The 48,737-nt window shown below is 51.4% G+C and carries 36 protein-coding genes and 2 pseudogenes; 10 read left to right on the top strand and 28 right to left on the bottom strand.

What is annotated here, in order from left to right; genetic code table 11:
* Positions 1-242: 242 nt before the first annotated feature.
* From FDX01_RS08040 to puuD, 10 genes and pseudogenes are all read right to left on the bottom strand, one after another.
* Positions 243-863 carry an inovirus Gp2 family protein gene (locus tag FDX01_RS08040; protein ID WP_137399594.1) on the bottom strand — a complete coding sequence of 207 codons (621 nt, stop codon included), beginning with the start codon at positions 861-863 and terminating at the stop codon, positions 243-245.
* Between the two features lie 462 nt (positions 864-1,325).
* Complete coding sequence (locus tag FDX01_RS08030; RefSeq protein WP_006809977.1) at positions 1,326-2,090, bottom strand: hypothetical protein; 765 nt, start codon at positions 2,088-2,090, stop codon at positions 1,326-1,328.
* Between the two features lie 135 nt (positions 2,091-2,225).
* On the bottom strand, positions 2,226-2,447 hold the full coding sequence (locus FDX01_RS08025) for a helix-turn-helix domain-containing protein (RefSeq protein WP_003847740.1): 222 nt from the start codon (positions 2,445-2,447) through the stop codon (positions 2,226-2,228).
* On the bottom strand, positions 2,444-2,893 hold the full coding sequence (locus tag FDX01_RS08020) for a hypothetical protein (RefSeq protein ID WP_124053099.1): 450 nt from the start codon (positions 2,891-2,893) through the stop codon (positions 2,444-2,446). Before FDX01_RS08020 ends, FDX01_RS08025 begins: the two co-directional genes overlap by 4 nt.
* Before the next feature lie 105 nt (positions 2,894-2,998).
* Positions 2,999-4,398, bottom strand: a pseudogene (locus FDX01_RS08015) (integrase family protein).
* Positions 4,399-4,766: 368 nt separating this feature from the next.
* Positions 4,767-5,303, bottom strand: a complete 537-nt coding sequence (locus tag FDX01_RS08005; protein ID WP_137399593.1) for a tetratricopeptide repeat protein — start codon at positions 5,301-5,303, stop codon at positions 4,767-4,769.
* A 200-nt stretch (positions 5,304-5,503) separates the two neighbouring features.
* Positions 5,504-6,784, bottom strand: coding sequence for an FAD-binding oxidoreductase (locus FDX01_RS08000; RefSeq protein WP_137399592.1), 1,281 nt, complete (start codon positions 6,782-6,784; stop codon positions 5,504-5,506).
* A gap of 2 nt (positions 6,785-6,786) precedes the next feature.
* Complete coding sequence (gene puuC, locus FDX01_RS07995; protein WP_137399591.1) at positions 6,787-8,274, bottom strand: aldehyde dehydrogenase PuuC; 1,488 nt, start codon at positions 8,272-8,274, stop codon at positions 6,787-6,789.
* 139 nt (positions 8,275-8,413) lie between these two features.
* Positions 8,414-8,971 (bottom strand): HTH-type transcriptional regulator PuuR, encoded by a 558-nt coding sequence (gene puuR, locus FDX01_RS07990; RefSeq protein ID WP_137399590.1) that lies wholly within the window; start codon positions 8,969-8,971, stop codon positions 8,414-8,416.
* Positions 8,972-8,996: 25 nt separating this feature from the next.
* A complete protein-coding gene (gene puuD / locus FDX01_RS07985; RefSeq protein ID WP_117342058.1) occupies positions 8,997-9,761 on the bottom strand; it encodes a gamma-glutamyl-gamma-aminobutyrate hydrolase in 765 nt (254 codons plus the stop codon).
* 211 nt (positions 9,762-9,972) lie between these two features.
* On the opposite strand from puuD, the gene FDX01_RS07980 reads away from it, so the two are divergent.
* Together FDX01_RS07980 and FDX01_RS07975 are read left to right on the top strand one after the other, a co-directional pair.
* Positions 9,973-11,391, top strand: a complete 1,419-nt coding sequence (locus FDX01_RS07980) for a glutamine synthetase family protein (protein WP_137399589.1) — start codon at positions 9,973-9,975, stop codon at positions 11,389-11,391.
* 390 nt (positions 11,392-11,781) lie between these two features.
* The gene (locus FDX01_RS07975; RefSeq protein WP_117342060.1) at positions 11,782-13,170 is read left to right on the top strand and encodes an APC family permease; all 1,389 of its coding nucleotides are present in this window, start codon (positions 11,782-11,784) and stop codon (positions 13,168-13,170) included.
* Between the two features lie 134 nt (positions 13,171-13,304).
* On the opposite strand, the gene FDX01_RS07970 is transcribed toward FDX01_RS07975, so the two are convergent.
* The 12 genes from FDX01_RS07970 to FDX01_RS07915 form a co-directional block, all read right to left on the bottom strand.
* Complete coding sequence (locus tag FDX01_RS07970; protein ID WP_223240360.1) at positions 13,305-13,814, bottom strand: hypothetical protein; 510 nt, start codon at positions 13,812-13,814, stop codon at positions 13,305-13,307.
* A gap of 37 nt (positions 13,815-13,851) precedes the next feature.
* Complete coding sequence (locus FDX01_RS07965) at positions 13,852-15,420, bottom strand: SUMF1/EgtB/PvdO family nonheme iron enzyme (protein ID WP_117342062.1); 1,569 nt, start codon at positions 15,418-15,420, stop codon at positions 13,852-13,854.
* A 28-nt stretch (positions 15,421-15,448) separates the two neighbouring features.
* Complete coding sequence (locus FDX01_RS07960) at positions 15,449-16,624, bottom strand: ABC transporter permease (protein WP_170974768.1); 1,176 nt, start codon at positions 16,622-16,624, stop codon at positions 15,449-15,451.
* Positions 16,625-16,652: 28 nt separating this feature from the next.
* A complete protein-coding gene (locus tag FDX01_RS07955; protein ID WP_135912502.1) occupies positions 16,653-17,378 on the bottom strand; it encodes an ABC transporter ATP-binding protein in 726 nt (241 codons plus the stop codon).
* Complete coding sequence (locus FDX01_RS07950; protein WP_137399587.1) at positions 17,378-19,339, bottom strand: vWA domain-containing protein; 1,962 nt, start codon at positions 19,337-19,339, stop codon at positions 17,378-17,380. The genes FDX01_RS07955 and FDX01_RS07950 overlap by 1 nt, the downstream gene beginning before the upstream one ends.
* Entirely contained in the window at positions 19,336-20,343 is a 1,008-nt protein-coding gene (locus FDX01_RS07945) for a hypothetical protein (RefSeq protein ID WP_249360905.1), read from the bottom strand. Before FDX01_RS07945 ends, FDX01_RS07950 begins: the two co-directional genes overlap by 4 nt.
* Positions 20,337-23,051 carry a virulence factor SrfC family protein gene (locus FDX01_RS07940; protein WP_137399586.1) on the bottom strand — a complete coding sequence of 905 codons (2,715 nt, stop codon included), beginning with the start codon at positions 23,049-23,051 and terminating at the stop codon, positions 20,337-20,339. Before FDX01_RS07940 ends, FDX01_RS07945 begins: the two co-directional genes overlap by 7 nt.
* Positions 23,051-26,119 carry a virulence factor SrfB gene (locus FDX01_RS07935; protein ID WP_137399585.1) on the bottom strand — a complete coding sequence of 1,023 codons (3,069 nt, stop codon included), beginning with the start codon at positions 26,117-26,119 and terminating at the stop codon, positions 23,051-23,053. Before FDX01_RS07935 ends, FDX01_RS07940 begins: the two co-directional genes overlap by 1 nt.
* A 17-nt stretch (positions 26,120-26,136) precedes the next feature.
* Positions 26,137-27,609 carry an SrfA family protein gene (locus tag FDX01_RS07930; protein ID WP_137399584.1) on the bottom strand — a complete coding sequence of 491 codons (1,473 nt, stop codon included), beginning with the start codon at positions 27,607-27,609 and terminating at the stop codon, positions 26,137-26,139.
* Positions 27,610-27,659: 50 nt separating this feature from the next.
* Complete coding sequence (locus tag FDX01_RS07925) at positions 27,660-28,790, bottom strand: tellurite resistance domain protein (protein ID WP_137399583.1); 1,131 nt, start codon at positions 28,788-28,790, stop codon at positions 27,660-27,662.
* A gap of 128 nt (positions 28,791-28,918) precedes the next feature.
* On the bottom strand, positions 28,919-29,401 hold the full coding sequence (locus FDX01_RS07920; RefSeq protein WP_117342070.1) for a hypothetical protein: 483 nt from the start codon (positions 29,399-29,401) through the stop codon (positions 28,919-28,921).
* An 89-nt stretch (positions 29,402-29,490) separates the two neighbouring features.
* Entirely contained in the window at positions 29,491-30,228 is a 738-nt protein-coding gene (locus FDX01_RS07915; RefSeq protein WP_117342071.1) for a glycine zipper domain-containing protein, read from the bottom strand.
* 922 nt (positions 30,229-31,150) lie between these two features.
* On the opposite strand from FDX01_RS07915, the gene FDX01_RS07910 reads away from it, so the two are divergent.
* From FDX01_RS07910 to foxA, 3 genes are all read left to right on the top strand, one after another.
* Positions 31,151-31,714 carry a DJ-1/PfpI family protein gene (locus FDX01_RS07910; RefSeq protein ID WP_161959007.1) on the top strand — a complete coding sequence of 188 codons (564 nt, stop codon included), beginning with the start codon at positions 31,151-31,153 and terminating at the stop codon, positions 31,712-31,714.
* 200 nt (positions 31,715-31,914) lie between these two features.
* Positions 31,915-32,898 (top strand): AraC family transcriptional regulator, encoded by a 984-nt coding sequence (locus tag FDX01_RS07905; RefSeq protein WP_115259335.1) that lies wholly within the window; start codon positions 31,915-31,917, stop codon positions 32,896-32,898.
* A 121-nt stretch (positions 32,899-33,019) separates the two neighbouring features.
* Positions 33,020-35,128 carry a ferrioxamine B receptor FoxA gene (gene foxA, locus FDX01_RS07900; protein ID WP_137399582.1) on the top strand — a complete coding sequence of 703 codons (2,109 nt, stop codon included), beginning with the start codon at positions 33,020-33,022 and terminating at the stop codon, positions 35,126-35,128.
* A 127-nt stretch (positions 35,129-35,255) separates the two neighbouring features.
* Here foxA and FDX01_RS07895 read toward each other — a convergent pair whose 3' ends face one another.
* The 4 genes from FDX01_RS07895 to FDX01_RS07880 all read right to left on the bottom strand — a co-directional run bounded on the left by FDX01_RS07895 (position 35,256) and on the right by FDX01_RS07880 (position 39,381).
* Positions 35,256-35,765, bottom strand: a complete 510-nt coding sequence (locus FDX01_RS07895) for a hypothetical protein (protein WP_137399581.1) — start codon at positions 35,763-35,765, stop codon at positions 35,256-35,258.
* Positions 35,766-35,958: 193 nt separating this feature from the next.
* Positions 35,959-37,050 (bottom strand): 4Fe-4S binding protein, encoded by a 1,092-nt coding sequence (locus tag FDX01_RS07890; protein WP_137399580.1) that lies wholly within the window; start codon positions 37,048-37,050, stop codon positions 35,959-35,961.
* A gap of 218 nt (positions 37,051-37,268) precedes the next feature.
* Positions 37,269-38,657, bottom strand: coding sequence for a diguanylate cyclase (locus tag FDX01_RS07885; RefSeq protein ID WP_115259331.1), 1,389 nt, complete (start codon positions 38,655-38,657; stop codon positions 37,269-37,271).
* A gap of 91 nt (positions 38,658-38,748) precedes the next feature.
* Positions 38,749-39,381: a LysE family transporter gene (locus tag FDX01_RS07880; RefSeq protein WP_137399579.1), complete on the bottom strand. Its 633-nt coding sequence runs from the start codon at positions 39,379-39,381 to the stop codon at positions 38,749-38,751.
* A 363-nt stretch (positions 39,382-39,744) separates the two neighbouring features.
* Here FDX01_RS07880 and yahO point away from each other — a divergent pair, with 363 nt between their 5' ends.
* Complete coding sequence (yahO, locus tag FDX01_RS07875) at positions 39,745-40,020, top strand: DUF1471 family periplasmic protein YahO (protein WP_115259327.1); 276 nt, start codon at positions 39,745-39,747, stop codon at positions 40,018-40,020.
* Positions 40,021-40,068: 48 nt separating this feature from the next.
* Here yahO and prpR read toward each other — a convergent pair whose 3' ends face one another.
* Complete coding sequence (prpR, locus tag FDX01_RS07870) at positions 40,069-41,664, bottom strand: propionate catabolism operon regulatory protein PrpR (protein WP_137399578.1); 1,596 nt, start codon at positions 41,662-41,664, stop codon at positions 40,069-40,071.
* A 251-nt stretch (positions 41,665-41,915) separates the two neighbouring features.
* On the opposite strand from prpR, the gene prpB reads away from it, so the two are divergent.
* The 4 genes from prpB to prpE all read left to right on the top strand — a co-directional run bounded on the left by prpB (position 41,916) and on the right by prpE (position 47,505).
* On the top strand, positions 41,916-42,800 hold the full coding sequence (prpB, locus tag FDX01_RS07865) for a methylisocitrate lyase (RefSeq protein WP_115259323.1): 885 nt from the start codon (positions 41,916-41,918) through the stop codon (positions 42,798-42,800).
* 118 nt (positions 42,801-42,918) lie between these two features.
* Complete coding sequence (gene prpC, locus FDX01_RS07860) at positions 42,919-44,088, top strand: 2-methylcitrate synthase (RefSeq protein ID WP_115259321.1); 1,170 nt, start codon at positions 42,919-42,921, stop codon at positions 44,086-44,088.
* A gap of 39 nt (positions 44,089-44,127) precedes the next feature.
* Complete coding sequence (locus FDX01_RS07855; protein ID WP_115259319.1) at positions 44,128-45,579, top strand: bifunctional 2-methylcitrate dehydratase/aconitate hydratase; 1,452 nt, start codon at positions 44,128-44,130, stop codon at positions 45,577-45,579.
* Positions 45,580-45,618: 39 nt separating this feature from the next.
* Positions 45,619-47,505, top strand: coding sequence for a propionate--CoA ligase (prpE, locus tag FDX01_RS07850; protein ID WP_096758152.1), 1,887 nt, complete (start codon positions 45,619-45,621; stop codon positions 47,503-47,505).
* Between the two features lie 69 nt (positions 47,506-47,574).
* Here the strand turns inward: prpE and FDX01_RS07845 are convergent.
* Positions 47,575-48,699, bottom strand: a pseudogene (locus FDX01_RS07845) (MFS transporter); the annotation flags it as partial.
* Between the last annotated feature and the right edge of the window lie 38 nt (positions 48,700-48,737).

Genomic DNA, 48,737 nt, shown 5'->3' with positions numbered 1-48,737 from the left:
ATACACTAAATCAGTAAGTTGGCACCATTACCCGGTTATCGCATGTAGTCGGTGGAAGTTGGTCGAAGTGGATGTTAATTCAAGAGCAGTTTGAATTACAGTTGGCACAACGAGAGATTAAAGAATTAATGATTTTGACTAATATCGGGGATGAGGTCGTTGGATTATAGTAAAACAACCATCTTTAACTGATGGGTTTGGCCTTTCCATCCATAAGAAAGGCCATCGTTGTAAAAAATAAATTACCCGCGACTGCAGCCGAAGCTACGGTCGCCATCTCCGTATACTTTTGTATCAAGTTTAGCCAGGTAGTCAAGACGATTCAGTAATTTATTGTATTCTCCTTCAAAGTTAAAATCATTGACGTCTAATATATAACGACAATTTTCAGGGTAGTGAACCAATCCCGGATAATCATCCAGTTCCAATCCCAGTGCGCTATACCATGCTCTTACAATCATCATCCTTAAATTGCTTTCAGCCTCATAATCACCTAAATGGTAATAAGCATCTTTGTTAAAAAAAAGACCAATATGAAAATGACATTTTCCCTCTTCGGAAAACTCCCTTACCCAAACATGACGAACTCGGTTTGGATATATTCTTTTGCCGTTGGCAGTTCTGGCTTTTTCATTGGCCTCCAGCATTGCATTTAACGCATTACGGAAACGGGATATGGCACCAGGCTCCACATTAGGGAAGCAGCAAACAGTATCTCCTCTGTCTAAAATAGGTGGATAATGTACATCAACACGTAACGCCATTGTTCTGGGGAATTCACTGATAGCATCATTGACGACTCGTTCAATATGTTTTTTATAGGCGAGCACATGCTCACCATGGGAACCATGATATAATTCCATGTTTCGATCCTGTAGCTAGTCCTACGGCTTTCGATAGCCGTATATAGTAATATGATAAGACATAGTTGAATGTCTGTAATTAGTTATGTTAATTAACTGTTGGTAGTAATGATTGCTTTATAATACCTTTCCAACAATAAAACTTGTTATCAACCCATTACCCGTGCAGTAAAATACTTAAAAAGTAACTCTGCAATTATAATCATCCAAAGATACCATTATCCCAGTATCTTTTTACCGTGGAAATGCTTATTCCTAAGATCTTTGCCACCTTGGATTGAGAGTAATGCTTAGCCTTCTCATTCTGAATTAGATAAGAATATTTACTTCCTTCAGGTCTTCCCTGCATTTTCTTTGGTTTTGTTTTGTTAGTAGGCATCTTTTGCTCTCATCTAGCTATTAGGCAATAACTCCATACTGTCGAGATGTATGTAAACTAAGTGGTTATGCTTAACATTGGTATCAGAATGTATGGTTTACTTCACCGTTAAAGGGATTAATAATGATGGCATCTCCTCCTTTCATCGCCTTTTGAGGTGTATCGCCTTCGGCAATTACCGGAACCATTACCGCTAGATCATTTGTGTAATAAATTGGTATCCAGCAATAGCATGATTGTTTAGGGGGAGTTTTATTTCTTTTCAATACTGCCTCAACTCCAAATGTAATAAGTTCAAAGATTGGCATAATCACAATGCTGCTCAAATCAAAAAAACAACCATCGTAGACTGTGTCCTTTATCAGTATGATATTAGATAACCCTCCTGCAATGAGATGTTTGCGGTTCACGCGCCGATCTGTGTAAATAAAAATTGCTTTTTTTACATTGAAACTTTTTATAATGTATGAGAGCTTTTCATGAATTAATTTTTTTTCGCTCTTACCCATCTTATCATGAGGTATTTTGTGCGCATAAAAATCTTGATCGACAACCTCGTTCCGGTGTCGAATGTGAGTGTTCCAGACGGAATAAAAAAACTCTTCGTAAGTTAATTTTGGCTCACCCCGTGCGATTGAGGGGGCCTTCTCTTCAAAAATACAGCCTAATGTTGACTCCAAAGTTTGAGCTATATGATATTGCGATGTTATTTTATTCAATGCTGGGGCTGTGGCGTTTAACAAAAATGATATCACCTCTGACCTAGAGTATCCTTTTGCATTGCTATAGTCGTCGATTGCATCAATAGTTGATTTTTTGTTTGCGCTGAAAGTGATGCGTTTTTTCATATGTATCCTTGACTTTCGTTAATGTAAAATGTGATAAACGGTGGTGATTTAGTATCTTTTATTGACGGATTGTTTCTGTTAATTAAGCCAGCTATTCTTTAGAATAGCTGGGGAGTTATGATTTTGAGGCTGCTGTTAATTACAATATACTGAGAAGGTTAATAGGAACCTATCAATGTCTTTGCGTAACCAATAATGTCGGCTGTTAATTTTCTTTGGGCGTGGTAAACCATTAGGCAGCTTGTCTTGGCAAAGCCATTTTCGAATTGTTTGGGCTTTAAGGTTTAATAGATGTGCTAACTCACTTGTGGAAACAAGTTCAGATAAAGATGTTCTGGATTGCTCATATATGCTCATGCTACCACCTCAATGATTGAGATGCAGGCATATACAAAAAGTAATGAAATTAGAAGGGAAAGAAAGGACCAAAAAGAAAACGAAAAAGCCAAGCTTGAATAAGCTTCAGGGTCAGGGTCACTACCTTCGCTTGAGCCGGATGAGGTACTTTTAGTTGATTTAGACGCATTACCTTGCGAGTTTTCGGCCAGATTTTTGTGCGAGATGATACGTGCAAAAAAAACGCCCAAAGTTTTATGTCGATTGTTTTTATTGTATAAAGAGTTTTTTTCATTGAGGTGTCCAAGAGCAGCTCGAATCCTGATGTTCATCTGTCTTTCCTGAAATATGGACTCAGCACAGGTTTGTCGCTGCTTACTAGAACGAACAACTTTGATCTTACCCACGACCCGTACTATTCGAGCCTTTGAGCTAGTTTGCGCAGAACTCATCAAAGAATTAGACATAATGCTTTATCTCCTGATTTAAAAGTGGACGATGGAATTTAAACCTTAAAATACACTTATGTCAACGATGGATGTTGTTCTGTAATCTATTGATATTAAATGAAATCAACGCATATCAACGGTTATTTTTTTACAATATTTGCTTGCTGTAAGATCCACCTCTCAATTTTTTCATGCCATTTGCGCAACAGATCTAACGGACGACGGCGGTAGTGTTTTTCCGCCAGTGCACTTGGTTTGTGTCCCATAATTTGAGCAACAATACCTGTTGGCACTTCAACCCATTCAGCAAGAGTGCCAAAACTACGGCGTAAGCCGTGAAGGCTGATATGTGGTAACTCAGCTCGAGCTAACGCTCTGTTGTGTCCTGAACGCGGTTCAATAATTTTGCCACTTTTGCTGTTACTTCTGAAAACCCAACCCTCCTTATTTACGTCAGAATTTGGGAATTGCGCTAGCGCACTTAACAGCTCAGAAACATAAGGAGTGAGAGGGATGATACGTTCGCCTTCGATCTTGTCTTTAATCCTCATGCTTGACCATTTGAAATCTACGTCAGACCACCGAAGTGACGCAATTTCTTCACGCCGTGCACCGGTGAGCAAAAGTACTTGGAGATAGGCCGATGCAATGGGATTATTGAGGCTACGTACGGCACTGAACCAGATTTTTAACTGTTCTTTTTGTAAGCAATCTCCCGCTTTACTCGCTGATACTGGAACCACTTTTCTCACGTTATGATCTTGTGCAATATCGCCATGGATTATTCCCTGATATTTTTTCTGGTAATTAGCCCATTTGATAAATGCACGCAACAGCCGGTAGGCATGAGCAGTGACGGTAGGCCGATTTTGTCTCTCTGTACTTAGCCATGCGGCAATGTTCTCTGGTGTTAGTTCCGATAACGGTAGGTCGAGTAAGCTAGCCAATGGTCCAGCCGAGGTTGGGCCCCGGCCTCTTTTTTTACTTTCCCCTCCACGGCTGGACAAGTTAATGTGATCGGCAATGTATCGAGTAGAATATGGGCGTTTAGTTTTTGCGCTGATTCCGGTTCTCAATTCTTCAAGGTAATCTTCCCAAGCGCTTGTGAAGGTTACCTTCGTTTTACGAGATTCAGCCTGCTGTGATTCCGCTTCAGCAATTTTTTCTGCCTTAGCTATACGCGGATCTATCCCAGTATCGATTAATGTTTGCAGCCGCCTGGCTTCGGCCCTGGCATCATCAATCCTCCAATCGTTAATGTTGCCAATGGTCATGCGAAGGGTTTTTCCCGCATATACGCTTTGGAACACAAAAGCTTTTGTTCCGCGAGTTGCCCGACATGCCAGGGAAGTTACGTCCGCATCCCAAAGAAATGCCTGGGTTTTTCCTTCAGATAAAGCAAATTTTCGAATGCGCTCGAAGGTGAGTTTTTGTCTTGGAAGTGCCATTTTGGGGCTCCAGATGAGAAATGTTACATCACCATAATGTAACTGCTGGTGTAAGTAAAATGGGGGAATAAACATCAACACCTGTCAATTTTTATCAACAGGTGTTTTTCATAACACAATGTTTTATAATGAATTACTTGTTTTAAGAGTAGGTTTTTAAAGGGGTAAAAATATAATAACGTCGCATTCGTAATGCGAAGGTCGTAGGTTCGACTCCTATTATCGGCACCATTTCAAACTCTTCCCAGGTCTACCGAAATCAACTTAAAGCCCGTATTTTTTAGCATCTGACATGTTTCTAAATCTCCAGCGTTAATCGGCCTCAACAGACATCACGTTCCTGTTGGTGGCATTAATGGGGGCATTCTGTGTTCGGTTCAGAAAGATGCCCCCCAATGAAGCTAAACGCACGCCATTGCCGCTATTTCTCGTTTCTTTCTGGCCTATGACTCAGGGTGTCCGTCGATCGCGGCTTTAAGGTCGCGATATTCTTCGCATTGAGTGCCGCAGAGGGTTTTAATGGTGGCCAGTTCCGCTTTTGCCAGATCGGGGCGACCCTTAACTATCCATGCCTCACCGAGGTATTCGCGTACTTTGGCATAATGCGGATCAAGGGCAATCGAGCGTTGATAATAGCCAATCCCTTCATCCGTACGACCCAGTTTGCGGGTGGCATAACCCCGATAGTTCCAGGCCTCACGCGTATTGGGTTGCTGTAAGGTATCGAGTAAATTGATAGCGTCCTGATAGTGACCGGTTTTCGCCAGGTGATACGCATACTGTGTTTTATCCTGATCGTCGATCATACTGCTTTTTTCGGGCAAACAGTTTTTGGTTTTGTTGTCGTAAACCTGGCCCTTCGGGCAGGTTGGCGTCGTGGTATCGTCATTTCCCATGGCGTTTACCGAAGCTGAATAGAGCAGCCCGCTTGAGACCAGACAAATCAGCGGCAGATATTTTGGAGCGAATTGCATTTTCATGATCCCGTCCTGTGCGTGTGTGAAGGGAGATTCCGGCATGCCGGAACAGTACAGGGCATGCTTTTATTGATTATTGATGCCAAAAAATGACCTGCCGTTTATTTTTGTAGTACTTCACGAACGTTGCCCATCACCGTGTTCCAGAAATAAAAAAACGCACAGGGGGATCGCCCTGTGCGTCGGGTTTACAGCCCAAGAACTTAAACCCCAAGGCGATCGCGTAAGCTGTAATACGCCGCCCCCATGGCGGTAAACGGAATACGCAGGCTGCGTCCGCCCGGGAACGGGTAGTGGGGCAGTCTGGCGAATGCGTCAAAACGCTCGGCATCGCCGCGCAGCAGTTCGGAAATCAGGCGTCCTGCCAGATGGGTACAGGTCACGCCGTGACCGCTGTAGCCCTGCATATAATAAATATTGTTATCGAGGCGGCCGAACTGCGGCATGCGCGATAGCGTCAACAAGAAATTCCCGGTCCAACGATAATCAATTTTCACCCCTTTCAATTGCGGGAAGGTCTTCAGCAGCTTCGGCATTAGCAGGCGTTCAATATCGTCCGGGTCGCGTGCGCCGTAGACCACGCCGCCGCCGTACAGCAGGCGGTTATCGCCGGTCAGACGGTAGTAATCCAGCAGGTAGTTACAGTCTTCCACGCAGTAGTTTTTCGGGATCAGCGAGCGCGCCATCTCGGCGGACAGCGGTTCGGTGGTTAATACCTGCGTGCCGCACGGCATACTGCTTTTGGCAAGCGTCGGTTCCAGTTTGTCACCCAGATAGGCGTTGCCGGCAACAATTACATAGCGTGCCGTGACCTGACCTTGCTCTGTGCTGACCACCGCCGGGCTGGTGTGCTGAATACGGGTAACCGGCGACAGCTCGAAGACGCGTCCACCGTTTAAGCGGATGGCGTCGGCTTCACCAATCGCCAGGTTCAGCGGATGAATGTGGCCGCCGCTGTGGTCGAGCAGCGCGCCGACATAACAATCGCTGTTAACCTCACGACGAATTTCGCTGCTGTCCAGCAACTCGAGTTGCGTATTGCCGTAGCGCTCCCAGTTAGACTTCTGCTCCTCCAGCGTCTCCATCTGCTTGTGGTTTAGCGCTACAAACAGCCCACCGGGACGGTAGTCGCAGTCGATCTGATAGCGTTTGATCCGTTCGCGGATGATGTTACCGCCTTCAAACATCATGCTGCCGAGCATTTTGGCGGTGTCCGGGCCGTAGGTACGTTCGATGACGTCGATATCGCGACTGTAGGAGTTCACCAATTGGCCGCCGTTGCGCCCGCTGGCACCGAAACCAATCCGCGCGGACTCCAGCACCACCACGTCATAGCCCATCTCGGCTAAATGTAGGGCAGAAGAGAGCCCGGTATAACCGCCTCCCACGACACAAACATCACAGCTGACCGACTCGGTGAGGGTAGGAAATGGTTCGTATTGATTGGCGCTTGCGGCGTAATAACTGCGAGTATGTTCAGTCATGATTAAGGCTCCAGGGAGATCCAAATGGTTTTCAGTTCGCTAAATTTTTCCAGTGCATGCAGGGATTTATCGCGCCCGTTGCCGCTTTGCTTGTAGCCACCAAATGGCACGGTCATATCACCGTCGTTGTAGTTGTTGACGAATACGGAGCCGGCTTTCAGGCGACGACTCATGCGGTGCGCGCGCGACAGATCCCGGGTCCAGACCGCCGCGCCAAGGCCGTAGTCGCTATCGTTGGCCAGCGCCAGAGCTTCGGCTTCGGTCTTGAAACGGGTGATGACCAGCACCGGACCGAAGATCTCATCGCGGCTGACATGGGCCTGTGCTGGGGTGTCGATAAAAATGGTTGGGCCAATAGCCGCAGGATGAACGTGACTGCGGCCATCCAGTGCAAGCGTTCCCTGCGTTTCACCGTCGCGAATAAAATTGTGCACGGTATCGGCATGTGCATTGTCGATAAGCGTTCCCATCGTGGTATCGGGATCAAGCGGGTTGCCTGGCTGCCAGTTTTTTGCCTGCTCTTTTAGCAGTGCAATGAACGCGTCGGCAATACTTTCCTCCAGCAGCAGACGCGTACCGGCGATACACACCTGGCCCTGGTTATAGAAGATACCTGATGCCGTGGTGGCGGCGGCTTTCGCCAGATCCGGGCAGTCAGCAAATACGATGTTGGCGCTTTTGCCGCCGGCTTCCAGCCAGACGCGTTTCATGTTGCTGTCGCCAGCGTCTTTAAGTAGTTGCTTGCCGGTGCGGGTGGAACCGGTAAACGTAAGTACATCGACATCCGGATGTTGCGACAGCGCCTGGCCTGCTTCATGGCCGTACCCGCTAATGACGTTGAGGACGCCATCGGGTAAGCCCGCTTTTTTTGCCAGCGCGGCAAGGCGAATAGCAGTCAGCGGTGATTTCTCCGAAGGTTTCAGAATCACGCTGTTCCCCGCTGCCAGCGCCGGGCCGAGTTTCCAGCAGGCCAGCAGCAGGGGGAAATTCCATGGCACGATGGCGGCAATCACTCCTACCGGCTCGCGCACGATCAGCGCCAGATCGTTCACCGAGGTGGCGGCCACTTCGCCATACACTTTATCAATAGCTTCGGCGTACCAGCGGATGGCGCGTGCCGCACCGGGAATATCATCACGCAGGCTATGGCGAATAGGCTTACCGGTATCAAGTGTTTCCAGTAGCGCCAGCTCCTCGTGATGCTGCTCCATTAAATCCGCGAGCGTGTTCAGTACCGCTTTGCGCTGAGCAGGCGATGCCTGTGACCAGTCGCCGCGTTCAAATACCGTGCGAGCGGCGGTGACGGCGCGCTCCACATCCGCGTGTTTACCGCGGGCGACTTTGGCAAGCGGGCGCTGTCCTGCCGGATCAAGCGTAATAAAGGTTTCGTTATCGGCAGCAGCGCAATATTCACCGTTAATAAATAAACGGGTTTCCGGTGAATAATGGCTGGCTTTCTCACGCCAATATTTTAAATTCTGAAAGTTCATAGCTACTCCTTTTATTTCAATAAGATAAAGTTCGTTGCTGATCTTTTTCAGGCAAAATCAGGCTGCACGATGCCCCAGGGATTAACCCTGTTAATACGCGTTATTTAAGAAGGCCTGAGAAACTCAGGCCGTAACTCTTTTAGAACGTGGTGGGCGTGTGGGCACTGATAATGCGGCAGATCCCCGCCGAGGTGTTGCTGAAGCTGTGGGGTATGCCGGTGTTAATGGCATAACTTTGTCCTTCAACAAGATGATACGTTTGACCGTTGATGGTCAGTATCACTTCACCTTCCAGTATTGTCCCAATCTCTTCACCCTGGTGTTTAATTCTCTCCCCGGTCGTCGTGCCTGGCTGATAGGTTTCAAAAATCATCGCCAGCGTACGATTAGGATTGCCGTTGTGAATCAGTTTCATGGATACCCCCTGACTGCCGATCTCAATCAGATCATCCTGATTGATAACCACCTGCGGTTCGTAAGGTTTTTCCGGGTCCGCGAAGAACTCGGAGAGCGACAGCCCATAGACTTTCAATAGCTTTTGCAGCGTACTGATAGCAGGACTGACTTTATCCTGCTCTATGGTGCTGATGGCGCTATGCGTTAATCCAGACAGTTCGGCGGCACGACGCTGCGAAAGACCCAATTGCTGGCGGATCTCTGACAGACGTTTACCCGGCGCCAGGCCGTCATCGCTCATAATTGCATTTCCTTAACAGTAGTGGTCAGAGACGCTGTTTTTCAGCGAGATGGTTCTGACATGCGGTGATAAAACCTTCAAGCAACAAACGCGACAGGGCGTATTCGCTACTGTTCCATTCCGGGTGCCACTGCACGCCGAGCGCGAAAGGATGGTCGTGAGCGCTAACGGCTTCGACCAGTCCATCCTGCGATCGTGCTTCTATACGTAGCTGCGGACCAAGGGTTTTTGCGCCCTGGCCATGTAAGGAGTTAACCCAAAACGTGTTGCAACCTGGTATTAACTGAGACAGCAATCCTCCCTGCTGAACCTGGACTTCATGAGATGGCGCATATTGCTGCTCCACCGGGAGTTCCGCGTCTTCACGATGCTCCAGGAACTGTGCGTGATCGCACAGGCGACGATACAGAGTCCCGCCGGTGGCGACAACTAATTCCTGTAAGCCCCGGCAGATGGCGAAAATGGGAATGCGCCTTTCGAGTCCGGCGGTAATTAGCGCCATGCTCAGAAGATCACGCCCAGGATCGGCGTCAGGCTCATCGCCATTTTCACCATACAGGTGCGGCTGCATATTGCTCGGGCTCCCTGGCAGAAAAATACCGTCCAGTTTCGGTAATAAAGCATTCAGTAACTCTGGCTCCGCCAGTGCATGCGGCAGGGCAATCGGTAATCCACCGGCATTCAATACCGCATTCAGGTACTTTTCTTGCAGAGTCTGGGTCTCATGACCCTTAAGCCTGTTCCTACACATCACGACACCAATAACTGGCTTGTCAAATATATTGCCCATGATCGACCTCACGTTTTGGAATAAATTATTGCCAAACGGTTCCTTGTTGTGCAATTTCGTTCAATATTTTCTCAATCTAGCAGCGGAATAACCTTCTAGCAAACTTAATTTAACATTTGACAAACAAATCCTTTGCATCCAGAGTCGAAGAGTGGACATTATATTTAACAGTCAAAACGCAGATCAGCATCCATAGCAACGGCGGTGAATCATGGAAACCAATATCGTAGAAGTTGAGAATTTTGTGCAGCATTCTGAAGAGAGACGAAGTAGCGCGTTTGCGCGTGAAGTGAAGCAGTATCTGGAGCGTTATCCCAACACGCAATTTGTCGATGTGCTGTTAACTGACCTGAACGGCAGCTTTCGCGGTAAACGTATCCCGGTATCGGGCTTGCATAAGCTGGAGAAGGGCTGTTATTTCCCGGCATCCGTGTTTGCGATGGATATTCTGGGCAATGTAGTAGAAGAAGCAGGATTAGGGCAGGAGCTGGGGGAGCCGGATCGCACGTGTGTGCCGGTGCCCGGTACGTTAACCCCATCGGCTGCCGATCCGGATTATATCGGGCAGATGATGCTGACGATGCTGGATGAAGATGGCGCTCCCTTTGACGTTGAGCCGCGGAACGTGCTGAACCGACTCTGGCAGAAACTTCGCCAGCGCGGCCTGTTCCCCGTCGTAGCGGTAGAGCTGGAGTTCTATTTACTCGATCGTCAGCGTGATTCCGAAGGCTATCTTCAGCCGCCCTGTGCGCCGGGCACTGGCGATCGCAACACCCAAAGCCAGGTTTACTCCGTAGATAACCTCAACCACTTTGCCGATGTACTGAATGATATTGATGAACTCGCCAAACTGCAGCTGATCCCGGCCGACGGCGCGGTGGCCGAGGCCTCTCCTGGACAGTTTGAAATCAACCTCTACCACACTGATAACGTTCTTGACGCCTGCGACGATGCGCTGGCGCTAAAACGCCTGGTGCGACTGGTAGCAGAGAAGCATAAGATGCACGCCACCTTTATGGCCAAACCTTATGAAGAGCATGCCGGCAGCGGGATGCATATCCACATCAGTATCCTGAATAATAAAGGCGAGAACGTGCTGGCCGAGGCGGACGGCGAAGATTCCGCGTTATTAAAGCGTGTGCTGGCCGGGATGATCGATCTGATGCCCGCGTCGATGGCGTTACTGGCACCGAATATGAACTCGTATCGCCGTTTCCAGCCGGGCATGTATGTGCCGACCCAAGCCTCCTGGGGGCATAACAATCGTACGGTGGCGTTGCGCATTCCGTGTGGCGATCGTAACAGCCACCGGGTTGAGTATCGTGTGGCCGGGGCGGACGCCAATCCGTATCTGGTTATGTCGACCATTCTTGCCGGGATCCTCCACGGTCTGGATAACGAGCTGCCGTTACAGGAAGAAGTGGAAGGCAACGGGCTGGAGCAGGACGGCCTGCCGTTCCCGATCCGCCAAAGCGATGCCCTGTGGGAGTTTATGCAAAACGACCCTTTGCGTGAATTACTCGGTGAGCGTTTTAGCCATGTTTATCACGCCTGTAAAAACGATGAGCTTATCCAGTTTGAACGTCTGATCACTGACACCGAAATTGAGTGGATGTTGAAAAACGCCTGATGATGTTGCTGCTGCCCGGGGGACTATGTTGTCCGGGCCTGCAGCAATCGTGCGTGATTAAAAAATAGATGTCGCATCATGCGGTCTGCGCGGAGCCAGCCCGTACATATTGCAGGAATACTGCCATTTCCCGGCTGTCGCGTAATGGAGCGGATTGCGACAACGGGTCTTCAGATAACCGACAGAGTTTGTGACGAGGAAATGAGATGATGCCAATGTTTACACATCAGCCCGGCGCGAGCATCCAAGGCTCCCGCAGTCAGTACGGACCGCAGTTGTGCCGTGCCGCCGTATTGACACCTTTCTTGATGGGATCCACCCCGACGCGCACCAGGTTTGCTGTACCGACGTTCCGAACGCAGACCTGGGCCCGTGTCGGGGAGGATCGTCATGACGACTAATTCCGCCGAGAATCTTTCTGCTCAGACGGGCAAAACACAGCTGCGTAAATCCCTCAAGCTGTGGCAAGTTGTGGTGATGGGGCTGGCCTATCTCACGCCAATGACGGTGTTTGATACCTTTGGTATTGTGTCGGGCATCAGCGATGGCCATGTTCCAGCCTCTTATCTGCTGGCGCTGGCGGGGGTATTGTTTACCGCGATCAGTTACGGCAAGCTGGTGCGCCAGTTTCCGCAGGCCGGTTCGGCCTATACTTACGCGCAAAAGGCGATTAACCCGCATGTCGGGTTTATGGTCGGTTGGTCGTCGCTACTTGACTACCTTTTCCTGCCGATGATTAACGTCCTGCTGGCCAAAATTTACCTGTCCGCCTTGTTTCCGGAGGTCGCCCCCTGGATTTGGGTGGTGATGTTCGTTGTTATCCTCACCGCGGCCAACTTAAAAAGCGTTAACCTGGTGGCGAACTTCAACGCGCTGTTCGTGCTGGTGCAGGTGGCGATTATTGCAGTGTTTATTTTCCTGGTGGTACAGGGGCTACATAAAGGCGAAGGGGTAGGGACCGTCTGGTCGCTGCAACCGTTTATCAGCCAGAATGCGCATCTGATCCCGATTATCACCGGGGCGACCATTGTCTGTTTCTCGTTTCTCGGGTTTGATGCGGTGACCACGCTGTCTGAAGAGACACCGGATGCTGCACGTACCATCCCGAAAGCCATTTTCCTCACCGCCCTGTACGGTGGGCTGATCTTTATTTCGGCCTCGTTCTTTATGCAGCTGTTCTTCCCGGATATTAGCCGTTTTAAAGACCCTGACGCGGCGCTGCCGGAGATTGCGCTGTACGTCGGCGGTAAGCTGTTCCAGTCTATTTTTCTGTGTACGACCTTTGTGAATACGCTGGCGTCAGGCCTGGCGTCGCACGCCAGCGTCTCTCGTCTGCTGTATGTGATGGGGCGCGATAACGTCTTTCCGGAGAAATATTTCGGCTACGTGCATCCGAAATGGCGCACGCCTGCACTGAACGTCATTATGGTCGGGATTGTGGCGCTGTCGGCGTTGTTTTTTGACCTGGTGACCGCCACGGCGCTGATTAACTTTGGTGCGCTGGTGGCATTTACCTTCGTCAATCTGTCGGTGTACAACCACTTTTGGCGGCGTGAAGGGCGTAAGCACACCTGGCAGGAAAAACTGCATTATTTGGTATTGCCCATGGTTGGCGCAGCGACGGTTGCCGTGCTGTGGATAAACCTGGAGGCGACGTCGCTGACGTTGGGGCTGGTGTGGGCAGGGTTAGGGCTGGTGTATCTCGCGTACTTGACCCGGCGCTTTCGTAAGCCGCCGCCGCAGTTCGACGCCGCGAAAACCGAACGTGCCTGGGAGTGATGTTCCCTCTGATGGGGACCAACGGACAGCGTTGTAACATGCACTTGTTATAACAGGGGCGCGTCGTGAAGATGCGCCCCTGTTGCTGCATTTCTGTTGTCGGACAGAACACCTGGCAGGTAGGATTGGTCGTGTTATTTGTTGATTAAGTCGATAATACGATCGCCATCGGTATCTTCTTGTGACACCCGACTGAAAATACTGCTATCACTTTGCGTGCCTACCTTAATCGGTTCTTTACAGTCTTTGTGGAATACTTTTTTGCCATTTTTTGTGACGACAACGCCAGACATGTCACCGTGTTGTTCCTTGTTATAGACAATATATTCGTATGCTCCTTTTACGATTCGAATCCAGTATAAAGAACCTCCGGCGATCATTCCTGCGCTGTAATAGGCTGTGACCCCAGGCTGATTAGTCACAAGATTGAGTTCCGCCGTAGGGGATGCGTTGGTTCCCAACGCGTATCCTGCAGCATCTTGGGCAATAAAAGCGCTGGCGAATTTATTATTGGTTAATAAGCATTCAAGCGTTAATTGTTCCTGATCTTCTGCAGTATAAGATTCTGCAGAAACATTCTGGGCGGTGGCAAGATAGCATAAGGTAATTGCCGCTATTTTTAAGCTTAATTTCACGTTCTTCATTCCTTAATAAACATGTGTGTTTAATCACCGGTGTGAATTAGTTACCACTTTTAATTTGTTTGCAGGTTTCCAGCCAACCCGCGGTATCAATTTTTCCGTTTGCCAGGTATTTTTGCTGATTCTGCCAATGTGCGGCGAGGAAGGGCTTAAGCCCAGAGAGGCGTTTATTCAGGGTGAGCATTTGATCGAAAACGGTCACTTCCTGTTTTAGACCCTCTTGGCCATAAAGCGTGGCGGAGTCAACCAGACTGCTAGCGTAGTAACTGGTTAATTGCTGTAAGCGGTCAGTTTGTTCACCGAGTTTGGTTTTTCGGATTGCACAGTTTTTGTCACTACTGTCTTTGTCCTTGCACAGCAATTCATAGTTATGGTTCAGGAAGTCCAGGAAGCGGCCATCATCCTGCAACTTTGTGCACAGGAAGGAGCCTAAATTAAGGCTGGCACGAATCGATTGTGCACGCTCTTCTTGCTGCTGTTGATTGCTGGCGCGAAGCTGGTTTTCCAGATCCTTAAGTTTCTTTTTGAGCTCAGTATCTTCAACGCCGGATGCCAGGCTTCCCAGTGCTTTCGCGGTGTCTTTTGATTCGTCATTTTTCTTATTTACTCCCGGCTTTTCTTCACCGAGTGCGGCCCAGTTTTTCTCCAGCAACTTCACGCGGTCTGTCGATGTAACGACCGGGGACACCATGACCAGTCGCAGGCCAGTCGTTTTGCTGGTGAAAGGATGGGCATCATCGTAGTAGTTAATTTCTTTACGGGTGGCGCTACGGATATCAGACTCATTTGACATAACGCTGCCTCCACGCACGACAAAACCACCTGCCTGGCCGTGCAGCCGGTTGATCTTATTGAGATAAAATGGAGTAAACATCATCTCAGAAACGTTACCCAACATATCATACAGGCCGAGGGGGTTAGGGTTTAACAGGCCAACCAGCTGTACTTTGCTATTCGAGGACTGTGAGCCGGAATACCACTCGTAATTTTTCATATCATCCATCGGATAGTGAGAGTCGCGAAACTCTGCACTATTCACTTTCAGGCCGCCACGTGCCGCAAATTCCCATTCGACTTCTGTGGGCAGACGCAAAAATCCTGGATTACTCTCTTCCTTCGGCAGCTTGTCGAGAGCATTACTACGTAGCCATTGGTTATATTTATCGGCGAGGTTTACTGCATCAAACCAACTGATATTGGTTTGCGCGATGCTCAGCTTGCGTGATGGGGTCGGGCAGTTACTGCTGGTTAATGCTTGATATTGCAACGCCGTCAATTCATATTTGGCCATCAAATAGTAACGACCCTTACTTTTTTTTGATTCAGTAAAGCTACCGGCAATAAAAGTTGGATAACTGTGTTCGACAAAGCCCCATTCCCCGCCATCTTCCCCTAAAGTAACAGGAATATCATCAAGAGGGCCTGATACCGGGATCTCGACCCGACGGAATACCATCGAACCTTCGCAGGGCATTGGTAAAATAATGTCTTCGCTGTCGGGTTTAGGATTATAGGTTTTATCCGCCCACGGCTCTGCCAGCACGGGTGACATCTTCACAAGCAGGGCAAGCGCCAGCCAGCGAGATAATGTGGAAGGGGTAAGGGCCATGAACGATCTCCGCAAATGATAAATAGGGTTATACCTCGCGCAGGCTTTGCGCAGGCTCAATATTGATGGCGCGATAAGCGCCGATGCTGGCGACCAGTATGGCTACAACAAGAGTCAGTAACAGGGCCACGAGGCCGTGTAATGGCGTGATCTTGCAAAGCATCTGATCTGTTGCTTGTCCCCCGGCTAACGCCTGGTTAAATACCTGGCTGGCTAACAGATAAAGGCCAAAGCCGCCGACATAAGCCATCAGGCTGAGTAGACAGCCCTGGACAATGACATAGCCACCCACTGCCGGGCGAGTGAAACCAAGCAGACGGAGTACGGCAATATGCTTACGCTTACGATCGACATTCGCGATAAATGAGCCGACAAGCGAGGTTATACAGCCAACCAGTGCAGTAGCAGCGATGGTATTAAAAATAATGCCCAATACCCGGTTGATGCTTTTGACATTTTCAATATCCGCCAGGCGACTGGTTGTCTCGATACGCTGTGCCCTGAGATCGCGTTCCAGGCTAGCCACCTGGTCAATATCATGGGCATACAATCTGGCGCGGGCATAGCGCGGCGGTTTGCTATTGAGTTGAGCACCACTTGTGCTTCCGAGTTCAGTTACCGCATAACCATCGCGGAAATGTTCAATAGCCAGTAATAATGAAGGCTGAGTAAAGATGGCGGCGCGGTTGAAATAGGTCGCAGGTAAAATGCCCACGATAGTGACGCTTTTACGACCCCATTCCCGGCGTTCGTCAAGCAACCGACTCACCCGTATATTGATGGTATCGCCCACCCTCGCTGCCAACTTTCGCGCGGCTTCCTGGGTAACGATCACGTCACTTTCCTGATGAATCTCCAACTTACCCAGTAAAGGATCACCTACGGATGTGGGAATAACTTCTGCATTTTCAATAAAGTGAGAGATATCAGTTTGCAAATCGGCGAGTGTGTTCAGCGATCGTGTTTGTCCGATAGCGAAGCCTACATCGGGACGTTGTTGCAGCTGTGTAATCCAGTTCTGATCATAGCTACCGCTACTCAGCATACGAATCTCAAGGTTGCGAGGGTCACGGGTGAGATCTTCTTGTAACTGGTCCACAATCCCAAAACGTAGGCCAAAAAGGAGGAGTAAAGGCGCAATGACGGCGACAAGAGAAGAAACGATGCAAAATGAGATGATGCGATCGTGCCACAGATCTTGCATGGCCAGGCGGCCTACTAGTCTGGCTCGGTTAAAAGACAAAGTAGGTTCCTCCCTGCTCATGTGTCGACGATGCTGTTAAAGGTTCTGACTGGGCGGTTAAACAGGGTAAATCGAAATGTTGCACCAGCGGCCAGTCATGGCAAACAACCAGCGCCATCATGCTTTCCTGGCGGACTAATTCAATAAACAGACTAAACAGATTCTGTGCATTGTGAGGGTCGAGTGCTGCAGTTGGTTCATCGGCAAGTACCAGCCCAGGGCGGTGTAATATGGCGCGAGCAAATGCCGTTCTCTGTCTTTCACCAAATGAAAGTTGGGTTGGATATTTAGCTAACAATGGCGAGAGTTTTAGTGCGTCAAGCACCCTGTTCAGCATGGATTTATCAGGTGCGATATCCAATAACTGACAGGGCAGGAGAATGTTATCTTTAACGCTCAGATAGGGAAGAAGACCGCCATTTTGCAGTACAAAACCGAGCTGGCGGGCACGAATGTCCGCTAGCTCGCTATGTCGTTCGCCGTTCAGTAGCGTTGCAATATCACATTTCTGCGCGTTGTCGGTAAGCTCGAAGCGGCCAATATGGCTGGGCTGCAACAGTAACCCAATGGATTCCAGTAAGGTACTTTTTCCACATCCACTTTCCCCGGTTACCGCGACCACCTGACCGGGCTGCAGCGTGAGCTGCGGCAGATAAACCCGATGTGCCTGGCTTCCCTGACCTCGAATAACGCACAGCTCTTCAATGTGCAGCATCAGGGCATCATTTCCAACGGGATAGGATAAACACGATCGCGCGGATCGCTTCCTTTCGCCAGTTCGACCCAGCGATCAACGTCGGCATTGTATTTTTGGTAATGGCGTAGTTTGGACGACAGTGTGCGGATAAACTTCTCCTGCGACAGTCCATCCCAGCTTTTCCATGTCTCTTCGTCGAGGTTCAGGACATCGCTCTTGTAAGGAAGGTCGGTCAGGTATTCTCCGAGTACGCCAAGATCGCCAATGCGGGTATTATCCTGCTGCTTCAGTTGATTTGGATCTGTACCCATCGTTGCAGCAACGGTACGCAGTTGTTCAAACATCTTGGTCGGCGAGATCATCCCCTCATTTGCCGCTTTTAGGATCTGGCCGACAGCATCGCTTAAATCGCTAAGCTGCCCCTTGGTCAGAAGAACACGCACATCGGTGGTGGGAATATTTTGTTTAATCAGATCGCGATCGCTGATCCAGGCCTGGAAAACTAACGGTGCTTGGGTGCTGTTGCGTTTACCGAGATAGGCTAATTGCATGGCATGCCCAATCAACGCGGTGTCCTGAAGTAGCTTTTGTTCCGGCGTCAGTTTCTTTCCATCTTCCTTCGCATACAGGGCGCTACCAATTGCAGCATCCCCCATATAAGCCGACTTAACCTGCTCAGTAATGGCGGAAGCAAGGGCGTCAACTTGTTGACCGAATGTCTTGATATCACCGGCATTGACAGCCTGGTAAAGATTGGAATGGGTGCTATCAAAGTTGGAGAGATCGCGATATTGGCTCTCCGCTTTGGCATGGTTATCTTTACCGCCCGATGTTTTCAGGTGCAAGGTGTAAATAGCGATACCGCGGTTACCGGCCTCAAGACGAAGCTGGCTGGCATCAAGGCCAGAACCTGAAAGCTTATTGCTGCCGTCAATGGCACCTGCATCGGTAATCAGAACCATGTAACGTGCGCCGAATGGGCTCCAGTCAATATCATCAATGGCTGACAGTACGCCGGAATAGGCATCCTCGTCGTACAAGGAACTGGAAACCTTTGCCTCTTTAAGATCAGCTACCTTTTTCAGGAAATCTGCGCCATCTTTGACATGGTTAGGATCAGCGTAAATTTTTGTACGGTACTCAAGTCCCGGTACGGCTTTGGTATTCGAACGATATGAGACCAGACCAAACTTGACCTGACCATCAAGGTGTTCTTGTTTGATCTTGTCATAGATCTTATTAACCGCTTCTTTGGTGCGTTCGATGTAAGGCCCCATTGAAATGGTTGAGTCAATGACGAAGACCACCGAGGCGTTAAAGCCTTTCAGTTGGTTGACGCTATCTTCTTGTTTTGGTTCTGCGTCGACTTTGCTAACAGAGGCGACGTTAAGCAGACGTGTATAGAAGCCATCTTCGGTCATGACCTCTTCACCGCTCAGGATAGGCAGCAGATAGAACTGCTTTTGCAGATCGACAAAATATTCAGGTTCTTGCGCCTGAATGCCGTCAGCATGGCCGTCCCGTTTCAATTTGGCACGCAGTGGGGCGACCAATGAGACCGGGTCGGGGGCCGAGAGAATATCATCGAGACTTTTTTTCTCTTTGAAAAAGAGTAAGCGATCGCGGTTCGCTGGGTTGGTGAATGCCAGCGTTAGCTGCATTTTCCAGTCGACGGTGCATGACGTTGGTAACCAGCCGATGGTTTTACCGTAGCTGTCAGGTCCGACTTTGAGCCAACTTTGACCCTTCGCATCTTCCTTTTTATAAACGTACAGGCTGCTAAAGGCGGGTTGTATCTGTCCTTTATCATCACCTGCAGTTTCCGCGAGTTTACAGCCTGGTGTGGTGAGAACACGCTGATACAACGTTTTTTTCCCTTCCTGAAGCAGCGGTTTCTCGGCATCAGCGGCAAAAACATGCCCGCTGAGTACCAGACCACATAAAGGCAGGGCCAGACGGCTAAGGGTATTCCAGGTCATTTTCCTAACTCCTCAAGGCGTTGCTTGGCCGTTTGGTTGTTAGGTTCTGTTTGCAATACGGTTTCGTACCAATAGGCCGCGGTATCTTTATCCGCTTCTTTGAAGCATTCACTTGGTTGGTGGCCTTTAGGATCGTATTCACTGGCATAGGCGAGTGCGATTTTGGTGTCTCCCCCTTGTGCACGGTTCGCGTACAGGCGTTGCGCAACCCCACATTTCTTCGCCTCTTTTGCCGTCTGAATAATGGCCAGTAGTTTGTCGCTGTCGAGTTTTTCCTGTACGCAGCTTTGAACAAAATCAAGCTCGTTAAGGGTGTTTAAGCTTTCCTCTGAGCAACCGTTATGTGCAGGCGTCTGCGGCGCGGCGGCAGGCGTTTCTTGCTGCGCCTGAACAGCAGGAACAACGTCCGGCGATTTATCCCGCCCTAAGAACCACCAAAGTGCGCCAGCAATGACCACCAGGGTCAGCGCTGCTGCGCCAATTAAGGGAAGGCGTGATGAGGTCGATTTCTGCTGTGGCCTCTCCTCGGCATGCATTATCGGCGCAACGGGTTCCGGTTCTGATTCAGCCACGGTTTCTGCCACCGAGACCGGCGCGGCGGGCGCTTCTGGGGTAGCCAGCAAGCTGCTGCCGCTGTAGCTCCCCGTCTCACCTCGTGCTTCTGAGGAGAGGAGTTCATCACGCACCAACTGCAGCGTAGTGTTACGTGTTTCCCCAGATGCCAGTTTGATCTGAATTTGCACCTGGCTTGCGGTTGCCAGCAGCGGGTCAAGCAAGGTTGAGCCAATACGAAAACCGCTGCCGTTAGCCAGTGGGTAACCGCCGTTTACGGTAAACCAATGCTGTGCCGGACTCCAGTTGCCATCGGGCTGCAGATAGTTCTGCTCATTATTGCAAAGAATAAAGGTCAAATTAGCGAGTAGTGCATTATCGCCGCGCAGGCGGACCATCAATTGTGCAGCGCCTGGCTCTGCGGGTTGGCAGGCGATGATTTTGGCTAGCATGGCATGTTCTCTTGTTTCAATTGGCTGATAATCTGGCCAAGTTGTCGATTATGTTCGAAGGAAATATCCCGCGTGGCGCTATGACCTGCGTTGTCCAGCACGACGCTCATTAATGCGGAAAGCCAGTCTCCCAGATAGGAGACGCCTGGCTGTGGCGCGACGGCGGAGAGCTGAGGCAACTCATCGTTAGCGAGCGGTGCCTGGCGTAAAAACACTTTGTTTTTCTCACCAACATAGCTGTTGGGAACTTTTTCTGGCGGTAAAGTGAGATAGCCAAACCAGGCGATAAAATCCCGTATTGTCAGATGGGCGCGTAAAACCTGGCGTGCCATCAGATGTTCACGACGAGTCCCCGCCTGCTCCTGTCCTGCAAGGGCACGCTTCAATGAGCCTTCAAGATCCAAACGCGTGGCGGCGGTGATCAGTTCTTCACTGAGTTGATTAATCAGTTCAGTGCTCATGCCGAGTTGACGCCACGGTGATGTCTGTTGAGACAGTTCTCTCAGGTGTGCAACCCAGGCTTTAAAGATCTGATGAGCGAAATCATCATCCTGACCGACTCGTTCTGGCGATGAGGAGGAAGGGGCTTCGACAGCTGTCGCTTCAACCGGGGTGGTCGCGAAAGGATCGCTGGCAAAAGGATTATCGGCAAACGGGTTACCGCCAAATGGATTCGCAGCGAAGGCGTTTGAAGCTTGGTTTTCGCCGTCTGTTAGTGGCTCCTGATCGTGCTCACGAATACTCAGGTAGATGTTATTGAGTTCGCGGGTGGGCAGATCCAATCGATCGATCATCTCCCCCATGCTGTGGGAACATGCAGACAGCCCTTGCCATAATTCTTTAGCAATAGCCTGTTTTTTCACGATCTGCCCGTCACCATCTTTTTCGTACCAGCGGCCGAGGTGCCGATCGCCGGTTTCCAGACGGCACTGCAGAAGTTGTTGCTGTAAACGCTTTAGTTTGAAGTCAAGATGAGCGACCCCTCGCAGCGCCTTCGTCAAACGCGACATTCCGCCATCGTTGAGTTCGAGCATGGCTTGCCAGGCTGTTCTTGGTTCAGCAACGTGGGTATTCACGTTTTTACCGCAGACGAAAGTATTGCCCATGGTATCAAGCACGCTACGATAGCGATCGGCAATTTCCACTTCGTTGAGCCGTTCCTGACCAGCTTCACCTTCCAGTTTCAGGAAGGGGTTATCGAGCCCAGGTTTGCGTACCAGAAAGCAGTTATTGAATGGCTGATTCGGCGCCCACTGTTGAAGCCATTCGTATTGCGAAAAACGCTCCAGCAGGGTCATATGCAGCATGCCTTCCCAGCCTTCTTTTAACTGATTTTCCGTATGTTGCAGACTGTTGTTGATACGCATATCGCACATGGTGATTGCCCAGAAGAGTCCTGGTTTGCTGAGCCCGCGTTCTTCGGCGCTCTTACCCTGTGTTTTTTCTACCCATCGGTTCAATACTGGCCCAACATCGGCAACGTCACTCTGTTTGGCTGAGCTGGCGCATACCACAAGGGCATTCATCTCTTGGTTATCGGTGTAACGCTCAAATAAGTAGGCCACTTTTCCGCGAAGCAGTAGCTGTGAAATCGCGTTAAGTCCGTCTCTACCGGCTTGTTCGAGGGCAGTAATCTTGAGACGACCGCGATAGCCAGGAAAGTCGAGCAGATCGACTTGTTCCACGACGCTGTTGTCCTCGACTTCCGCTAAGGGAAAAATAAGCTCGGTGGTTAATGCTGCCAGCTCAGCCTGAGATAAGCTGGCACTGCCGATTTGTTGATCTTCTTTCCAGTAACGGATCTCGACGTTACGATCCTGACTGGAACCCAGCCGGTTAAGGCTGTCTACATTCATGATGCTGCCACTGCTGTGGTCGGTAAGCGTTTCCAGAGGGGCAAACACCATCCGGGCATGATTTAGCTTTGCCAGCACGTTGGCTAATGAACGATAGGTTTCAGTGAGGGCTGGTTGCTCTCCCCACAGCAGGGAAAAAAGCTCCGCACGTTCAGTTGGGCTTAATGCTGGGGCGATTTTCAGTACCTGCGGCCAATAAGCGTGTTCAAGTTTCTCAACCGACTTTTTAAACGAGGCGTTAAGGTAGTCCCACAGGGCAACGACATCTTCCTGGCTAACGCCGTTATACCCTTGGTTTTGTACGGTACGCTGAAGGAAAGGGCGCAGGCGCTCTTCAATCCGACTTTGATCGAGCTGATAGCTCAATTGTTCATGGTTAAAATCGTTGAACCAGGCATTGGCCAGAATCTTAGCCAGGTCAATTTCACTGAACAAGCGCAGCGGCACCGGGTAACAGGCGGGGGCGGCCGGAGCCTGACGGGTAAAGCGGGTGACTAACCCGGTGGCCTCCTTACCGCCGCCTACCGGGTTAACCTCTTTGATAAAATCGACGCGCTGCTCGCCGTACATTGCTTCCAGCGAACCGTTACTGCCCGCCGCCAACGCTGAAATGAGATACGATTTTCCGGCTTGAGAAATACCGAAAAAACCAACGGTCATCGGCGTTCTGGCAACTTGAGTCAGACTATTTGCCAGATTACGTGTGCGCAGTAAAGCCAGACTGAGTTTGTCGGCTTCGTTGTCCAGACGACGTGAGCCGGGGCGTACGTTATCGACCCAACCGAGCGCGTCAAGACAACCTTGAGCGATAGCTGCCCAACCCTGGGTGAGAGATTTTTGCTCGCTATTCATTATTTTTTAACACTCCCGCTATCGAGCCAGTGTCGGCTATCAATAAGCCCGGTATCCGGCATGGTATTGAGTTCCAGGTCTAAATCACGTTTGCTAAAGGACTTATCGGTGTTGCTGCTGACATCGGCGATCGTCAGGCGATCGCTAATCAAACCGAGCTGGCGCGCCCGGTTTCCCTTGTCGATAGTCAATCTGACTTTAAGGTACGGAGAGCCGCTGTCCGTAGAGGTTGCCGCGGAGAATTTCTTACGCCCCTCTTCGCTAAAACGGAGGGTGTAGAGTGGTGCCGCCGCCCAGCGTTCGGCATCCAGTTGGCGATAACCCAGACGCAGATCGCCGCGCATAATGATACTTTGCGTGGTTTTCTCGCCGTTTTCATCGGTGATTGCCGGGAGTTTGATCTGCCCATTCTCCGATTCTATGTGGCGGTAAACGATATCGGCGTCACGGATCAGGTTGTCCATATCAATTGTGCCGATATGACGAATGGTGGAGTAGGGTTTCAGCGCCGAGGTTCGGAAATGGAAGTTCGGGATACTGTGGTTTGCGCACAACTGCGTCAGCATAGCACCGACGGAAGCTGTGCTTTTTGGATCGTCAATATGACCGTTTTTATGGAACGGATACCAGGTTCCGGTCTGATAACCATGTAACGGTAAAATACGTCCTGGGGGGAGCGGAAGATTGCGGCGAATTATCGCCTGAATCCCCGGTAGCTGAGAAGGGCGACCGGTCAGCAGCAGTAGATCGCAATGATAACAAGACAGTACTTCACATAATGCGGTAAGCACTTTATCGATGTTGAATTTACCGGAGCAGAGATCGCTATGCAGTTTGGTTAGCGGAAGATTAAGCAAAATATCCGCCAATTTGAAATCGGTTGGCCCCCCGGCTTTTTGGACTTCACGGCGGACAAACCCCTCAACTTCATCTCGAATACAGCCAGCCGGTAGCAGCTCGCCGACACGCTGATTAATCAGGGTGTGTGTTTGTTCATCCAGCGGATCGTATTGCTCGTATTCACCCAGGATATGCAGCGCGAGTGGGACGAACAGTTGCAAGCTGAGTTGCTGGCGAAGAACAGCTTCAGCAGCGCTAATATTCTGGGAACCACACAGTTGAGACATCAGTGTTTCAACGGACATCACACCTGCTTCCCGTAGCGCCTGTTCAAACGCAGGGAGGACATAAGACTGAATAACATCCAGCAGAATGTCATCGCCGGCGATCTTAAAGCTGTCGCGGAAACGTTGGTGGGGGATGATATGCGCGTTGGCGCCGCCACCGGAAAGGCCATTTCGGTCGAGATGGTAATCGGTGATTACCAGGTCTGTGGTACCGCCGCCAATATCGATAGAGGCAATGGTTATGCTTTCACGATCGGTGCGGTCAGGCCGGCCAATGGCATCGAAAAATTCTTCCGGATGACCGGCAAAATTCTGATTAATCTCGGTATAGAGATACACCAGTTGAGCGCAGGAAGCTTCATCCCATTCAACCCTGATTTTGGGCAGAGGGATCTTGATATTGCTCTGACTGTGTTCCTCTTGCTCGTCCTCATACGGATCGTTCTCTCCGTTGTGCCAGCGCAGTGATTTCCAGACCAGGCCAACCGCCTGACGCATCCGCTCATCAAGCACGCAGCGTTCAGCCATTGGCATACCGGGTGGCACAGTGAGAATAATATGACGTAGCTGGCGTGGGATCCCCGCATGTCCCTGACGGATCCGCTGCTCTGGGCTGTTGATCTGGCTGATAGCCTGGGTTAACACTTCGGCGAGCATGAAGGTCATCAGCGAGCTACGTGAGTAGCGCGGCGTAAAGACAGGGATGCGATCCATCTCATCTTCAATAGTGTGCAGCGCCTCGCCTCTTTCATCAATGAGGTTGGCAAATGGCGCAGCAGTCGCTAAGGGGTTGCTGTCCTGCACGTAGCTGCCATTAAAACGCCAGCCCTGACCATAAAATTTCTCATCCCAAAGATAACGTTTAGGGCTGGATAATCCGGTTGATCCTTCGCTACCTTTCCGACGCGCAGCTAAGCGACTGGCTTCGCCGCCAATACGGGCAATAGTCGGCCATTGAAATGCGTCGTGGCGACCACTGCGCACTGAGCAGTGATCTTTGCCAAAGAAGGCTTGTGAAAATTCGACCCTACTTTCAAAGGGATCAATATATACATGCTCCGGCGCGCTGAGATCGCGGAGTTTGAGGACATAGTTTTGCCTCATGCCTGAACCAGATTGGCCATGGTCCTCAATAAGAATACCGCAGGTACGTGAATTGCCGACGTCCAGAATCAGATCGACCGCAATAGGCTTGATGGCGTTGGTTTCCCGATTGGCAATCACCCTGAACTGCGGCAATTCAATGACTGGAGCGGTCTGGCTTTGCAGACCTTCTACCGGAATAGCCATCAAAGAAAGAAGGTTGAGGTAATGCGCCAGGGGATATTGTTGCGCAAGCTCTTGTTCACGCTCATCAATGTCCCGGCCTTTGCTTGCCTCTTTAAACACTTCCTTGAGCCAATCTGCTATCCACTCCTGTGTGAGGTACCAGTTGAGGGCATAGGTGGCCGTTGCGACGGCAAAGGTCGCCCCTGCATTCACATCTTCCTGGTTTGGGCTAAGATCGGCGGCAGCTTGCTGTTTAGCCATTACGCGCGTGTCGATAGCCAATGTCATGCGATGACTATGCCCATCCATATCCGGCTCAGCCAGTTTGACTAGACGAAAACGCGCCCAGTTCAGAGGCCCTTCCTGGTACACATTGGGCGGGCTAAAACGAAGCAGGGGAAGCGGTAGCCAGACACCGTCAAACAACTTAAGGCTTTGCTCCACGGGAATATCATACTGGCTTTTCGCCTTTTCAATATTCTCGGGGGTCGGCTGATAGAAATAATAGTCGCGCTGTTCGTTATAGATTAAACGGGTCAGGACACCGTTCGCGAGTTTGACAAACTCGCCAGCAGGTAAGCGACCAAGGGATAAACCAAAATCCATAAACTGGATCCCGGAGTCGCCCACCAGGGTAATTTGACGATCGAAAGATACAATCTCAGGTAACATAGTTATCTCGTCCCTGTTCAGGAATTAGGTTGAAGCATGCGAATAGGGAACGTTTTTTCCCCATTATTGCTGCCAAGACAATCGGCGTGGCCAGCTGCCGGGGATTTGCACTCGATTGTCGGCACAATAAAGTTTGAACCGTCGCTACATTTCATTTGCTCTGGATTGGTAATGCTAAGGGCGCCCTGTTGCACATTGCCGCTGGCCGGGCCGCTGCAGGTTACGCCGTTAGATTGGCGGACGCTGACAGTGCCATTGCCTTGGGCAAAGTTGTATTGCAACTGCAGAGGACGCCCTGAAAGTTTGTCCTGAATACCACCGTTCACGCGCCATTCACCGTTGAGAAACTGCGCCGGACCATTGGGGAGGGTGGCAGGGAGCGTCAACGGTTCACCCTGTGCTGGAATAGCCGGTGGTGTGGTGACGGGTTCAACAGCAGGCAGCGTTTGGGCATCTACCGCGTCGGGTACGGCAGGAGGAACCTGAGCTGATGGCTGGCCAACGGCTGTGTCGTTGGCGACAGGCTGCGGGAGCTTGGCGTCACTGCCTACCTCTGTAGTTGGTATGTCTGACGGGCGGGTTGATGGAGTTGATTCCAGAGTTTGATGCTCACCTACAGCAGCCCTTTCCGTGACGCCGGGGACGGCACGCGTTCCGACGACGGTATCTGTCGTTGCCCGGGAAACCTGAGTGACTACGCCTGAGGTATTTACCGATGGCCGTTCGGCCACAGGATCCGTCACGACGGCAGTTTTATCCGAGGAAAAAGTGGGGAGGCCGGGGAGCGAAAGAGAAGGTACGCATCCGCGCAGCAACCCTAATAACAGCGCTAACAACAGTAACGCCAGCAGCAACCATAGTAGCCAACGCCAACTCCAGCGTCGGGTTCGACCTACGGTTTCGACAACAGGCGCGATCGCCGGAGTCACGATAGTGTCAGCTTGCGCCAGTGGCGTTGTGGCCGCGAGGGATGTTGCAGGTACTGATGACGGGCTCAGCCAATGCATCGGATTGCGCTGTTCACCTTCAGAGTGAACAAATCCCCAAAAGGTGATCACGAGGCTCCCATTAACGAGATAAACAAAATCGTAATCGGGGAAATTCACCACGGATTTCAGAAGTTGGGCAAAGACGCGGCGGTCGCCGCCGGTTCCACTTTGCTCTGCGTTAAGCAACTGTTCGCTGAGTGACTGCACCGCCATCTGAAACGCAGTAAACTGTTGGCGTGCTGATTCTCGCTCTGCCTCGCTTGCACCGCTCCATGGAATAACATCGCCAGGGAAGCTGCTGTACCAGTCGGTTCGGTCTCCACCCTGATCGTTTTGTGGAATCGCCAAATGTCGGGCCAGATCGCGTCCGGCATCAAGGCGATAGATAGCTTCGCGTAACTGGAAGGCCATCTTGAAAACCGGGTAGCCGGTTTCACCCAGCGCCTTAAATGAGGAGTTATGCCCGGAACGCAGCAGTGGTCCCTGAATCGAATTTCGCATTATCTAAACCTTTTAAGGCTGTGATTTAACAAGAGCCACTGTGATGCAGGCTAATTTTTGCTTGCGCCAGGCGTCCATTCAAAACCCCAGCCATAGTGCTTATCCAGCGACTTCCGGTCGGGATAGAAACGGTCAAGCCGTTCAACTTTGATATTGCCATCGACGTTTTTAAGTCTGGCGATTGCCGCAACGTTATTGATCTGATTGCTATCCGTTAGCGTGGATTTAATCGGTGGCTGATTGGGGACATAGATAGTGATAGTGGCATTCGTTCCTTGCCAGTTATCAGCACCGCCATAAATGAAGCTATAAACCAGGACTTCATCAATCTCCTGCCAGTGGCTACCGTTAATGAAGAGCCACTCACCATCCTGGTCGTTACCTTCGCGCAGATCTTTTTGCAGTAACAGATAAGGGGGTTTGTCATAATCCCCGAGGAATTTACTCAGGGCTTCGGCACCACTTATCTTGCCGTTTTTAAAACGGATAAAGGCGGCGATATCAAGATCGATTGGCTCTTTGTGATTACCTTGTTGCCAGGTCAGGTTAATTTTGATACGCCCGAAATCTTTACGTTTTTCCAGATTAATACTGGGGTTAGCTTGGGTTAATTCCGTACTGACTGGTGTGGCAACGGCGGCCTCGTGGTGGGCGGGGAGAGGTGGCTCGGCAGGGATCTTTTTAGACCACCACCAGGCTAAGGCAATCAGCAACAGTACCAGCAAAAGTAAAAGCCACGGAAGAAAGCGTCGCCACCAGGGAACAACCACGACGGGAACCGGAGCCACATTATTGACAATGGCCCAGTTGATTAACACGGGTTCACCGCCCACGCTGTAACAGTCGAGGTCGTGTGAATGCGTTAACAGCGTTTGCAACGCCTGCGCTGAGTGTTCTTCACCGCGGGTAACCAGTTGGTCGATTAAACTCTTCAGGATATCCTGGTACTGTTGACGTTTACCCTGAACGAAGAGTTGTTCCGTCTCACTCAGTGCTGAAAAAGGTTTTGCCAGCCCCTGGCGCTCAGTCCACCATTCGAGGTAGCCATCTGAGCTACGGCGAGCGGTGGCATAGAGTAGTGCCAAAGACGGAGGCAGGTGACGGTGTATGATAGCAACCGTCTCCTCATAAATTTTCAGAGTCGCTTCATCAATAGGCGCAGCAGTTGTTAATCGTTGCATAACCAAAATCATTGTTATTGTGGATTATTTGCGTGTTATGCGAACAATCGCATATCAGCACGCCAGGGCTGTTATCGTCAGCGGGCAGAAAAAGTGGCCACGTAACAGGTGCCACTTTTATCGCACCTTTAGCGAAGCGTGTTTGCTTCCTCAAGGATTTTGATTTTCTGCTTGGCTTCTGCGACTTTCTTTTCAATTTCTGCAATTTCGCTGGCGCTGCTGGCGTGCTGAGATTGTCGCTGTAGATCCTGAAGTTGTCGTATTTCTTTCTGGCTTTCACTGCTCTTCAGTTTGCTTGATTTCAGTTGTGCGAGGGTCTGCGACAGGTCTGAACGCACAGCGTCCAACCTTGCTTGTTCATCTGCTAACGTTTTATTGACGTTTTGCTGTCTGTTTTGGGTATAAGCCTGCTGCTGCTTCGCCGATTCATTTTCATATTGGCTGAGCCGAACTTGCTGTTCTTTCTGATCAACCTGCTGGCGATAACCACCAGAGGTGGCGCAGCTCAGTTTGGTTATAAAACTCGGATCCTGTGCATGTAAGTCGCAGTCCTGCGGTGATGTGGCACAACCGGTTAGGACGAGAGAGGCGAGAAGTAGGTATTTTCTCATCGAAGAGTCCATAAATAGAGTCAAGAAACGACGGCTTATACAGTAAAGCCGTCTTAAAAAAGGCCGATAAGGTTATCGGCCTAAAGTTGTTAGCCCAGAGAGATAGCCTGACGCTGTTCGTACAGCTCGTTTGTTTCTTTTTCCAGGTCATTGATCTTGCTGTTTAAACCAGAATATTCTTTATTCAACGTCGCCAGTTTATTTTTATCGGCAGGGGTTGTGGTTGTTTGTCCCTGCAGAGCAACTTTGTAGGCAGCGTCTTTTTCCTTCATGCCTTTCATCGTGTCTTTCATCTTGCTGATGTTGGCATCGATTTGCGCGAGCTGGGTTTTAGCTCCCGCTTTATCAAACCCTGCTTTATCTTTTTGAATGCTAATTTTGGTTAAGGTCGCCTGGTTTTCGCTGATAACTTGTTTCATGGCGAGAGTCGATTTTTCTACTGCCGCAGTGTCTTTGCTGATGTCCGTATCCATGGCCTGCAGACGATCGGAGGTTGAGGCATAATCTTTTTTCAGACCATCAAGATAGTAGTTTGCAGTCATACCGGCTGCACATCCTGCAGCGCCCCCGATCGCAGCGCCTGCAAGCGCTTGCTTAGTATCACCTGCGAGGGCACCCACCAGGGCACCGAGAGCAGCACCGGATACTGCACCAACACCACAACCCTGTGCACCGGATGCGCTAAAGAACTTGGATTGTTCAGTGGTTGTCAGGCGGGGATCCGGTTTTGTCCCTGACAACAAAGAGCTTCCCGTATTGGCGCAGCCGCTGAGCAGCAAGGTTGCGGAGACCAGAAGGCATGCAGTATTTCGGTTAAATGCGTTCACTATTTTTTTCCTTAAAACAAGAATTAAGCAACGATAAAAGGCTGTGTGGTAAATAAATTTCGTATAAGAAATGTTTTTATATGGGCAGAGTGGATTTCTGCATTTTTATAAAGTGAATAACAGTTACCTGGCTGGTCTGCAAAATAATAAGTAATGGATTAATTCCGCGCTGTTACTATTAGCGGGGAAGTAACGGTTACGTATGTGAATTATTTTTTTCTTATAATGCGAGTTATTCGTTTTTTTATATCATTTTGCTATGTGCTTGTAACGTGTTTTGTTGACGACACATACGGCATAAATCGTCATAAAATGCCCAGCGGTAAGGTCGACAGAACACGATTTCTGCTTACGAAGCATAAAATGCGTGGCTCGATTATACCTTATTTATTCGTGATGTGAATTCAACTTAACGCGATGTGACGGGGGTAGATGGCACTAAGTTATTGATCACGAAGATTGATTTTAGTCAATAACAAAATAGCCCTTAAGATTGGTAGTTGCTATAACTGCATCCGCAGGTTGTTTTTTCACCTTTTAAGCTATGGTCGTTAGTCTGAACTTAACGATTATCTTTACTTAACTCATATTAATTATGGATTTATTCGTGGTTCTGCTCTGAGTAGCTTTTAATTATCATTTTTTTCGCCAAATATTGTCAGCTTTCATTTTTCGTTAGTATCTCTTTCGAATAATGAAAGTATACTTTAACTGCGCTTTTTTATGATTATTCCCCAGCTATTCGTTGGTGTTAACCAGAATGGAAAATAGCGTCATGGTTAAATATTTAGGGGTAAGTTTGCCGTGCATCAGCTGGCTGAGTTCGTCGTGACGCGTAAGATATCCCGAAAACGTATAGCGCGTGAACTATAGTAAAAAGGGCCGTTATTTCTGCACTTAATCGCTATGGGCGGGGACATTGATGAAAAAAATACTGATGCTGGTCGGAGATTATGTCGAAGATTATGAAACGATGGTGCCTTTTCAGGCGCTGAAAATGTTAGGTCACCGCGTGGACGCCGTCTGCCCGGATAAACGTGAAGGGGACTATGTTCAGACCGCCATTCATGATTTTGACGGGGCGCAGACCTACAGCGAAAAACCCGGACATCGTTTTACCCTGAATGCGAATTTTGCTGACGCGCGGGCGGCTGATTATGACGCGCTGCTGATCCCCGGTGGACGCGCTCCGGAGTATCTCCGGCTGAACCCGGATGTTATTCAACTGGTTCAGGACTTTAACTCGGCGGGCAAACCGATCGCCGCCGTCTGTCATGGTCCACAGCTGTTAGCCGCAGCCGGCGTGTTAGAAAACCGCACCTGTAGCGCCTATCCAGCCTGCGCGCCTGAAATTCGCCTGAGTGGCGGGCATTACGCGGATATCGGCATTGACCAGGCTCACGTTGACGGCAATCTGGTCACCGCACCGGCATGGCCTGCACATCCTGAATGGCTGGCCAAATTTGTTGATGTATTAATGAAGTAACTGACCGGTAAATCTGCACGTCGGTATAACCGCTTCGGCTATACCGACGGTAGGGCGGTCAACCTTAGCGGTATCTCTCAGCCTTATCTTTAAGATTATTATTGATAATAATTCTCATTATTATTGTTGCATTCTGTAGGTAATGGTAATGTTGCCACCAACCCGAAATAGCGAACCCCATTCCCTGTGCAGAAAACTGTATGAACAACACCACCGGCCAAAATACAGCCGCACGGCTGGCACGAACCTTCTCCGTCAGTGAGTTTATGGATTTTGGTGAGCGTTACGGCATTGATTACCGCTTTCCGCAGCTTTCGCAACAGCTGGATTTCCCCCATGCCAGCCCCGTGCTACAGGGCAAAGTCGAAGAGATGACGCTGCCCTGCGGGATGTGTGTTACCCACTCCGATGTGCAGGTGCTGCAACCCTACGAAACTACCTCCCGCCACAGCACTCCCCTGTATATGCTGGTAGTGCTGGAAGGTTGTGTGACATTGACTCTCAATGGGCAGCAGCATGTGGTGCGTTCCGGCATGGCGTTTAGTTCGCGCCTCAGCGAACATCAGACCATGAGCGCCCGTCACCCTGCGGACTGCAAGCTGCGAACGTTATCGTTGGGACTGTATCCGGACGGCGCGTGGCGCACGGGGTTGCTGGAGTCGTTAATGGTTGAATGGGAAAGATGCCAGACGCCAACGCTTATCTGGCAAGTGCCGGGCTTTTTGCTCAGTGGATTACAGTACGCCCAGCAGAGCACGCTCAGTAATGTATCCCGCCAGCTGATGCTGGAAGGGCTTATTTTGCAACTGTTCGGCCACGGTCTCAGCGTCTGTCAGGTGGAGAGCAGCAGACGCCAGGCTGCCAGCGGCGAACAGCAACGCCTCGAGATTGTGCGTCGTTTGCTGGAACAGACGCCGGAAAATGACTACACCCTCAGCGAACTGGCCCAGCGTGCGGCGATGAGCCCCAGCAGCCTGCGCAGCAAGTTTCGTGCGGCGTATGGCTGCTCCGTATTTGACTACCTGCGCGACTGCCGTCTGGAACGGGCGCGGGGGTATTTATTAGAAGGGTACAGCGTACAGCAGGCGGCATGGATGTCGGGCTACCAGCACGCCACCAACTTTTCGACCGCCTTTCGTCGCCGCTACGGTTTTTCGCCTGGCGATATCCTCAAACCTTGCTAATCCATTTCTCCGTTTTATGCGCGCGTCTGAATCGCATTTTGGCGCTGCGCATACGTAACCTGGCATCCGGCATAGCTATCTCTGGCATAAAAAGCGCAATAATTCTCATTTACAATTAGAAATGCCTTGGGAGATGTTCATGTTCGCGAAGACTCGGTTGGCGCTGCTGGTGGGATGGGTGACCGGCAGCGTGGCTTTTCCTCTGCTGGCGCAGGAAACAACAAAAAACGATACGGTGGTGGTCACCTCGAAAATGCAGAGCGGCGCCACCAAGCTTGCCACGCCGGATATTGAAACCCCGCAGTCGGTGTCCATCATTACTCGTGAACAGTTTGAAGAGCAGGGAGCCACCAGCGTGCGCCAGGCCGTCAGCTACACGCCAGGGGTGTACAGCAATCAGATTGGTGCCTCTAACCGCTTTGACTATATTGTGCTGCGCGGTTTCTCCGACGGCAGCCTCGATAACGTCTATCTCGATGGCCTGAAGATGATGGGCGATACCAACTCGCACAGCTCACTGGTGGTCGATCCGTGGTTCCTCGACAATATTGAAGTGGTGCGCGGTCCGGCTTCGGTGCTGTATGGCCGTTCTTCACCGGGTGGCATTGTGGCGCTGACCTCACGTAAACCGTCGTTTGATGCGGGTGGTGAAGTGAAGCTGTTTGCCGGCAATAACAATCAGCGTGGCGCCGCCTTTGACGTCACCGGCGCACTGGACGATAACGATCGCGTGGCGGCGCGTCTGAGTGGGATGACGCGCTATGCGGACTCGCAGTTTGGTCCGTTGAAGGAAGAACGCTACGCGCTGATGCCCAGCCTGACCTGGCGTATCACCGACCAGACGCGTCTCGACCTGATGGCCTACCTGCACCGCGATCCGGAAGGTGGCAGCCACTCGGGTCTGCCATATGATGGCACCGTGGTGCCGCACGACGGGCGAAAGATTTCCAATACCTTCTTTGAAGGTGAGGATGACTACGACAAATACGATCGTCGCGAGAACATGGTGGGCTACAACATCGAGCACATGTTCGATAACGGTTGGTCGGTACGACAAAAGCTGCGCTATCTGCATACCGATGTTGAACTTAATCAGGTGTATGCGGCGGGCTGGCTGAATGACACTGAACTCAACCGCGGCTATTCCGGCTCCGATGAGAATATGTCGGCCATTACGCTGGATAACCAACTCGACGGCAGCGTGGATACCTGGCAGGTGAACCACCGCCTGCTGGTGGGCATTGACTATCAGAGTCGCAGCAACAACACCACCGGCTATTACGGTGCTTTCCCGCCGATTGACGCCTTTAACCCGGTGTACGGCGCGAAGCCGGATTACATCAACATGTACGCGCGTGAAAAACACAAGCTGCGCCAGACGGGCTACTATTTGCAGGATCAGATGTCATGGGATCGCTGGCGCATTACGCTCGGTGGCCGTTACGATCAGGTCAGCGTGTCGAACATTGATAAGATAAACGATACCCGCAGCGATCTGGATAAAAACAACTTCAGCACTCGTGCCGCGCTGCTCTATCTGTTCGATAACGGTTTTGCGCCGTACATCAGTTACTCCACCGCGTTCACACCGACCAGCTTTGCCGACGAAAACGGCAACCTGTTGGAGCCAATGAAAGGCAAGCAGTGGGAAGCCGGGTTGAAGTATGAACCGGAGGGACTGAACAGCCAGTTTAGCGCATCGGTATTCCGTATCAATCAGACCAATATCGCCACCAAAGAAGAACCGACCGACCCGTACCGCTCAATTGGCGAAATTGAATCGGAAGGGGTCGAGCTGGAGGCGATCAGCCAACTGACGGAGAGCTTCCGCCTGCAGGCGGCATACACCTATACCGACATTCGCTACAAGAAGAGCAGTCCGGAGGAGCAGGGTAAGCGTGCGGTGTACGCCCCGCGTAATCAGGCCAGCACCTGGTTGAGCTACGATGTGAAAAGTGGTCCGCTGGACGGCCTGACGCTGGGATCTGGCGTGCGCTACGTCAACGGGATCACCAGCGATCGCCTGAATACCCATACTCTGCCGTCGTACACGTTGGTGGATATGGCGGTAGGCTACGACTTAACGAATATTGGGATTAAGGGTTTAAGTGCGCAACTGAACGTCAACAACCTGACCGATAAACGCTACGTGGCGGCCTGTAACTCGCTCTCGTATTGCTACTTCGGTGCGGAGCGCAGTATCGTTGGCAGCGTGTCGTGGAAATTCTGATGTTAACCATCGGTTTTTAGCCGGATGGCGGCGCTGGCGCCTTATCCGGCCTACGGGGTGCACACTCATGTAGGCCTGATAAGCGAAGCGCCATCAGGCATTGATGGCCCGTTGATGACCAGACCGGTTATTGCGTAAAGCCGTTCTGGATACAAATCTGGGCGCTGATTCTCAGGGTAAAGGCGAGCTTGTCCGGGTACTGGCTGTAGTAGTTATGCTCCTCTTCCAGCCCTTTCGCCTGTGCCAGACGCACTGTTTCCAGCGAGCAGGTACGATAAATCAAATCCCTGTTCATATTAGTCTGCTTCTCGCGCTGCTTATCGGCGGGTAACGCCTGCCAGCTTTCTGACAACGAGTAATCGTAGACCACCCGATTTCCCTTCGCCTGCACGTTCTCAATGGTAATGAAGTTGTCTATTTTCAGCCGCGGCTGTCCGCGCATTTTCTTCTTGTCTTCTGTGGCGGCATATTGCGCCAGTGCATTAATGTCCATGCTGGCTATTTTTTGCTTATAGACCTCAACATAAGCCGTCGGCTGCTGATAATGCTGAGCGTAGGCGTTTCTTAACTCCCCGTCGCTCATTGAACAGCCAGCCAGAAAAAGAGGTAATAACAGTGCCAGTTTCATTTTAGTCATGGTTTTATTCCCGCGCATTATTGAGGTCCCTTATTGCCGAACATGAAATAAAAATAGAATTATTCCAGAGGCTATTTAAGGTTGTATAAACGGGACGCCGATGGCACAAGTTCATTAATCTTAAAATGGTCGAAAAAGGCGGAAACCCTGCCAGAATTGGCAGGGTGTTTGATGGTCTGCAAGGCGGTAAACGTTAATGCCCGATCATTCTGGCTTTCGGTATCAGTTGGAAATACATATGCTCCGGTACCGGCGTCTGCCAGACGTTGGCATACATCGCATAGCCAATGACGGCAAATAGAATACCGAGCAGCAGTAGCGTCATTCCCCATCCAGGTAAAGCGACGCGTTGCCACCACGGTTTGGGTGCGGCGTTGCCGGTCGGTCTCTGCAGTGAAAACGTCAGCGTTGAGGCGACTGGGCATGATTCAACGCAGGTCATGCAGCCGGTACATTCAACGGTGCGAACCCGAATAAGCTTGTCCACCGGAATGTTTGACGGGCAGTTCTTCGCGCATTTTCCGCAGTCGATGCAGCTGTCTGCATTACGCCGGATTTTAAATGGAGAGAGCAGGGAGAAGAGGCCGAGCAGGGCACCATACGGGCATAAATAGCGACACCAGGCGTTACGAATAAACAGGCTCATGATGCTGATAATCGCCACGAAAACCAGCGTTGCCGTGCCAATGTGGCGGAAGAAATCGAGCATCTTGACGTCGATAATCATGCCGTAGGCCGACATCAAAAAGTACTGGATCCCCTGCGCGGGCATCGACAGGGCAATATACAGAAAGAAGCTCAGCAGCAGATATTTCAGGCTCAGCAGCGGCAAATCCAGCCAGCGTGGCAGTGTGAAATGGCGGCCAACGAGTTTTTTACCCAGATTGCCAATCAACTCTGACAGCGTCCCCACCGGACAGAGCCACGAGCAGAATGATTTTTTTAACAGCAGACTTATCAGTATAAACGCGACGAGCAGCAGCATGGAGGCGGCGTGGATCGGCGGAAGGTATCCGGTTTCCAGCGTATACCTGATGTTCATCAGCCCGGCGATAGGCAGCCACCCTTCAATCCCTCCCGGTCTGGGAATATACACGCTGGTGCCGCCGGTCTCAAAATAGCGGACCCAGTAATAAAAGGTCACGCCAATATAGATATTAATCGCCAGCAGAAGAAACTGGGTGGCTCTTCGCCAGGTGCTGGCATTCCGCCAGTCATTCCATGGCAGTTTTCCTCCGGTGGTGCCTGGACGGCGCTGCCAGCGTGTTCTCTTATTCCCGTTCATGATTTTATTATCCCTCATCGTTTCCTTCCCGCATTCAGGAGGACGCATCACCGGGATATGCTAACGCGATAAAGATATCATGTATTTGATTTGCATCTTATTCAGCGGCTGTTATTTTTGCGTCAGGCAAAAGCCCTATTAAAAATAACAGCACGAGTATTAACACGGGTCAGATAAATACCCTGAAGGGGGTATTTATTTCTGCGGAAAGGGAAAAGTTATTCCTGATAGGTTTCGACGCGGTTACGGCCACGGCTTTTTGCCAGATACAGTGCGCGGTCGGCTTTATCCACCAACTGTTTGTAGTCCGGATGGTAGTCATATTCGGCGATACCAATACTGACGGTAATCGAGAAGGATTCCGTCGCCGAGGCCGCCATGCGCAGGTCGGCAATCTTTTTACGCAGGGTTTCCAGAATAATACTGGCCTGTGAAACCTCTGACTCGACCAGCAGGATCATAAACTCTTCACCGCCGTAGCGGAAAACGTAGTCGCTGCTGCGGATATGCTCATAAATCACCGCCGCCACGCTTTTCAGCGCCATGTCGCCGGTGTTATGCCCATAGCTGTCGTTGATTTGTTTGAAGTAATCAATGTCTAACATGGCCAGGGTGAACGGCTTGCGCGCATGTAATGCCAGCGAAATTTCGCGCCGCATAATGGTCGGAATAAAGCGGCGGTTAAGCAGCTGGGTCAGCGAGTCTTTACCGTTTTCCTGTTTGACCAGCGCTTCAAACATCGAGGCCAGAAGGTAATGGATTTTTGCCGACAGCTGGCGGACATCCTGTAATAAACTCATCCGTACGGCTTCTGCAGGTTGCTGTAGATTCAACAGTGTCTGGGTCAGACGGTTATCAATTTCTGCAATCACAGATTCCATTTCGGCAAGCAGATTGCTGTTACCGAATATATGTTTTCCCTTATGGGAGAACCACATACCAAAATCGGAGTTCGCCAGAAAGACCAGTTCCCCAACGGGTAATCCGGTGGCAATGTTGTAGATAAACTGATTTTCCCAGTCGGTAAACGAGCGGATTTGCCGCTCGCGCTCGACGTTGACGTCGTCATAAATCGTTTGCAGGCGATACTGTTCTTGCGTGTTCAGGGAGTTTTGATAGCTTGGCGAATAGGAGACAGTCATCGCCTCCAGTGCGGTATCCATTGCCAGGCTGCTAAAGCAGATAGCGTCACTCAACAGGTGAGGCGGGTAGTCTGCTTTCTTTTTCAGCACCCGATACAACTCATCTTTCAGCTTGCGCGCGCCGCGATTGACCAGATCGATGGGCAGGCCGATACGCGCATGCACCACGCCGATTTCGCGTTGTTTGAGCAGTAACTGTGAGAGGTCTTCCTGCGCGCTACCCAGCACGCTGCGCAGCCAGTTAAACATGCTGCCGCTGAGCCGCGTGCTGACTTGTTCAGTATTCAGGAACAATGCGCTCTCGGCATGGGAGAGCATGTAGTCATAAAACACGGTCACTAAATGGCGGATCTCCTCATCGCTTAACGAAGTCAGGATCGTATGGACGTCAGGAGACGTCTGGCGCAGCAGCGCCTGCCATTCAGTCAGTAGTAATGTGTCGTTTGCGGGGGCAACCTGTTCCATCTCACAGCCACTCAAAAATACGTTTAAAAATCCAGGCGGTATTACGGACAATTACGTCACGATGGTCAAGCGAAACTGTGTTTCAGGTGCGTTAACGATGGGTGATGCCTTCGTAAATCAGCCTCAGGGCGAAGGCTCCGATAATGGCACCAATCACCCGACTGGCAATCCGGTGGATCCGCCCATATGCGCGGCGAACTGAAGGTAAAGAAAACGCCTGACTGAGAAAAATACGCCAGATAACGGAAGACAATACAATCCCCGCCCACGCCATCATCCTTGCCCATGTCGGCGTGTCTGCACTCAGCGTGACCGAGAAAATACTAATAAAAAACAGCACGGTTTGTGGATTGGATAAATCCGTTAACAGCCCGCGCCGGAAGAAGACGTACCAGGGTGCAGAAATCGGCTGCTGTAACGTTGGCATTTGTGGTGTCGCCTGATGTCGAATGCTGTTCCACGCGAACCACAGTAAATACGCGCCGCCGACAATTTTAATCAGTGAGAATACGCCTTCACACTGGGTGATAAGTGTCGCCATGCCAAACAACCCGAGGCCAGAATAGAAAGCATCGCCTAGCGCCACCCCCAGACCGGTCATCACGCCCGCCCGGCGTCCCGATGCCAGACTGGTTTGCACCACCACGAACAGATTTGCACCGGGATTAAAAAAGGTTAACACGAACAAACTGACGGTCAGTACGACGGCGTGTAGAGGTTCCATAAACAACGATTCCATCAGTGAGAATAGAGGGGTATGTGATGCGCAGCCTGGATTAAGACTATTCTGCGTCGTCAGCTACTCTACGTTTTCAGCGTACATTTTTCTGAGGATTTACTCACACTGTATTATGAAACAATAGCGTTGTTGCAAGCGGGTATGTCAGGCGATTATTCGCGGCCAGGTGCGGCGGGGAACGCAACGGCGTAGGATCGTCGGTTATCTCCGTTTCGCAAAATCTCTTTATATTTCCGTTAGCTCTGGATTTTTTGAACAAGCTGAACTACTTATTAATCATCCTTGACTCGCACTATCGATGTTCAGGGGTCGATGATGGCGTAAAAACATAAAAATTGGAGCTTTTATATGAAAACTGGATATAAGGTATTAATTGGTGCGTTAGCTTTTGTCGTTTCCAACGCCTATGCCGCGGAACTGATGATGAAGGTCGATTTTGATAAGGTTGAGTCTCAGTACACCAAGATTGGCACGATTTCTACCAGCAATGAAATGTCTGCCGCAGATGCTAAAGCAGACCTGATTAAGAAAGCCGATGAGAAAGGCGCAGACGTCCTGGTATTAACCTCCGGTCAAACGGACAATAAAATCCATGGTACGGCTAATATTTACAAGAAAAAATAACGCGCTGAACTGAAAGACAAACAACCCGCTGGTCATCGGACCGGCGGGTTATTGTTTTAATCGCCGCCAGAATGTGGTTCTACTGATACCTAAATACCGCGCGGCTGCGGTTTTATCGCCATTACATTGCGCCAGCACCTGCTGCGGTGTCAGTGATGACGCCACCTGAGGAGCTTCGGAGGTAACGGCTAACTCCGGTAACAACTGCTGCAAAAAATGGATGTTCAGTTCAGGTTGCGGTTCCACGCTCAAAAACAGCGCCAGACGCTCCATCATATTACGCAGCTCGCGAATATTTCCCGGCCAGCCATAATTGAGCAGCGTCTGCTGGCTCAGCCCGAGTCCCTTACGCACCGTATCAGAAAACGGCGCGTCGAGTTCCGCCAGTGACTGTTTTAAAAACCCTTCTGCCAGCGGCAGGATATCGGGCAGGCGCTCGCGCAGTGGCGGCAGTGTGAGGCGCAGAATGCTCAGGCGATAAAACAGATCGGTTCGAAACTGGCCCTGTTTCATCTCCTGCTCGAGATGACAGTGGGTGGCGCTGATCACCCGCACATCGACCGGGATCGGCTGATGCCCGCCCACCCGAGTGACCTCTTTTTCTTCCAGCACGCGCAGCAGTCGGGTTTGTAACGGCAGCGGCATTTCACCGATCTCGTCGAGAAACAGCGTCCCGCCGTGGGCAATTTCAAACAGGCCCGCGCGACCGCCCCGACGAGAGCCGGTAAACGCGCCATCTTCATAGCCAAACAGCTCCGCTTCCAACAATGATTCGGTAATAGCCCCGCAGTTAACGGCGACAAATGGCGCTGAGGGCTTGCCACGTCGAGAGTCCTGACGGGTGAAATATTCCCGATGAATCGCCTGCGCCGCCAGCTCTTTCCCCGTCCCGGTTTCACCCTGAATCAGCACCGGTGCGCGCGAGCGGGCGTACAGCATGATGGTGTGGCGAACCTTCTCCATCTGCGGCGAATGACCGCGCATATCACCCAGCGTATAGCGGGTGCGTAGCGTATCGCCGCTGGCGTATTGCCCGTTGCGTCGGAGCGTCAGGCGGGTCATATCCAGCGCATCGCTAAAGGCCTGACGTACGGTGGCCGCCGAATAGATAAAGATCCCGGTCATCCCCGCTTCTTCCGCCAGATCGGTAATCAAGCCCGCGCCAACCACCGCTTGCGTTCCGCCGGCTTTCAGCTCGTTGATCTGCCCGCGCGCATCCTCTTCGGTGATATAGCTGCGCTGCTCCAGGCGCAAATTGAACGTCTTTTGAAAGGCGGTTAATGCGGGCAGTGTTTCCTGATAGGTGACGACGCCAATCGACGAGGTTAGCTTACCGGCTTTCGCCAGCGCCTGTAGCACGTCGAATCCGCTGGGTTTTATCAGGATCACCGGAATCGACAGGCGGCTTTTCAGATACGCGCCGTTGGAACCCGCGGCGATGATGGCATCGCAACGTTCGCTGGCGAGCTTCTTGCGGATATAGGCCACCGCTTTTTCAAAACCCAACTGAATTGGGGTAATGGTTGCGAGGTGATCAAACTCCAGGCTGATGTCGCGAAACAGGTCGAACAGGCGCGTGACGGAGACCGTCCAGATAACCGGTTTGTCGTCATTCATGCGTGGTGGAAGATGTGTCTCAGCCATCGCTAACCCCAAAATTAAAGAACCGAATATTGGGTTTAGTTGTGTTTCATAAATGTTGCAATGAAACGTTCAGGCCGGTTTCATGAAACGCGTGCTGACACGCTTTTGTGCGACAAAAATGCAGAGTTAAATTGTAATTAATTGTTTTAAAAGAAGTAAGTAAAAATAACGCACTTAATAAAGGCGTTGGCATACCCCTTGCTTTAGGTTAATCAACGAACGATAACAAGTTGATAACAAGAGGATGGGATATGTCTCTGCACTCTCCGGGGCTGGCGTTTCGCGCCGCGCTCACTAAAGAAAATCCATTACAAATTGTTGGTACCATCAATGCGAACCACGCTCTGCTGGCCCAGCGCGCTGGGTATCAGGCGATTTATCTCTCTGGCGGCGGCGTGGCTGCCGGGTCGTTAGGGTTACCGGATCTCGGTATCTCTACCCTCGATGATGTACTGACCGATATCCGCCGTATCACCGATGTCTGCCCGCTGCCGCTGCTGGTGGATGCCGATATTGGGTTCGGATCATCCGCGTTTAACGTGGCACGCACTGTGAAATCGATGATCAAAGCCGGGGCCGCTGCGCTGCACATTGAAGATCAGATCGGCGCCAAGCGCTGTGGGCATCGTCCGAACAAGGCGATCGTATCGAAAGAAGAGATGGTCGACAGGATCCGTGCGGCGGTGGATGCGCGTACTGATCCGAACTTTGTTGTTATGGCGCGTACCGATGCGCTGGCGGTGGAAGGGTTAGACGCCGCTATCGATCGTGCGCAGGCGTATGTCGAAGCGGGCGCTGACATGCTGTTCCCGGAAGCCATTACGGAGCTGGCAATGTACCGCCAATTTGCCGATGCCGTGCAGGTACCGATCCTTGCCAACATTACTGAATTTGGCGCAACGCCGCTGTTCACCACCGATGAGTTGCGCAGTGCGAACGTGGCAATGGCGCTGTATCCGCTGTCGGCATTTCGCGCCATGAATCGCGCCGCCGAGCAGGTGTACAACGTGCTGCGCCAGGAAGGCACGCAGAAGAACGTTATCGACATCATGCAGACGCGCAACGAGCTGTACGAAAGCATCAACTACTACCAGTTCGAAGAGAAACTCGACGCGTTGTACGCCACGAAGCCGTAGGCCTGATAAGGCGCAGCCGCCATCAGGCAATGCCGGATGGCACTACGTTTATCCGGCCTACAACGTACGACGCGATGCATACCCTCAATACCCTATATATAAAAATAACGAGGACAACATGAGCGACACAACGATCCTGCAAAATAGTACGAATGTTATTAAGCCGAAAAAATCGGTCGCGCTGTCCGGCGTGACCGCCGGCAATACCGCCCTGTGCACCGTTGGTAAAAGCGGTAACGATTTACACTATCGTGGCTACGATATTCTCGACCTCGCGCAACAGTGCGAATTTGAAGAAGTGGCGCACCTGCTGATCCACGGAAAATTACCCACCCGCGATGAACTCAACGCCTACAAGGTTAAATTAAAAGCGCTGCGTGGCCTCCCGGCAAACGTGCGTACCGTTCTGGAAGCGTTGCCTGCCGCTTCGCATCCGATGGACGTGATGCGTACCGGCGTTTCTGCGTTGGGCTGCACGCTGCCGGAAAAAGAGGGGCATACCGTCTCCGGTGCGCGCGACATTGCCGATAAGCTGTTGGCCTCGCTCAGCTCGATCCTGCTGTACTGGTATCACTACAGCCACAACGGTGAGCGTATCCAGCCAGAAACCGATGACGATTCCATTGGCGGTCATTTCCTGCACCTGCTGCACGGCGAAAAACCGTCGGCCAGTTGGGAAAAAGCGATGCACATCTCGCTGGTGCTGTATGCCGAACACGAATTCAATGCCTCGACCTTTACCGGACGGGTGATTGCGGGAACCGGCTCGGATATGTATTCCGCGATTATCGGCGCCATTGGCGCGCTGCGAGGTCCGAAACACGGCGGGGCCAACGAAGTGTCGCTGGAAATTCAGCAGCGCTACGAAACGCCGGATGAAGCCGAAGCTGATATCCGTAAACGTGTAGAAAACAAAGAGGTGGTGATTGGCTTTGGTCACCCGGTCTACACCCTTGCTGACCCGCGGCATCAGGTGATCAAGCGCGTGGCGAAGCAGCTTTCCCAGGAAGGCGGTTCGCTGAAAATGTACAACATCGCCGACCGTCTGGAAGAGGTAATGTGGGATACCAAAAAGATGTTCCCGAACCTCGACTGGTTCTCGGCGGTTTCCTACAACATGATGGGCGTCCCGACCGAAATGTTCACCCCGCTGTTTGTCATCGCCCGCGTCACCGGCTGGGCGGCGCACATCATTGAACAGCGCCAGGATAATAAAATCATCCGGCCTTCCGCCAACTACACCGGCCCGGAAGATCGCGTATTTGTCGCTATTGAAAAGCGTTGCTAATGCAAAACCTCTAAAGATAAAAAACAGGAAACGTACCCTATGTCCGCTCATATTTCGAATGTTCGCCCTGAATTTGACCGTGAAATCGTTGATATCGTTGATTACGTGATGAATTACGCCATCACCTCGACGGTGGCGTATGACACCGCGCATTATTGTCTGCTCGACACCCTCGGCTGCGGGCTGGAAGCGCTGGAATATCCGGCCTGTAAAAAACTGCTGGGGCCGATTGTCCCGGGGACGGTGGTGCCGAACGGTGTTCGCGTGCCGGGCACCCAGTTTCAGCTCGACCCGGTGCAGGCGGCGTTTAACATTGGCGCGATGATCCGCTGGCTGGACTTCAACGACACCTGGCTTGCCGCGGAATGGGGCCATCCTTCCGATAACCTTGGCGGGATTCTGGCCACCGCTGACTGGCTGTCGCGCAATGCGGTAGCAGCGGGTAAAGCGCCGCTGACTATGAAAACCGTGCTGACCGGTATGATCAAGGCCCATGAAATTCAGGGCTGTATCGCGCTGGAAAACTCCTTTAACCGCGTCGGCCTGGACCACGTTCTGCTGGTGAAAGTGGCCTCGACCGCCGTAGTCGCCGAGATGCTGGGACTGACCCGCGATGAGATCCTCAACGCGGTTTCGCTGGCGTGGGTCGACGGACAGTCGCTGCGAACCTATCGTCATGCGCCGAATACCGGTACGCGTAAATCCTGGGCGGCGGGGGATGCCACATCCCGGGCGGTACGTCTGGCGCTGATGGCCAAAACCGGCGAGATGGGGTATCCGTCTGCGCTGACGGCGAAAACCTGGGGCTTCTATGATGTCTCCTTCAAAGGAGAAGCGTTCCGCTTCCAGCGTCCGTACGGCTCTTACGTGATGGAAAACGTGCTGTTTAAAATCTCCTTCCCGGCTGAATTCCACTCCCAGACCGCGGTAGAAGCCGCCATGACGCTGCATGAAAAACTGCTGGCTGCCGGTAAGACGGCTGCCGATATCGAAAAAGTGACGATTCGTACACACGAAGCCTGCATTCGCATCATCGACAAAAAAGGCCCGCTGGATAACCCGGCGGATCGCGACCACTGCATCCAGTACATGGTGGCGGTCCCGCTACTGTTCGGACGCCTGACGGCGGCTGATTATGAAGACGGTGTGGCGCAGGATAAACGCATCGACGCGCTGCGAGAGAAGATTAACTGCTTCGAAGATCCGGCCTTTACCGCCGATTATCACAACCCGGAAAAACGCGCCATCGCCAACGCTATCACCCTGGAGTTTACCGACGGCTCCCGTTTTGACGAAGAGGTGGTGGAATATCCGATCGGCCACGCGCGTCGTCGGACTGACGGCATGCCGAAGCTGGTCGAGAAATTCAAAATCAACTTGGCGCGCCAGTTCCCGACCCGCCAACAACAGCGCATTCTGGATGTTTCCCTGGACAGAACTCGCCTGGAACAGATGCCGGTTAATGAGTACATGGATTTGTTCATTATCTAAAACCTGACTCATTAGGCGTAAGTTCAACAGGAGAGCATTATGTCTTTTAGCGAGTTTTATCAACGATCTATCACTCAACCTGAGTCATTCTGGGCCGAGCAGGCCCAGCGTATTGACTGGCAGCAGCCGTTTACTCAGGTGCTGGACCATAGCCATCCGCCGTTTGCGCGCTGGTTTTGCGGTGGGACGACCAATCTGTGCCATAACGCCATTGACCGTTGGCTGGAGAAGCAGCCCGATGCGCTGGCGCTGATTGCTGTTTCCTCGGAAACCGAAGAAGAGCGCACGTTTACCTTTCGTCAGCTGTATGACGAAGTCAATGTGACGGCCGCTATGCTGCTGTCGCTTGGCGTGCAGCGTGGCGATCGGGTGCTGGTATATATGCCGATGATCGCCGAGGCACACATTACACTGCTGGCCTGTGCACGCATTGGCGCGATCCACTCGGTGGTGTTCGGTGGCTTCGCCTCGCACAGCGTGGCGGCGCGAATCGACGATGCCCGACCGAAGGTCATCGTCTCGGCGGATGCCGGGGCGCGCGGGGGCAAGATCCTGCCGTATAAAAAGCTGCTCGATGAGGCTATTGACCAGGCGCAGCATCAGCCGCACCACGTGGTACTGGTCGATCGTGGGCTGGCGAAAATGGCGCGGGTCGAGGGGCGCGATCTCGATTTTGCCGCGCTGCGTCAGCAGCATCTCGGGGCGCGCGTGCCGGTGGTGTGGCTGGAGTCGAACGAAACCTCCTGCATACTTTACACTTCCGGCACGACCGGCAAGCCGAAGGGCGTGCAGCGTGATGTTGGTGGCTATGCGGTGGCGCTGGCGACGTCGATGGAGACCATCTTTGGCGGCAAAGCGGGCGGCGTGTTCTTCTGTGCCTCGGATATTGGCTGGGTGGTCGGACACTCCTACATCGTTTATGCCCCGCTGCTGGCGGGGATGGCGACGGTGGTGTACGAAGGGTTGCCGACGTACCCGGACTGCGGCGTGTGGTGGAAGATTGTCGAAAAATATCAGGTCAGCAGAATGTTCTCTGCGCCGACCGCCATTCGCGTGCTGAAGAAGTTCCCGACCGCGCAGATCCGCAATCACGATCTCTCCTCGCTGGAGGTGCTGTATCTGGCGGGCGAGCCGCTGGATGAACCCACTGCGAGTTGGGTAACCCAAACGCTGGGCGTGCCGGTGATCGACAACTACTGGCAGACCGAATCTGGTTGGCCGATTATGGCAATTGCCCGTGGCGTGGACGACAGGCCGTCGCGTCTGGGCAGCCCCGGTGTGCCGATGTATGGCTACAACGTTCAGTTACTCAACGAAGTGACCGGTGAACCCTGCGAAGCGAACGAAAAGGGTATGCTGGTGATTGAAGGGCCGCTGCCACCGGGCTGTATTCAGACCATCTGGGGCGATGACGAACGGTTTGTGAACACCTACTGGTCGCTGTTCTCCCGCCAGGTTTACGCCACCTTCGACTGGGGGATCCGCGACGCAGACGGCTATTACTTCATCTTAGGCCGCACCGATGATGTGATAAACGTGGCCGGACACCGGCTGGGCACCCGTGAGATAGAGGAGAGTATTTCCAGCTATCCGAACGTCGCGGAAGTGGCGGTGGTCGGCGTGAAAGATGCGCTGAAAGGGCAGGTGGCGGTGGCGTTTGTTATCCCGAAACAGAGTGACAGTCTGGAAGACCGCGACATTGCGCATTCAGAAGAGAAGGCGATTATGGCGCTGGTGGACAGCCAGATTGGTAACTTTGGCCGTCCGGCACATGTCTGGTTTGTGTCACAATTGCCGAAGACGCGATCGGGCAAGATGCTAAGGCGTACGATCCAGGCGATCTGTGAAGGCCGCGATCCCGGCGATCTGACCACCATCGACGATCCCGCGTCGTTGCAGCAAATTCGCCAGGCAATCGAAGAATAATCCCCGTTAAACGGCCCGGTAGCGCGATGCTTACCGGGCTTGTTATTACACCCTCTGGCAAACCCCGCGTTATAGCGCCGGGCTTTCCCGGCGACGCAGCAGAGACAACGGCCCCGGCCCGCTCAGTGTGAACACCGAAATCAGCGTAAAAGTCAGCGCAATAATACCCAGCACCAGATACGCGCCATGGAAGCCAATGCTTTCGTACATATTGCCCGCCAGCACCGACATGAAAATCATCGCCAGCTGTTTGAAGAAACAGAAGCACACGAGGTAAATGGTGGCAGAAAACCGTACCTCAAACTGGCTGGTAATGTATTTGAAACAGCCGACGATCAGGAACGGGATTTCAAACATATGCAGCGTTTTGAGGATGATGACCTCCAGCGCCGAGGTGGCAAATGATGAGCCGATAATACGTACCGACATAATCGCCCCGGCCAGCAGTAGAGCGTTCTTCCCACCAATACGGTTTACGATCAACGGCGCAAAGAACATGATCGAGGCGTTGAGTAATTCCCCCATGGTGGTGACATAGCCAAATACCCGCGTGCCTTGTTCACCGGTTGCAAAGAACGAGGTGAAGAAATTGGCAAACTGCTGGTCAAACACATCGTAGGTGCAGGACACGCCAACCACGTACAGCGACAGGAACCACAGCTTTGGCTGCTTAAATAATTCCAGCGCCAGCTTCAGGCTAAAGGCAGAGTGGTTTGCACCGACGGCATTGGCGACCTCTGCTGATGACGAGGTATCGGTGCGCGAGAAGAACAGCAGCAGGGCGAGGACTACCGCACAGCCAGAACCCAGCCAGAAGACAAATTCATTGTTGATGGTAAACATAATGCCGACAATGGATGCGCACAATGCCCAGCCAACGCAGCCAAACATTCGCGCCCGGCCAAATTCAAAATTGCTGCGGCGACTGACTTTCTCAATATAAGCTTCAATCGCAGGCGCCCCGGCATTATAAATAAATCCCAGGTAGATGCCACCGACAATCGAGCCTACTAAAATATTGAATTGTAATAATGGCCCAAACACGTAAATAAAGAACGGGGCAAACATTACCAGCATGCCAGTGATTATCCACAGCAGATGCTTACGCAGGCCGAGTTTATCAGATAGCAGACCAAATACCGGTTGGAACAGCAACGAAAACAGCGATATACAGGCGAAGATAATGCCAGTATCGCCTGGTAATGCTGCCAACTTACTGATTTAGTGTATGA

Origin of the sequence: Citrobacter sp. wls613 (genome assembly GCF_005281195.1) — a bacterium.
Lineage (GTDB): Bacteria > Pseudomonadota > Gammaproteobacteria > Enterobacterales > Enterobacteriaceae > Citrobacter > Citrobacter gillenii.
This window is presented reverse-complemented; position numbering and strand designations above follow the sequence as displayed.

Coding starts and splice junctions, on each gene's coding strand:
- FDX01_RS08040 (WP_137399594.1), bottom strand. CDS start 863: ATGGAATTATATCATGGTTCCCATGGTGAGCATGTGCTCGCCTATAAA.
- FDX01_RS08030 (WP_006809977.1), bottom strand. CDS start 2,090: ATGAAAAAACGCATCACTTTCAGCGCAAACAAAAAATCAACTATTGAT.
- FDX01_RS08025 (WP_003847740.1), bottom strand. CDS start 2,447: ATGAGCATATATGAGCAATCCAGAACATCTTTATCTGAACTTGTTTCC.
- FDX01_RS08020 (WP_124053099.1), bottom strand. CDS start 2,893: ATGTCTAATTCTTTGATGAGTTCTGCGCAAACTAGCTCAAAGGCTCGA.
- FDX01_RS08005 (WP_137399593.1), bottom strand. CDS start 5,303: ATGAAAATGCAATTCGCTCCAAAATATCTGCCGCTGATTTGTCTGGTC.
- FDX01_RS08000 (WP_137399592.1), bottom strand. CDS start 6,784: ATGACTGAACATACTCGCAGTTATTACGCCGCAAGCGCCAATCAATAC.
- puuC (WP_137399591.1), bottom strand. CDS start 8,274: ATGAACTTTCAGAATTTAAAATATTGGCGTGAGAAAGCCAGCCATTAT.
- puuR (WP_137399590.1), bottom strand. CDS start 8,971: ATGAGCGATGACGGCCTGGCGCCGGGTAAACGTCTGTCAGAGATCCGC.
- puuD (WP_117342058.1), bottom strand. CDS start 9,761: ATGGGCAATATATTTGACAAGCCAGTTATTGGTGTCGTGATGTGTAGG.
- FDX01_RS07980 (WP_137399589.1), top strand. CDS start 9,973: ATGGAAACCAATATCGTAGAAGTTGAGAATTTTGTGCAGCATTCTGAA.
- FDX01_RS07975 (WP_117342060.1), top strand. CDS start 11,782: ATGACGACTAATTCCGCCGAGAATCTTTCTGCTCAGACGGGCAAAACA.
- FDX01_RS07970 (WP_223240360.1), bottom strand. CDS start 13,814: ATGAAGAACGTGAAATTAAGCTTAAAAATAGCGGCAATTACCTTATGC.
- FDX01_RS07965 (WP_117342062.1), bottom strand. CDS start 15,420: ATGGCCCTTACCCCTTCCACATTATCTCGCTGGCTGGCGCTTGCCCTG.
- FDX01_RS07960 (WP_170974768.1), bottom strand. CDS start 16,624: ATGCAAGATCTGTGGCACGATCGCATCATCTCATTTTGCATCGTTTCT.
- FDX01_RS07955 (WP_135912502.1), bottom strand. CDS start 17,378: ATGCTGCACATTGAAGAGCTGTGCGTTATTCGAGGTCAGGGAAGCCAG.
- FDX01_RS07950 (WP_137399587.1), bottom strand. CDS start 19,339: ATGACCTGGAATACCCTTAGCCGTCTGGCCCTGCCTTTATGTGGTCTG.
- FDX01_RS07945 (WP_249360905.1), bottom strand. CDS start 20,343: ATGCTAGCCAAAATCATCGCCTGCCAACCCGCAGAGCCAGGCGCTGCA.
- FDX01_RS07940 (WP_137399586.1), bottom strand. CDS start 23,051: ATGAATAGCGAGCAAAAATCTCTCACCCAGGGTTGGGCAGCTATCGCT.
- FDX01_RS07935 (WP_137399585.1), bottom strand. CDS start 26,119: ATGTTACCTGAGATTGTATCTTTCGATCGTCAAATTACCCTGGTGGGC.
- FDX01_RS07930 (WP_137399584.1), bottom strand. CDS start 27,609: ATGCGAAATTCGATTCAGGGACCACTGCTGCGTTCCGGGCATAACTCC.
- FDX01_RS07925 (WP_137399583.1), bottom strand. CDS start 28,790: ATGCAACGATTAACAACTGCTGCGCCTATTGATGAAGCGACTCTGAAA.
- FDX01_RS07920 (WP_117342070.1), bottom strand. CDS start 29,401: ATGAGAAAATACCTACTTCTCGCCTCTCTCGTCCTAACCGGTTGTGCC.
- FDX01_RS07910 (WP_161959007.1), top strand. CDS start 31,151: ATGAAAAAAATACTGATGCTGGTCGGAGATTATGTCGAAGATTATGAA.
- FDX01_RS07905 (WP_115259335.1), top strand. CDS start 31,915: ATGAACAACACCACCGGCCAAAATACAGCCGCACGGCTGGCACGAACC.
- foxA (WP_137399582.1), top strand. CDS start 33,020: ATGCCTTGGGAGATGTTCATGTTCGCGAAGACTCGGTTGGCGCTGCTG.
- FDX01_RS07895 (WP_137399581.1), bottom strand. CDS start 35,765: ATGACTAAAATGAAACTGGCACTGTTATTACCTCTTTTTCTGGCTGGC.
- FDX01_RS07890 (WP_137399580.1), bottom strand. CDS start 37,050: ATGAACGGGAATAAGAGAACACGCTGGCAGCGCCGTCCAGGCACCACC.
- FDX01_RS07885 (WP_115259331.1), bottom strand. CDS start 38,657: ATGGAACAGGTTGCCCCCGCAAACGACACATTACTACTGACTGAATGG.
- FDX01_RS07880 (WP_137399579.1), bottom strand. CDS start 39,381: ATGGAACCTCTACACGCCGTCGTACTGACCGTCAGTTTGTTCGTGTTA.
- yahO (WP_115259327.1), top strand. CDS start 39,745: ATGAAAACTGGATATAAGGTATTAATTGGTGCGTTAGCTTTTGTCGTT.
- prpR (WP_137399578.1), bottom strand. CDS start 41,664: ATGGCTGAGACACATCTTCCACCACGCATGAATGACGACAAACCGGTT.
- prpB (WP_115259323.1), top strand. CDS start 41,916: ATGTCTCTGCACTCTCCGGGGCTGGCGTTTCGCGCCGCGCTCACTAAA.
- prpC (WP_115259321.1), top strand. CDS start 42,919: ATGAGCGACACAACGATCCTGCAAAATAGTACGAATGTTATTAAGCCG.
- FDX01_RS07855 (WP_115259319.1), top strand. CDS start 44,128: ATGTCCGCTCATATTTCGAATGTTCGCCCTGAATTTGACCGTGAAATC.
- prpE (WP_096758152.1), top strand. CDS start 45,619: ATGTCTTTTAGCGAGTTTTATCAACGATCTATCACTCAACCTGAGTCA.